The 48,867-nt window shown below is 65.0% G+C and carries 48 protein-coding genes, 1 tRNA gene and 2 pseudogenes (1 of these 51 only partly in view); 21 read left to right on the top strand and 30 right to left on the bottom strand.

Translation table 11 applies throughout. The annotated features are described in order from the left end of the window. Window positions 1-1,295: 1,295 nt before the first annotated feature. Window positions 1,296-2,009 carry a hypothetical protein gene (locus tag C4S73_RS28200; protein WP_160115720.1) on the top strand — a complete coding sequence of 238 codons (714 nt, stop codon included), beginning with the start codon at window positions 1,296-1,298 and terminating at the stop codon, window positions 2,007-2,009. Between the two features lie 40 nt (window positions 2,010-2,049). Here the strand turns inward: C4S73_RS28200 and C4S73_RS10525 are convergent, their stop codons facing one another. From C4S73_RS10525 to lipB, 5 genes are all read right to left on the bottom strand, one after another. Continuing rightward, window positions 2,050-2,826: an ABC transporter permease gene (locus C4S73_RS10525; RefSeq protein ID WP_103872390.1), complete on the bottom strand. Its 777-nt coding sequence runs from the start codon at window positions 2,824-2,826 to the stop codon at window positions 2,050-2,052. Beyond that, window positions 2,826-3,551: an ABC transporter ATP-binding protein gene (locus C4S73_RS10520; protein ID WP_103872471.1), complete on the bottom strand. Its 726-nt coding sequence runs from the start codon at window positions 3,549-3,551 to the stop codon at window positions 2,826-2,828. The genes C4S73_RS10525 and C4S73_RS10520 overlap by 1 nt, the downstream gene beginning before the upstream one ends. A 223-nt stretch (window positions 3,552-3,774) precedes the next feature. Next, a complete protein-coding gene (locus C4S73_RS10515) occupies window positions 3,775-4,833 on the bottom strand; it encodes an ABC transporter substrate-binding protein (RefSeq protein WP_103872470.1) in 1,059 nt (352 codons plus the stop codon). Window positions 4,834-4,995: 162 nt separating this feature from the next. Continuing rightward, window positions 4,996-6,603: a carboxyl transferase domain-containing protein gene (locus C4S73_RS10510; RefSeq protein ID WP_103872469.1), complete on the bottom strand. Its 1,608-nt coding sequence runs from the start codon at window positions 6,601-6,603 to the stop codon at window positions 4,996-4,998. A 242-nt stretch (window positions 6,604-6,845) separates the two neighbouring features. Continuing rightward, complete coding sequence (gene lipB / locus C4S73_RS10505; RefSeq protein ID WP_425290331.1) at window positions 6,846-7,562, bottom strand: lipoyl(octanoyl) transferase LipB; 717 nt, start codon at window positions 7,560-7,562, stop codon at window positions 6,846-6,848. A gap of 136 nt (window positions 7,563-7,698) precedes the next feature. On the opposite strand from lipB, the gene C4S73_RS10500 reads away from it, so the two are divergent. The 8 genes and pseudogenes from C4S73_RS10500 to C4S73_RS10465 all read left to right on the top strand — a co-directional run. After that, on the top strand, window positions 7,699-7,968 hold the full coding sequence (locus C4S73_RS10500) for a FliM/FliN family flagellar motor switch protein (RefSeq protein ID WP_244595533.1): 270 nt from the start codon (window positions 7,699-7,701) through the stop codon (window positions 7,966-7,968). A gap of 135 nt (window positions 7,969-8,103) precedes the next feature. Next, window positions 8,104-8,188: transfer RNA gene (locus C4S73_RS10495), tRNA-Leu, on the top strand. 176 nt (window positions 8,189-8,364) lie between these two features. Continuing rightward, window positions 8,365-9,771 carry a magnesium transporter gene (gene mgtE, locus C4S73_RS10490; protein WP_103872388.1) on the top strand — a complete coding sequence of 469 codons (1,407 nt, stop codon included), beginning with the start codon at window positions 8,365-8,367 and terminating at the stop codon, window positions 9,769-9,771. A 63-nt stretch (window positions 9,772-9,834) separates the two neighbouring features. After that, a pseudogene (locus tag C4S73_RS10485) lies at window positions 9,835-10,611 on the top strand (glycoside hydrolase family 25 protein); the annotation flags it as partial. 378 nt (window positions 10,612-10,989) lie between these two features. Further along, entirely contained in the window at window positions 10,990-11,904 is a 915-nt protein-coding gene (locus C4S73_RS10480) for a glycoside hydrolase family 25 protein (protein WP_244595531.1), read from the top strand. Window positions 11,905-12,061: 157 nt separating this feature from the next. Next, window positions 12,062-13,057 (top strand): CorA family divalent cation transporter, encoded by a 996-nt coding sequence (locus C4S73_RS10475; RefSeq protein WP_103872385.1) that lies wholly within the window; start codon window positions 12,062-12,064, stop codon window positions 13,055-13,057. Window positions 13,058-13,189: 132 nt separating this feature from the next. Next, window positions 13,190-14,362, top strand: coding sequence for an isovaleryl-CoA dehydrogenase (locus C4S73_RS10470; protein ID WP_103872384.1), 1,173 nt, complete (start codon window positions 13,190-13,192; stop codon window positions 14,360-14,362). A 187-nt stretch (window positions 14,363-14,549) separates the two neighbouring features. After that, window positions 14,550-14,942, top strand: a pseudogene (locus tag C4S73_RS10465) (gamma-glutamylcyclotransferase family protein); the annotation flags it as partial. Between the two features lie 251 nt (window positions 14,943-15,193). Here C4S73_RS10465 and C4S73_RS10460 read toward each other — a convergent pair. The 3 genes from C4S73_RS10460 to C4S73_RS10455 all read right to left on the bottom strand — a co-directional run bounded on the left by C4S73_RS10460 (window position 15,194) and on the right by C4S73_RS10455 (window position 18,030). Then, complete coding sequence (locus C4S73_RS10460) at window positions 15,194-16,990, bottom strand: ABC transporter ATP-binding protein (protein ID WP_103872382.1); 1,797 nt, start codon at window positions 16,988-16,990, stop codon at window positions 15,194-15,196. Between the two features lie 431 nt (window positions 16,991-17,421). Then, window positions 17,422-17,598 (bottom strand): hypothetical protein, encoded by a 177-nt coding sequence (locus C4S73_RS28195; RefSeq protein ID WP_160115719.1) that lies wholly within the window; start codon window positions 17,596-17,598, stop codon window positions 17,422-17,424. A 9-nt stretch (window positions 17,599-17,607) separates the two neighbouring features. After that, a complete protein-coding gene (locus tag C4S73_RS10455; protein WP_103872381.1) occupies window positions 17,608-18,030 on the bottom strand; it encodes a rhodanese-like domain-containing protein in 423 nt (140 codons plus the stop codon). Between the two features lie 110 nt (window positions 18,031-18,140). On the opposite strand from C4S73_RS10455, the gene C4S73_RS10450 reads away from it, so the two are divergent. Both C4S73_RS10450 and C4S73_RS10445 read left to right on the top strand, forming a co-directional pair. Further along, window positions 18,141-18,833, top strand: a complete 693-nt coding sequence (locus C4S73_RS10450; RefSeq protein ID WP_103872380.1) for a DUF599 domain-containing protein — start codon at window positions 18,141-18,143, stop codon at window positions 18,831-18,833. 22 nt (window positions 18,834-18,855) lie between these two features. Further along, window positions 18,856-19,128 (top strand): DUF3253 domain-containing protein, encoded by a 273-nt coding sequence (locus C4S73_RS10445; protein WP_244595530.1) that lies wholly within the window; start codon window positions 18,856-18,858, stop codon window positions 19,126-19,128. Window positions 19,129-19,158: 30 nt separating this feature from the next. On the opposite strand, the gene C4S73_RS10440 is transcribed toward C4S73_RS10445, so the two are convergent. The 9 genes from C4S73_RS10440 to crcB form a co-directional block, all read right to left on the bottom strand. Then, on the bottom strand, window positions 19,159-19,947 hold the full coding sequence (locus C4S73_RS10440) for a YdcF family protein (protein ID WP_103872379.1): 789 nt from the start codon (window positions 19,945-19,947) through the stop codon (window positions 19,159-19,161). Window positions 19,948-20,027: 80 nt separating this feature from the next. Next, window positions 20,028-20,555 (bottom strand): lysozyme inhibitor LprI family protein, encoded by a 528-nt coding sequence (locus C4S73_RS10435; protein WP_103872378.1) that lies wholly within the window; start codon window positions 20,553-20,555, stop codon window positions 20,028-20,030. 52 nt (window positions 20,556-20,607) lie between these two features. After that, window positions 20,608-21,228, bottom strand: a complete 621-nt coding sequence (locus tag C4S73_RS10430; protein WP_103872377.1) for a glutathione S-transferase family protein — start codon at window positions 21,226-21,228, stop codon at window positions 20,608-20,610. 108 nt (window positions 21,229-21,336) lie between these two features. Continuing rightward, window positions 21,337-23,337, bottom strand: a complete 2,001-nt coding sequence (locus C4S73_RS10425; protein ID WP_103872376.1) for an acetyl-CoA carboxylase biotin carboxylase subunit — start codon at window positions 23,335-23,337, stop codon at window positions 21,337-21,339. Between the two features lie 217 nt (window positions 23,338-23,554). Continuing rightward, window positions 23,555-23,992, bottom strand: coding sequence for a hypothetical protein (locus C4S73_RS10420; RefSeq protein ID WP_146071318.1), 438 nt, complete (start codon window positions 23,990-23,992; stop codon window positions 23,555-23,557). Between the two features lie 219 nt (window positions 23,993-24,211). Beyond that, the gene (locus C4S73_RS10415; RefSeq protein ID WP_103872374.1) at window positions 24,212-24,892 is read right to left on the bottom strand and encodes an HAD family hydrolase; all 681 of its coding nucleotides are present in this window, start codon (window positions 24,890-24,892) and stop codon (window positions 24,212-24,214) included. A gap of 97 nt (window positions 24,893-24,989) precedes the next feature. Continuing rightward, on the bottom strand, window positions 24,990-25,496 hold the full coding sequence (locus C4S73_RS10410; protein WP_103872373.1) for a hypothetical protein: 507 nt from the start codon (window positions 25,494-25,496) through the stop codon (window positions 24,990-24,992). A gap of 108 nt (window positions 25,497-25,604) precedes the next feature. After that, the gene (locus C4S73_RS10405; protein ID WP_103872372.1) at window positions 25,605-26,942 is read right to left on the bottom strand and encodes an RluA family pseudouridine synthase; all 1,338 of its coding nucleotides are present in this window, start codon (window positions 26,940-26,942) and stop codon (window positions 25,605-25,607) included. Then, window positions 26,939-27,322 (bottom strand): fluoride efflux transporter CrcB, encoded by a 384-nt coding sequence (crcB, locus tag C4S73_RS10400; RefSeq protein WP_103872466.1) that lies wholly within the window; start codon window positions 27,320-27,322, stop codon window positions 26,939-26,941. Before crcB ends, C4S73_RS10405 begins: the two co-directional genes overlap by 4 nt. A gap of 175 nt (window positions 27,323-27,497) precedes the next feature. Between crcB and C4S73_RS10395 the strand changes: the two genes are divergently transcribed. The 8 genes from C4S73_RS10395 to C4S73_RS10355 all read left to right on the top strand — a co-directional run bounded on the left by C4S73_RS10395 (window position 27,498) and on the right by C4S73_RS10355 (window position 34,956). Then, window positions 27,498-28,262, top strand: a complete 765-nt coding sequence (locus tag C4S73_RS10395) for a response regulator (protein WP_103872371.1) — start codon at window positions 27,498-27,500, stop codon at window positions 28,260-28,262. Continuing rightward, on the top strand, window positions 28,259-29,596 hold the full coding sequence (locus tag C4S73_RS10390) for an ATP-binding protein (protein ID WP_103872370.1): 1,338 nt from the start codon (window positions 28,259-28,261) through the stop codon (window positions 29,594-29,596). Before C4S73_RS10395 ends, C4S73_RS10390 begins: the two co-directional genes overlap by 4 nt. Before the next feature lie 463 nt (window positions 29,597-30,059). Continuing rightward, entirely contained in the window at window positions 30,060-30,263 is a 204-nt protein-coding gene (locus tag C4S73_RS10385) for a hypothetical protein (protein ID WP_146071317.1), read from the top strand. Between the two features lie 92 nt (window positions 30,264-30,355). Next, window positions 30,356-31,858 carry a TolC family protein gene (locus tag C4S73_RS10380; protein ID WP_244595529.1) on the top strand — a complete coding sequence of 501 codons (1,503 nt, stop codon included), beginning with the start codon at window positions 30,356-30,358 and terminating at the stop codon, window positions 31,856-31,858. A 23-nt stretch (window positions 31,859-31,881) separates the two neighbouring features. Further along, complete coding sequence (locus tag C4S73_RS10375) at window positions 31,882-33,315, top strand: multicopper oxidase family protein (RefSeq protein WP_103872464.1); 1,434 nt, start codon at window positions 31,882-31,884, stop codon at window positions 33,313-33,315. Between the two features lie 28 nt (window positions 33,316-33,343). Then, window positions 33,344-33,841: a cupredoxin domain-containing protein gene (locus C4S73_RS10370; protein WP_103872368.1), complete on the top strand. Its 498-nt coding sequence runs from the start codon at window positions 33,344-33,346 to the stop codon at window positions 33,839-33,841. A gap of 32 nt (window positions 33,842-33,873) precedes the next feature. Further along, window positions 33,874-34,158, top strand: coding sequence for a copper-binding protein (locus C4S73_RS10365; RefSeq protein WP_103872367.1), 285 nt, complete (start codon window positions 33,874-33,876; stop codon window positions 34,156-34,158). 303 nt (window positions 34,159-34,461) lie between these two features. After that, the gene (locus C4S73_RS10355; RefSeq protein WP_244595528.1) at window positions 34,462-34,956 is read left to right on the top strand and encodes a DUF411 domain-containing protein; all 495 of its coding nucleotides are present in this window, start codon (window positions 34,462-34,464) and stop codon (window positions 34,954-34,956) included. 334 nt (window positions 34,957-35,290) lie between these two features. On the opposite strand, the gene dmeF is transcribed toward C4S73_RS10355, so the two are convergent. From dmeF to C4S73_RS10330, 4 genes are all read right to left on the bottom strand, one after another. Beyond that, a complete protein-coding gene (dmeF, locus tag C4S73_RS10345; RefSeq protein WP_103872363.1) occupies window positions 35,291-36,301 on the bottom strand; it encodes a CDF family Co(II)/Ni(II) efflux transporter DmeF in 1,011 nt (336 codons plus the stop codon). Between the two features lie 13 nt (window positions 36,302-36,314). Further along, window positions 36,315-36,590, bottom strand: a complete 276-nt coding sequence (locus tag C4S73_RS10340) for a metal/formaldehyde-sensitive transcriptional repressor (RefSeq protein ID WP_103872362.1) — start codon at window positions 36,588-36,590, stop codon at window positions 36,315-36,317. An 84-nt stretch (window positions 36,591-36,674) separates the two neighbouring features. Continuing rightward, window positions 36,675-37,172, bottom strand: coding sequence for a Cu(I)-responsive transcriptional regulator (gene cueR, locus C4S73_RS10335; RefSeq protein WP_103872361.1), 498 nt, complete (start codon window positions 37,170-37,172; stop codon window positions 36,675-36,677). Window positions 37,173-37,203: 31 nt separating this feature from the next. After that, window positions 37,204-39,744 (bottom strand): heavy metal translocating P-type ATPase, encoded by a 2,541-nt coding sequence (locus C4S73_RS10330; RefSeq protein ID WP_103872360.1) that lies wholly within the window; start codon window positions 39,742-39,744, stop codon window positions 37,204-37,206. Between the two features lie 196 nt (window positions 39,745-39,940). Between C4S73_RS10330 and C4S73_RS10325 the strand changes: the two genes are divergently transcribed. Next, a complete protein-coding gene (locus C4S73_RS10325) occupies window positions 39,941-40,213 on the top strand; it encodes a heavy-metal-associated domain-containing protein (protein ID WP_103872359.1) in 273 nt (90 codons plus the stop codon). A 305-nt stretch (window positions 40,214-40,518) separates the two neighbouring features. On the opposite strand, the gene C4S73_RS10320 is transcribed toward C4S73_RS10325, so the two are convergent. Then, window positions 40,519-41,835 (bottom strand): replication-associated recombination protein A, encoded by a 1,317-nt coding sequence (locus C4S73_RS10320; RefSeq protein ID WP_103872358.1) that lies wholly within the window; start codon window positions 41,833-41,835, stop codon window positions 40,519-40,521. Window positions 41,836-41,867: 32 nt separating this feature from the next. Continuing rightward, window positions 41,868-43,301, bottom strand: coding sequence for a Do family serine endopeptidase (locus C4S73_RS10315; protein ID WP_425290330.1), 1,434 nt, complete (start codon window positions 43,299-43,301; stop codon window positions 41,868-41,870). Window positions 43,302-43,449: 148 nt separating this feature from the next. Here C4S73_RS10315 and C4S73_RS10310 point away from each other — a divergent pair, with 148 nt between their 5' ends. Further along, the gene (locus C4S73_RS10310) at window positions 43,450-43,890 is read left to right on the top strand and encodes a BLUF domain-containing protein (RefSeq protein ID WP_103872357.1); all 441 of its coding nucleotides are present in this window, start codon (window positions 43,450-43,452) and stop codon (window positions 43,888-43,890) included. Window positions 43,891-43,957: 67 nt separating this feature from the next. Here C4S73_RS10310 and C4S73_RS10305 read toward each other — a convergent pair whose 3' ends face one another. The 7 genes from C4S73_RS10305 to secY form a co-directional block, all read right to left on the bottom strand. Then, the gene (locus C4S73_RS10305) at window positions 43,958-44,926 is read right to left on the bottom strand and encodes a tripartite tricarboxylate transporter substrate-binding protein (protein WP_103872356.1); all 969 of its coding nucleotides are present in this window, start codon (window positions 44,924-44,926) and stop codon (window positions 43,958-43,960) included. A 186-nt stretch (window positions 44,927-45,112) separates the two neighbouring features. After that, a complete protein-coding gene (gene rplQ / locus C4S73_RS10300; RefSeq protein WP_103872355.1) occupies window positions 45,113-45,529 on the bottom strand; it encodes a 50S ribosomal protein L17 in 417 nt (138 codons plus the stop codon). 113 nt (window positions 45,530-45,642) lie between these two features. Then, window positions 45,643-46,659 carry a DNA-directed RNA polymerase subunit alpha gene (locus C4S73_RS10295; RefSeq protein WP_103872354.1) on the bottom strand — a complete coding sequence of 339 codons (1,017 nt, stop codon included), beginning with the start codon at window positions 46,657-46,659 and terminating at the stop codon, window positions 45,643-45,645. Between the two features lie 88 nt (window positions 46,660-46,747). Then, window positions 46,748-47,137, bottom strand: a complete 390-nt coding sequence (gene rpsK / locus C4S73_RS10290; protein ID WP_043237079.1) for a 30S ribosomal protein S11 — start codon at window positions 47,135-47,137, stop codon at window positions 46,748-46,750. A gap of 174 nt (window positions 47,138-47,311) precedes the next feature. Further along, on the bottom strand, window positions 47,312-47,680 hold the full coding sequence (gene rpsM, locus C4S73_RS10285) for a 30S ribosomal protein S13 (RefSeq protein ID WP_103872353.1): 369 nt from the start codon (window positions 47,678-47,680) through the stop codon (window positions 47,312-47,314). Between the two features lie 244 nt (window positions 47,681-47,924). Further along, window positions 47,925-48,509 carry an adenylate kinase gene (locus C4S73_RS10280; protein ID WP_103872352.1) on the bottom strand — a complete coding sequence of 195 codons (585 nt, stop codon included), beginning with the start codon at window positions 48,507-48,509 and terminating at the stop codon, window positions 47,925-47,927. Then, window positions 48,509-48,867, bottom strand: the 3' portion of a protein-coding gene (secY, locus tag C4S73_RS10275; RefSeq protein WP_103872351.1) for a preprotein translocase subunit SecY. 979 nt of this gene lie beyond the right edge of the window; the window shows 359 of its 1,338 coding nt (coding positions 980-1,338); the start codon falls outside the window, past its right edge — the gene reads right to left on this strand; its stop codon occupies window positions 48,509-48,511. The genes C4S73_RS10280 and secY overlap by 1 nt, the downstream gene beginning before the upstream one ends.

Below are 48,867 nucleotides of genomic sequence, written 5' to 3'. Positions count from 1 at the left end.
CCGCCGCCACCGTGACCTCCGCCACCGCCATGACCGCCGCCACCGTGACCTCCGCCACCACCATGACCGCCGCCGCCGTGACCTCCGCCACCACCATGACCGCCACCGCCATGGCCGCCACCTGAGCCACCGCCCGAGCCGCCACCCGTGCCACCGCCCGAGCCGCCGCCCGAACCACCGCCGGAGCCGCCACCGGAACCACCGCCGGAGCCGCCACCCGTGCCACCGCCCGAACCGCCGCCTGCGCCGCCGCCCGAACCGCCACCCGAGCCTCCGCCTGCGCCGCCGCCCGCGCCGCCGCCCGAGCCTCCGCCCGCGCCTCCGCCAGTACCACCACCGGCGCCGGCGCCGGATCCATTATTGGAGGCGCTTCCGCCGCCGCCCTGGCCGCCGCCGCCCTGGCTGCCGTCACCGCCGGAATTCGCGGCGCTGCTCGGACCTCCCGAAGACAAGGCTCCCGTCGTCAATGGCGGGCACGCCCAGAATTCACCGCCACCCTGCTGGACAAGAGAACACGCCTGGTTGGGCGCGCGGGTGCGCCTCCCGCTGGAGGCAACGGCGCTGTAATATTGGACATTGCCGGCCCCGGCGCCTTGAGGTGCAGAGGCAGTGGCGCCGATTGACGCGGTGGAACGCGGCGGGCAAACCCACAGCTGTTCGCGGTCATATTGCTGGATGATGCAATCTCGGCTGGGCGCACGCGTTTTGCGACCATTGGCGGATGTGGCGCTGTAATATTGCACGCCGCCTCCAGCCGGGTCGCTCAGGCCGGGCCCCGACATTGCCATGGTCGTCTGGCGTGGCGCGCTGTTGCGCCCCGCTGGATCGCATTCCCAAAGCCAGAGGTTCCTGATGAGCTTGCGTTCGCAGGCCCCATAGGGCTGCGGCGTTGGAGCGCCGTTGATTGCGAAACCCTCATGATATTCAGGCCACGGATTGGGGCTTTGAGCGTAAGAAAAAGTCGAAGTCGTTGCAAGAAGTCCGGCAATAAAAATTTTACGCTTGAAATAACGCACGACAACACCCTCCTGCTCCAGAGGACGACCAACTCCAGAGCTACTAATTACATTCTGAAAATTCTCGCTTCAAATTTTAGCCTTGGTCATTCCAATGAGTTAACTGATAAACTGTTCTCGAGCCGCGCTCAATTTGGCATTTGCGCCAAGCCTCTACCTCCGACGGACTACTCCGACGATGCGGGCTGCGATCGAGAAGGGACGCAGGCGGGCGATTGTTTCTGTGGCGATAGCCGCCACCGCATCCCGCCAAAACAGGCAGCACGCCGGGGCTAGAGCATGCTGCATTTTCGTGGAAACGCGGGTCATCCCGGGCGCAGCCCTCGGGTCCGACCTTCGGTCGGCCCAAGGATAAACTCCGCGGAGACCCGGGATCCATGCCTGAACATCGACCGCAAGCGCTCCGGATTGGATCCCGGGTCACGCCCGGGACGACGGCATGTTTCCGAGGGAAATCAGCGCGCTCTAATCCGAGATGCCAACCGCCGACTGGCGCGGCGCTACTTTTTCAAGCCTATCCGGACTACGATCGGCTTCCACGCAGTTAAGCTCCGCCACGCTGAGCGCGATATGTTCGCCGCCTTCAGCCGGCAGCTTCGAAGCGAGGACAGGCCGATGCGCGTTCTTGCCTTAGTTCTTGCCTCAGTTCTTGCCTTAGTTCTTGCCTCAGTCAGCGTGACGCTGATTTTGGCCGCTGGAGCAACGAAGACGCGCTCGCATGAAGCCGCCAGCGGCTGGGACTATCCGTTCGAATGCTGCTCCGGCGCAGATTGCGCCCGGATCGACCCCGAAGCCGTCGTCGAGCGCCCATCGGGTTACATCGTGACGATCGCGCCAGGGCATCATCCGATCTGGGCCACGGAACGCCGCAAGCCCCTCATCCTTGAAATCCCCTATCAGAAAGCGCGCCTGTCGCCGGACGGCCATTGGCATCTCTGCATCAACGATGCCGGCGAACTGCTCTGCTTCTTTTCGCCGGTCGGCGGCTCGTAGCCCCGTCAACTAAGCGTCGTTTCCAACGGAAAACAGCACGCTAGCTGACGATCTGCCCGCGAAAGGCCCAGCGGGTCATGCGGCGCTCGACCAGCGCACAGGCCGCATACATGCCGATGCCCATGATCGCGATCGAGAACAGCCCGGCGAAGGTCGTCGCCGAATCGTTGCGCGCGCCGGCCGACAGCATCAGGAAGCCGATGCCGCGATTGCCGCCGACCGTCTCCGACAGAACCGAGCCGACAAAGGCCAGCGTCACCGCGACCTTCAGGCTGGCGAACAGGAAAGGCATCGCGCGGGGGACGCCGACCTTGGTCAGGATTTCCCACTGGCTGGCGCCGAGCGAGCGCATCACGTCGCGCATTTCCGGCTCGATGGTCGCCAGCCCCGTCGCGACGTTCACGACGATCGGGAAGAAGCTGATGACGAAGGCGGTGATCACCGCCGGCAGCGCGCCGACGCCGAGCCAGATCATCAGGATCGGCACGATCGCGACCTTCGGGATCGCGTTGAAGGCGATCAGCAACGGGTAGAGCCCGGAATAGATGAAGGGCGAGGCGCCGACCGCAAGCCCGAGCAGCAGCCCGAAGCCGATCGCCAACACGAAGCCGGTCATCGTCGTCGCCAGCGTCTCCAGGCAGAATTTCAGCAGGATTTCCCAGCGCAGCACCATGACCTCGAAGATCCGTGTCGGCCGTGGCGCCAGGATCTCGGGCACGTCGAAGACGCGGCAGGCACCTTCCCAGAGGAGAAGGAGCGCCGCCATCGTCAGCCAGGGCATGGCGATGAGCAGCATGCGCCGCTGCGTGTCGGTCATCACGCATGCTCCTTGTGGATGCATTCGCGCAGTTCGTGGACGATGTCGACGAAGCCGATCTCGAAGGTGGTCTCCAGCGTGCGCGGGCGGGGCAGCTCGATCTTGCGGACCTTGACGATGCGCCCGGGTCGCCGGCTCATCACATAGACGGTGTCGGCGAGATAGACCGCCTCGCGCAAATCATGGGTCACCAGCACGGCGGTGAAACGGCGCTCCATCCAGAGCTTCTGCATCACGCCCCAGAGCTCTTCGCGCGTGAAGGCGTCGAGCGCCCCGAAGGGCTCGTCGAGCATCAGGATCTCGGGCTCGTGGATCAGCGCGCGGCACAGGCTGGAGCGCTGCTGCATGCCGCCCGAAAGCTGCCAGGGATATTTGTCGCCGAAGCCGCCGAGCCCGACGGAATCGAGCAGCGCCTCGACGCGGGCGACATATTCCGCCTTGTTGGCGCGGAAACGCTGCTTGTGAGGCTGCACGACTTCGAGCGGCAGCAGGATGTTGTCGCGCGTCGTGCGCCAGGGCATCAGCGTCGGCGCCTGGAAGGCCATGCCGACGCCGCGGATCGGGCCTTTGACGGGAACGCCATGCACCCTGATCTCGCCGCTCGTGGGCGGCAGCAGCCCGGTGACCAGCTTCATCAGCGTGGACTTGCCGCAGCCGGAGGGGCCGACCACCGCGATGAACTCACCCTTGGCGATGTTCAGCGTGGCATCGTCCAGCGCGACCATGCGCTCCTTGCCGCTGCCATAGGCCAGACTGACCTGACGCAGTTCGACGAGCGGAGGCGAGACATCGGCGGCAACACCGCGCGAGCCCTCATCCTGAGGAGCGAGCACGGCTCGCGTCTCGAAGGATGATCCAGATATCACCGGCGCCTCCTGAAGCATCCTTCGAGACGCCATTCCCAAGGGAATGGCTCCTCAGGATGAGGGCTGAGTTGGATAGCGTCGGTCAGGGCGCGACCATCCGGTCGGCCTTCGGCGGCAGATACTTGTTCGAGAACACCTTGGCCGGATCGGGCGCCGCAGGCAGGCCAAAGGCCTCGGCGACGTCGACGACCGAACGGGCGAAGCGCGCCGGATCGACATCGCCCATGCCGTTCTCCTTCACGAAGGGGGTCAGCACGTTCATCTTCAAGGACATGTTGAGCCGCTCGGTCTCCAGCGCCTCGTCGATCAACGGATCGCGCTTCTTGGTGGCGGCAATGCCGAGGGCGGGATTGGCGGCGACATCCTTCCAGGCCTTTGCAGTGGCGCGCAGGAAGCCGGTGACGAGCTCGGGCTTGGCGGCCATGGCGGGCGAGATGATGATGCCGTTGCCATACACATCCATCTTGAAGTCGCTGTAGTTGAACGAGACGATGTCGGCAGCCGTAATGCCACGGGCCTTCAGGTCGAGGATCGACGAGAAGTAGTGGCCCGAGATGAAGTCGACCGTGCCCTGCGCCAGCGACTGCTCGCGCAGCTGCGGCGTCAGGTTGACATGGGTGACGCTGGCGGGATCGAGCCCGACCTTCTTGGCGAAGGCCGGAAACAGCCGGAACGATGCGTCGAACACCGGCGCGCCGAGCTTCTTGCCGGCAAGGTCGGCAGGCTTGGTGATGCCGCTCTTCTTCAGCGCATGCACGCCGAAAGGCGGGAAATCATAGGCGATGAAGACCGAGAGGATCTCCTTGCCGGGGTTCTTGACGTTGTACTCGATCAGCGAGTTCACATCGGAGAAGCCGATATCATAGGCGCCGGTCGCGACACGCTGCACCGCGCCGGCAGAGCCCTGCCCCGGGTCCATCGTCACATCCAGCCCCTCGGCCTTGTAGTAGCCCTTGTCGAGCGCGACGAGGAAGGGCGAGGTCGGCCCCTGGAACACCCAGTCGAGCGTGAACTTGACCGGGGTCTGGGCCGCGGCCGTCAACGGGCTGCCCAGCAGCAAAATACCGCCGAGCGCAGCCGCGCAAAAAGCCCTCCGTCCGGCTTGCGCCAGTCCCGACACAGCCCGATCCACACCGACCATCTGAAACAACCCCTGCTTTATGCGTTGAAACCGACGCTAATGGCCGGTCTGGGGGTGGTCAACCAAGCGCGAGAGTGCTCCTGCCCTTTTTTTAAGCAGGCGCATTCGCTTTGCAGATGGTGTTGCCGAAGCGTGATCCGCGACCGGCGCAGGCGCGAACGCTTACATCCGGAACACGCCGAACTTCGTCTCGGGAACCTCGGCGTTCAGGCAGGCAGAAAAGGCCAGCGCCAGCACGCGCCGCGTTTCCGAGGGCAGGATGATGCCATCGTCCCAGAGCCGCGCCGTGGCGTGATAGGGCGAGCCCTCCTCCTCGTATTTCGAGCGGATCGGCGCCTTGAACGCTTCCTCGTCGCCGGTCGACCAGCTCTTGCCCTCGGCCTCGATATTGTCGCGGCGCACGGTTGCCAGCACGCTCGCCGCCTGCTCGCCACCCATCACCGAGATGCGGCTGTTTGGCCAGGTGAAGAGGAAGCGCGGGGAATAAGCGCGGCCGCACATGCCGTAATTGCCGGCTCCGAACGAACCGCCGACCAGCACCGTGACTTTCGGCACGCGCGCCGAGGCGACGGCCGTCACCAGTTTGGCGCCATCCTTGGCGATGCCGCGCGTCTCGAAATCGCGGCCGACCATGAAGCCGGTGATGTTCTGCAGGAACAGCAGGGGAATGCGGCGCTGGCAGCACAATTCGATGAAATGCGCACCCTTGAGCGCGCTTTCCGAAAACAGGATGCCGTTATTGGCGATGATGCCGACCGGCATGCCATGGATGCGGGCAAAGCCGGTGATCAGGGTCGTGCCGTAGAGCTTCTTGAACTCGTCGAACTCCGAGCCGTCGACGAGCCGGGCGATGACCTCGCGGATGTCGTATTGCTTCTTGAGGTCGGTCGGCACGACCGCCTCGAGTTCCTCAGGCGGATAAAGCGGCTCCACTGCGTCCACGATGTCGATATCGGGGCGCTTGACGCTGTTGAGATTGGCGGCGATCCGCCTGGCGATGGCCAGCGCATGGGTGTCGTCGCCGGCATAATGGTCGGCGACACCCGAGAGGCGGGCATGCACATCGGCGCCGCCGAGATCCTCCGCCGAAACGACCTCGCCGGTCGCGGCCTTCACCAGCGGCGGGCCGCCCAGAAAAATGGTGCCCTGCTTCCTGACGATGATCGTCTCGTCGGACATCGCAGGGACATAGGCGCCGCCGGCCGTGCAGGAGCCCATGACGACGGCGATCTGCGGAATGCCCTGCGCCGAGAGATTGGCCTGATTGTAGAAGATCCGGCCGAAATGCTCGCGATCGGGAAAGACGTCGGTCTGATAAGGCAGGTTCGCGCCGCCGGAATCGACGAGATAGATGCAGGGCAAACGATTCTCGGCGGCGATCTCCTGCGCCCGCAGATGCTTCTTCACCGTCATCGGGTAGTAGGTGCCGCCCTTGATGGTGGCATCGTTGCAGACGACCATGACCTCGCGGCCGGCGACCCGCCCGATACCGGCGATCATGCCGGCGCCATGCACGTCCTTCTCATACATGTCGAAGGCGGCCAGCGCTCCGATTTCGAGAAAGGCCGAGCCGGGATCGAGCAGGCGCAGCACGCGCTCGCGCGGCAGGAGCTTGCCACGAGACGTATGGCGCTCGCGCGACTTGGCGTTTCCGCCGAGCGCGGCCGTGCTTCGGCGCTCGCCGAGTTCGGCGCGCAATGCGCTCCACGCCTCGGCATTGGCGCGCGTCTCGGCCGAATTCAGATCGACCTTGCTCTCGATGACCGACACGGCGCGCGCTCCCAAAGCGGATATGTTCTCGCCGGGTTATCGCGCGCCCCGCGCAAAACGCCAACCGGCACGGACACGCAGAAGCGACAGCGCAAATCCGCCAGTCCCCCGTCGCTAAACAAGCTTGAGCGTGACGGCTATTCGCGGGCTGCCTGCCAAGATCAATCCCCGCATGTCGTCCCCTTGCTTTGCCGATTCAGGCGCAAAGCATGGTCCGATCCGGTCAATGGAAGGTAATCTCGTCAAACCGCGATGGTCTGACCGAAGATCTGCTCGAACTCCCGCCGCAAGACCACATCGACCTCGGGCATCGTCACGGGCAATCCGAGATCGACCAGCGACGTCACGCCATGATCGCTGACGCCGCACGGCACGATGCCATCGAAATGCGAAAGCTCCGGCTCGATATTCAGCGAAATGCCATGGAACGAGACCCAGCGGCGCACGCGGATGCCGATGGCGGCGATCTTGTCCTCGACGGTCGCTTCTCCGGCTCTTGCCAGCTTGTCGGGCCGGCGCACCCAGACGCCGACGCGGTCCTCGCGCCGCTCGCCGCGAATGTTGAAGCCGTCGAGCGTGCCGATCAGCCACGCCTCCAGCGCCGCGACGAAACGCCGGAGATCGGGCTCGCGGCGCTTCAGGTCGAGCATGACATAGGCCACGCGCTGGCCGGGCCCGTGATAGGTGAACTGTCCGCCACGGCCGGAGCGATGCACCGGAAAGCGCTCGGGCGCGATCAGGTCCTCGTCGCGCGCCGAGGTGCCGGCGGTGTAGAGCGGCGGATGCTCGACCAGCCAGACGCGCTCGCGCGCCTCGCCGTCCGCGATCAATCCCGCGCGCATCTCCATCTCGGCGACCGCATCGTCATAGCCGGTCAGCCCCTCGGCCACGACCCATTCGACCGGGGCCGAGCCGGGCTCGGGCATGAACAAAACCGATAGCGCCTCGCGCGTCTTCACTTTGGCTTAACCATGTTTCGCTCAAGCTTCATTCACCGGCGGCGACCGGCTCACCAGCGGGCGCCTCATGCGCCGGAAGCAGCCGGCAGGCAAGTTTCGTTGGTGGAATTCTGAAGTAGTGTCCCGGAGGCAGGACTTGAAGGCCGATCTCGATCTCGTCCCTGTCGAACTGACCGTCGTCCTGGGGTCCACCCAGATGCCGATCTACAAATTGCTGCGCATGGGCCGCGGCGCGATCATCGAACTCAACGCCAGCGAGACCGACGAGGTCCAGATTCTCGCCAACAACCACCCCTTCGCCAAGGGAATCGTTGTCGTCAGCGGCTCGCGCATTTCCGTCGAGATCACGCAGATGCTGAAGCGGCCGACCGTGTACTCACTTCAGACTGTCGCGGAAGCCGCGTAAAATCGGGGTCTGAGGGCCTTCCGGAAATTCTTAGCCGCTTTTCCTGTCAGACGCTCTTGTGGCGACGGATTCGATTTGCTAGACCCGCGCCGCTCCGGAGTTCACCGCCACAGCGCGGAACGTTCTGGAGCCGCTGCGGTCATGGCGGAATTGGTAGACGCACTACCTTGAGGTGGTAGCGGGGAGACCCGTGGAGGTTCGAGTCCTCTTGACCGCACCAAATTCGGGCTGAAGCCCAGCAAACGGCGACCCTCGCGGGTCGCCGTTTGCATTTCCGGCCCTGCTTCATGTTTTCGCCCCGAATCCGTCATGCTGCGTTGCAAGGGCGGAGTGCGGCTGACAAAAGAGCAGCCACCACCTCTTCGAATCCAATCCTCCAGACGCGGAGCCGGGCCGATGACGGAAGCCGAGAACGCTCCCGACGACATCCTCGACCGCCCGATCCGCGATGAGGATGGGGCGATCGATGCCGGTCTCGTCGAGCAGGTTTCGCAAGCCGTCCTGCTGTCGGACCTGACGACGCTGCGCGCCATCGTCGCCGACATGCACGAGGCCGATCTCGGCGCGCTGCTGGAAGCGCTCGACGCCGATGAGCGCCCGAGGCTGATCTCGCTGCTCGGAACGGATTTCGACTTCACGGCCCTGACCGAGGTCGACGATTCGATTCGCGAGGAGATTCTCGAGGAGCTTTCGGCGGAGACCGTCGCCGAGGGCGTGCGCGATCTCGATACCGACGACGCCGTCTACATCCTCGAGGACATGGAGGAAGCCGACAAGCAGGAGGTGCTTGGCAAGCTCTCCCCTGCCGAGCGGATCGCCCTGCAGCAGGGCCTGGATTATCCCGAGGAGAGCGCCGGCCGGCGCATGCAGAGCGAGGTCGTCGCCGTTCCGCCGTTCTGGACGGTCGGGCACACGATCGACTACCTCCGCGACACCGCCGATGTCCCCGACCGCTTCTTCGAGATCTTCGTCGCCGACCCCGCGCATCATTTCGTTGGTACCGTGCGGCTCGACCGCCTGCTGCGGACGAAGCGACCGGTCCCGATTTCGGAGCTGGTCGAGGAGGACCGCCGCGTCGTCAAGGCGACCGAGGATATCGAGGACGTCGCGCGGATGTTCCAGCGCTACAACCTCGTCGCCGCCCCCGTCATCGACGATGCCGGCCGCCTGGTCGGCGTGCTGACCATCGATGATATCGTCGATGTCATCGAGGAAGCCGCCGATGACGACGTCAAGCAACTCGGCGGCGTGCATGCCGACGAGGAGCTGTCCGACCCCGTGCCCGCGATCGCCAAAAGCCGGTTCAGCTGGCTCTTCGTCAATCTGGTCACATCCTTTCTCGCCGCCGCGGTGATGAGCCTGTTCGAGGAACAGCTCTCCAAGCTCGTGGCGCTGGCGATCCTGGCCCCGATCGTGGCGAGCCAGGGCGGCAACGCCGCGACGCAGACGATGACGGTGGCGGTGCGCGCGCTGGCGACGCAGGAGCTGGGCGCCTGGAACCTGCGCCGGTTCTTCACCCGCGAGATGATCGTCGGCCTGATCAACGGCGTCGGTTTCGCCGTGATCACCGGCATCGTCGCGGCCATCTGGTTCGGCAGCAGCGGGCTTGGAATCGTCATCGGCATCGCGATGATCGTCACGCTGATCTCGGCCGCGGCCGCGGGCGTCCTGATCCCGCTGGCGCTCGACAGATTTGACGTCGACCCCGCGATCGCCTCAGGTACCTTCGTCACCACCGTCACCGATGTCGTCGGCTTCTTCGCCTTTCTCGGCATCGCCACGCTCTGGCTTGGTCTGGCCTGAGCGGGCGCAACAATTTTGGTAACGTAAACCGGCCGTCAAGCTTTCTCCTCAATTGTCCGCGAGATGACCGCCCGACGCATGCCCAGCCTTAACCTCACATCGTTCCTTGCCGCCGCCGCGCTAGCGGTTCTTGGCGGCTGCGTCGCGATGGAGGGCAACTACCCGGCCAAGGGTGACAACCGGCCCCATCCCGGCGTGGCCGCGGCCCATCGCTATCCGATTCACGGCATCGACATCTCGCGCTGGCAGGGCGAGATCGACTGGGCCGCGGTCCGGGGCGCCGGTACGCGCTTCGTCTACATGAAGGCGACGGAGGGCGGCGACCATGTCGACCCGGCCTTCCAGCGCAATTGGGAAGGCGCGCGCCGCGCCGGCATTCCGCGCGGCGCCTATCACTTCGTCTATTGGTGCCGCCCCGCCCATGAGCAGGCGGTCTGGTTCAAGCAGCAGATCCCCAACGACCCCGATGCGCTGCCGCCTGTGCTCGACGTCGAATGGAACGGCCATTCGCGCACCTGCCCGCAGAAGGTCGACCGCTCGCTGGCACTGGAGAAGATCCAGCTGATGCTCACGGAGCTGGAGCAGCTGACCGGGAAGAAGCCGGTGATCTATACCGACATCACCTTCCACAAGGAGGTGCTGGAGGGCCAGTTCAACGACTACCCCTACTGGATCCGCTCCACAGCCGCCCTGCCCGAGGCGCGCTACACGGAACGGCCCTGGGCCTTCTGGCAGTTCACCACGACCGGGCGTGTCCCCGGCATCAAGGGCGATGTCGACCGCAACGCCTTCTACGGCAATGAAGGCGAGTTCGTCGGCTGGCGCTCGGGCGAGTTCGACATCGGCACCCGCCGCTGGGAAAAGCGCAAGCCCGTGCCGCCGCAGCCGAGCCCCGGCCCTGAGCGCGTGCCCGCGCCGACCCCGGCGCCGCCGCTGGTCGCGCGGATTCCAGGCTCTGCGGCGCCGGTCGCCTCCTCCTTCGCGCGGCAGGATTTCGCGCCGCAGGATCAGGAAACCGCCGAGGCAGAGTGAAGCCGCTCGCCTCGCCGCGCCGGTTAACCAAAGCTGAAACTTGCCGCTCGATTGCGAGCCATTTCTAACCGGCCCTTAACCACGCCCTTCGCATCGTCGACCTCGATTGAGGAGAAGCGTATGCCGGTGCGGTCGAGGATTTCGGAACGAATGACGTCTGGGCGAAGCACGCTCGGCGCCATAGTCATGACAACCCTGTTCGCCTGCTTCGCCACTCCGGCTGCCGCGCTCTACCCCAAGAAGAGCGACAGCTCCCCCCATCACGGCGTCAGGGATGCCCGCCGGCAGGCGATCCAGGGCATCGACATCTCGCGCTGGCAGGGCGACATCGACTGGGACAAGGTCAAGGACGCCGGCACGCGCTTCGCCTTCATCAAGGCGACCGAGGGCGGCGACCATCTCGACCCGAATTTCAAGCGCAACTGGGCCGAGGCGAAGAAGGCCGGTGTCGCACGCGGCGCCTATCATTTCGTCTGGTGGTGCCGCTCGGCCAAGGACCAGGTCCGCTGGATGAAACGCCATATCCCGCGCGATGCCGACGCGCTGCCGCCCGTGCTCGACGTCGAGTGGCAGAACGGCTCGCAATGCACCCGCAAGATCTCGCGCGAGGCAGCTTTGGTGAAGATTCGCGAGATGCTGAAGGGGTTGCAGGAGCATACCGGCAAGAAGCCGATCATCTACACCGACATCAATTTCCACGAGGATATCCTCGAGGGCGAGTTCAACGACTATCCCTATTGGCTGCGCTCGACGGCGGCGCCGCTGCGCCATCGCTACAATCGCGAGCGCTGGGAGTTCTGGCAGTTCACCACCACGGGCCGCGTGCCCGGCATCACCGGCGATGTCGACCGCAACGCCTTCTACGGCTCCGAACGCGAATTCGCAGCCTGGCGGCAGGGCCGCTTCGACATCGGCACCCGCGAATGGCGCGGCGGCGAGCCGAAGGTCGCCGCCAACAAGCCGCCGGCGACATCGGCCGGCTCGCGGGCACCGAAAGGCGCCGGCGGCACGCCGCTGCGCATGGCGCCGCCGGCAAAGGTGCCGCAGCGCACCGCCGGCGCCCGCGACGTCGCAACGACGAGCTCCCTCGCCCGCGACTAGTCGCCGTCTGCGCCGCATCCTGTCACGAAGCTGTCATGTCTGCCGAGCCCTGTTCGGCCACGCTCCCGCATGACGCAATGCGGGAGAGGCCCTCGCCGCACATGCCAGGGCCGAGGAACTGGGCAAGAACTGGGCGAGAGAGCCGGGCAAGACGACGATGCTGCATGATCTGCAATCCCAGGCCGGCTTCGTCTGGGTCTATCGTTTCGATGCGGAGGGCCGCCCGCATCTCCTGCCGCGCGACAAGATGCCGGCGCTCGAACTGCCCGATACCAGCTTCGTCTGGCTTCATGTCGACCTCGTCCATAGCCGCACCAAGCAATGGATAGCCGCCTGCCCGGGCATTCCGGCGGACGCGCTGAGCCTGTTTCTGGGCCAGGACGAGCACCAGCGCCTCTATCACGACGCCGATTTCGTCTGGGGCATCACCTTCGACCAGATGCGCGAGGTCGCCAGCCTTGCCGATGATACCGGCATGCTGCACTGGATCGTCAGCGAGCGCGTCCTGCTTACCGGCCGGCGCCAGGCGCTCCAGGCGACGCGGCTGACGCGCGACGCGCTGGAGGCGGGTTTTCGCGCCACCTCCCCGGTCATGCTGTTCGAGCGCGTGATCGAATATGTGATCGAGGATGTCGCCGAGGATGTCATGCACCTCACCGACGACACCGATTCGATCGAGGATCATGTCATCGACGATCGCATCGGGAACGATGCCCGTCGGCTCGGCCTGATCCGCCGGCGCACGGTGAAGCTGCATCGCCAGCTCAACGGCCTGCACCAGCTGTTTCGCCGCTTCTCGGAGACGGCATCGGCCCGCACCGCGCCGGAGACCGTCAAGAGCGCCGCAAGCCGCCTGCTCCACCGCGTCGACACCATGCTCAGCGACGTCCAGATCGTGCAGCAGCGCGCCCGGCTGCTTCAGGACGAGATCGCCGCGCGCCTGACGGCGCAGACCAACGAGCAGCTCTATGTGCTCTCGATCCTGACGGCGACGCTGATGCCGGCGACGCTGATCACCGGCCTCTTCGGCGTGAACACGAAGGGCCTGCCCTTCCTCGATGACGAGATGGGCTTCGTCTACGTGGTCCTGCTCAGTCTGCTCGCCGCCAGTCTGGTCTATCTGCTGCTGCGGCGGCGCAACATGATCCACTGAAGCGGGCCTTAAAGATTGGGGCTTGCACGCCCAACCCGCTGTTCACGCCTGCGCGCTGACTTGCATCCGATCCGCGCTATAACGCGAGCAAAGGAAGCGGCTTGGCCCGCTTCGGAGCACCGGGAGGATTTCATGCTCGCCAACGCGCCGCGCCCGTTCAATTTCGACCTCGGCGAAACCGCCGATGCGATCCGCGACACCGTCCATGCCTTCGCGCAGGAGAAGATCGCGCCGCGCGCCGAGGAGATCGACCGCTCCAACCAGTTCCCGCGCGATCTCTGGCCGCAGATGGGCGCGCTCGGCCTGCATGGCATCACGGTGAAGGAAGAGGATGGCGGTTCGGGGCTGGGCTATCTCGAACATGTCGTGGCGATTGAGGAGGTCTCGCGCGCCTCGGCTTCCGTCGGCCTGAGCTATGGCGCGCACAGCAATCTCTGCGTCAACCAGATCGCCCGCAACGGCACTGCCGCGCAGAAGGCGAAATACCTGCCCAAGCTGATCTCGGGAGAGCATGTCGGCTCGCTCGCCATGTCCGAGCCCGGCGCCGGCTCCGATGTCGTCTCGATGAAGACGCGCGCCGAGAAGAAGGGCGACCGCTACATCATCACCGGCAACAAGATGTGGATCACTAACGGCCCCATCGCCGAGACGCTGGTCGTCTATGCCAAGACCGACCCGGCCGCAGGTTCGAAGGGCATCACCGCCTTCCTGATCGAGAAGGGCATGAAGGGCTTCTCGACCGCCCAGAAGCTCGACAAGCTCGGCATGCGCGGCTCCGACACCTGCGAACTCGTCTTCGAGGACTGCGAGGTGCCCGAGGAGAACGTGCTGGGTTCGGTCGGGCGCGGCGTCAACGTGCTGATGAGCGGGCTCGACTATGAGCGCGTGGTGCTCTCCGCCGGCCCGCTCGGCATTATGCAGGCGGCGATGGATGTGGTCATGCCCTATGTCCACGAGCGCAAGCAGTTCGGGCAGTCGATCGGACAGTTCCAGCTCGTCCAGGGCAAGCTCGCCGACATGTATGTGATGATGAACGCCTGCAAGGCCTATGTGTATGCCGTCGCGAAAGCCTGCGACCGCGGCGAGACCACCCGCGAGGACGCAGCCGGCGCAATCCTGATCTCAGCCGAGAAGGCGACGCAGATCGCGCTCGACGCGATCCAGCTGCTCGGCGGCAACGGCTATATCAACGACTACCCGACCGGGCGCTTGCTGCGGGACGCGAAACTCTACGAGATCGGCGCCGGCACCAGCGAGATCCGCCGCATGCTGATCGGCCGGGAATTGTTCGATAAGACGAAGTAACGGCCCCACGCCGTCATGCCCGGGCTTGACCCGGGCATCTCCGGACGAGATGTCTCCTCGCCGTCATGCTCGCCCTTGTGGCGAGCATCCACGTCTTGAACACGCCCCTCGACCAGCGAAGACGTGGATGGCCGGGACAAGCCCGACCATGACGGAGAGTATCTCCCGCGAATGACATGGTGACCTGATGCCCCTCTATTTCGCCTATGGCGCCAATATGGACGTGGCCGCGATGGCGACGCGCTGCCCCGGCTCGAAGCCGCTCGGGCTCGCGCGCCTGCCGCGGCATCGCTTCATCGTCACCACCGATGGCTACGCCTCGGTCATCCGCGACCCGCGCGAGACCGTTCATGGCGTGCTCTGGGACTGCGCGCTGAGCGACGTCCGCGCCCTCGACAAGTTCGAGGACATCGCCAGCGGCCTTTATGTGAAGATCAACCAGCCGGTGATCGTGGAAGGCGGTGCCAAGCGTGCGCTGGTCTATGTCGGCCGCAGCGCCGATCTCGGCAAGGCCCGCCCGGGCTATCTCGAAGCCATCATAGCCAGCGCGAAAGACCGGGCGCTGCCAGAGGCTTACATCGCCGCGATGAATCGGTTTCTGAGCAAGCCGAATCTGGATGTGAAGTCGCTGAATCAGGCTGTGAGCGCCGAGCTTCCTCCCGGCCCGGTCGCGGGTGTCCGGCCAAGGGCGCTGGCGCCGAAGTGATCGCGCCGTCATGCTCGGGCGAAGACCCGAGCATCTCATGCCGAAAGAGGCGACTGACATACAAGCCTTTCCGTCACGAGATTCTCGGGTCCGCGCAAAGCGCGACCCGAGAATGACGCTGCGGTTTACGCCGCCAGCCCCTTCGCCATCTCGCTGACCTGCCGCTCGAACAGCGCGCGATAGGCGCCGTTCTCGCGCTGCAGCAGCGCTTCGTGCGGCCCCTCCTCGACCACGCTGCCGCGATCGAAGACGAGGATGCGGTCCATGGCGCGCACGGTCGAGAGCCGGTGCGCGATCACGATCGTGGTGCGCCCCTCCATCAGCCGCTCGACCGCCTGCTGGATCAGCGCCTCCGATTCAGAATCGAGGCTCGAGGTTGCCTCGTCCAGGATCAGGATCGGCGCATCCGCCAGGAAGGCGCGCGCCAGCGCGACCCGCTGCCTCTCGCCGCCCGAGAGCTTGACGCCGCGCTCGCCGACCAGCGTGGCGTAGCCCTTGGGCAGGCGCATGACGAAATCATGCGCATTGGCGAAGCGCGCCGCCTGCTCGATCTGCGCCAGCGTGGCGCCGGGCCGGCCATAGGCGATGTTCTCCGCCAGCGAGCGGTGGAACAGCACAGGCTCCTGCTGCACGATCGCGATCTGCTGGCGCAGGGAAGCCTGCGTCACCGAGGCGATGTCGCGCCCATCGATCGCGATACGGCCATTGGTGACGTCGTAAAGCCGTTGCACCAGCTTGACGAAGGTCGTCTTGCCGGAGCCCGAACGCCCGACCAGCCCGACCTTCTCGCCCGCCTGGATCGTCAACGAGAAGTCGCGGTAAAGCGGCTCGACATGCCCGCCATAATGGAAGGTCACGTCCTCGAAGGCGATCTCGCCGGACGTCACCGCGATCGCGGTCGAGCCCCTGGCGTCAGCGACGCCATAGGGCTGGTCATGCATGGCGACGAGCTCCTCCATGTCGTTCACCGAACGCTGCAGGTTGTGCACGTGCTGGCCGACATCGCGCAGATAGCCATGCACGACGGCATAGCTGGTCAGCACGAAGGCGACGTCGCCCGGCGTGGCCTGCCCGTTCGCCCAGAGCCAGATCACCAGCCCGACCACGGCCGCGCGCAGGACCAGCAGGACGAATTGCTGCGCCGTGCCCGAGGTCGTGCCGCGCACCCAGGTCCGCCGTGTCCGAAGCGACCATTTCGCCAGCACCTCGGCGATGCGCGAATCCTCGCGCAGCTCCGCGCCATAGGCCTTCACGACGGGATTGCAGGAGATCGCATCCGCCAGCGCACCGCCGACGCGGGTGTCCCAGCTGTTGGCCAGCCGCGCCGCCGGCGCGACATAGTTGAGCGACAGCGCCACGGTGACCGCGACATAGACCACCGAACCGATGAACACGACCAGCCCCATCGCCGGCCAGTGCCAGGCCAGCAGCACGGTCGAGCCGACGAGCACGACGACCGAGGGCAGCAGCGCGATCAGAACCGTGTCGGTCAGCAGGTCGAGCGCCCACATGCCGCGCGTGATCTTGCGCACCGTCGAGCCCGCGAAGTTGTTGGCGTGCCAGTCGGTCGAGAAGCGCTGCAGGCGCGCGAAGGCCTCCTGCGCCGTGTCGCCCATCGTGCGCAGCGTCATGCCGGTGATGCCGATGAAGCCGAGATGGCGAAACAGCACCGCGCAGACGCCGAGCACCAGCATGGCGCCGAGCGCCCATAAAGCGGCTTGCGTCGCAGCCGCGCCCTCGCCCGCCACCGCATCGACAAGGCGGCCGGCATAGAGGGGCATGAACAGATCGGCCACTGTTGCGGCCATCATCGATCCCGCGACGAAGCCGACGGGTCCGGGCTGGCGGGCCCAGTGGCGGAAAGTGAAGCCGAGAACGGCCCGGAACGGCTCGGGCCGCCCGGTTTGGGTCTTGCGGGACATGATGTCATTCGGCTCGGAAAAGAGCCGACTCCAAATCAGGCGGAGACGACGACGCGCGCCGGTCTCCAGCTAAAAGAACAGGTTTGAAAAAAGGCTCAGGCGCCGCGGAAGGCGGGCCACGGGCGAGTCCGACCTAGTAGCGGTGGGACATTCGCGGGAGAGCGACGATGATCATGAATTTCATTCAGCCCTCCCTTTCTAGAGTTGAACCAAGAACTGCACCATAAACGGGCAAATGTGGATCGCGCAACCTGCTTCATTTGCATGGGGTGCTTGCAGGGTGCGCTGGGTCAGATGAGCCGGTACACCGCGCCGTCATGCTCGGCACAAGGCCGACCATGACGAGAAACGGCGCTGCGCCCACGGCCCTCTTCGTCCTGCAAGGCAAGAAGGCTCCCCTGCTAAGAAGGCCCCGCTAAGAGGCTCCCCTGCTATTTCCAGAGCAACGCCAAAAGCCGAACACCAATCACCAGCAGAAAGGCGACTATCACGGTCCCCACGACGCGATGCCGTTTCGCGCGGTCGGGAAACTGCCGGGACAGGATGCGCCCCAACGGCTTCCGGAACAGGAAGGCGATGACGGCGATAACGATCAGGATATGGGACAAGGCTGGGTCTCAGGCCTTTCCGCCGGCGTCTTTGGCCTCGGCTGCCTCGAAGGGCGCGCCGCCCTTCTTCCAGGCTCCGAAGCCGCCGGCGATATGTGCGACCGGCTTCAGCCCCATCTCCTGCGCGGCCTGCGCCGCCAGTGCCGAGCGCCAGCCACCGGCGCAGAAGAAGACGAAGCGCTTGTCCTGGGCAAATACCGGCTTGGCATAGGGGCTTTCGGGATCGATCCAGAATTCGAGCATGCCGCGCGGGCAATGGAAGGCGCCGGGCATGCGCCCTTCCCGCTCGACCTCTCGCGGATCGCGCAGGTCGACGAACACGACATCGTCGCGACCATGCAGGGCCTTCGCCTCGTCGATCGACAGTGTTTCAACCCTGGCCTCGGCCTCGGCGAGCAAAGCCTTGTAACCCCTGGTGATCGTCTGTGGCACGGCTTCGCTCTCCCTCGGCAGCGCGGCACCGTGGCGGCTTGCCCTTCCGGCGTCAATCGTGCCTTGCGGAGCCGGAGACGACGCCTCAGTCTGGATTCGAGGAGCAAAACATGGCCGGATTCGCGACGATCGATGGGATCGCCTTTATTTTCTTCATGGCCGCCTGGCTCGGCTATCATGTCGCCGTCGAGGTCGGGCCGCATAGCCGGCATAACATGAACGCCGTGATGAATATCCGACGCGCCCGCTGGATCGAGGAATCGGTCCAGCGCGACAACCGGATCATCGATACTCAGGTGATGAACGGGCTGCAGAACGGCACGGCCTTCTTCGCCTCGACCTCGCTTCTAGCCATCGGCGGAGCGCTCAGCCTGTTGCGCTCGACGGATCAGGTCGCCCAGATCTTCGAGGACCTGCCCTTCGCGACGCCGGTGACGCGCGCGGCCTGGGAACTCAAGGTGATCGGGCTTTGCGTGATCTTCGCCTATGCCTTCTTCAAATTCGCCTGGAGCTACCGGCTGTTCAACTATTGCGCGATTCTGCTCGGCGCGATCCCTTCCGCCAAGCGCCAGGACGAGCCTGAAACCCGCGAGGCGGTTCGCGAGACGATCGCGATGAACATCGCCGCCGGCCGGCATTTCAACCGCGGCCAGCGCGCTTTCTTCTTCGCATTGGCCTATCTCGGCTGGTTCCTGAGTCCATGGCTCTTCCTCACCGCCACCGCTGCGGTTCTGACGGTGATGTGGCGCCGCCAATTCGCCTCCGACTCGCTCACGGTCTTTCCGACAGGCCGCAAACCTTGACGAATCCGCTCAGGCTCCCCTCATGAGCGGCATGAGCCAGACCGACGATCTCGAATCCGCCATCCTGAGACTTGCAGCCGAGCGTGGCGCGGGCAGGACGATCTGCCCGTCGGAAGCCGCCCGCGCCATCGGCGGCGACCATCCTGACGGCTGGGGCCCGCTGATGCAGCCGATAAGGCGCATCGCGGTCAGGCTGATGAAGGAAGGCCGCATCATCATTACCCGCAAGGGCCGGCCCGTCGATCCCGACGATTTTCGCGGCGTCTACCGCCTGTCGCTGCCGAGCAGCGAATAGCGCATCGGCCCGAAAAGCGGGATGCGCTCGTCACGGCGCGGGAAACAACGCGTCGGTATATCCAGCCAGCCGATAGGCTAGCAAGCCGACCCATTCCTTGAAACCGTCATCGGCGATGCCGAGTCCGCGTGGCGCGCGAGCGTAGGGCCTGATGAAATCAGCCGGTTTGTTGGCGGTGAGATAATCGACCGGGAAGGCCTCGATCTCGAAGCCCGCCTTGCGGAAGACGCCAATGGCGCGCGGCATATGCCAGGCCGACGTCACCAGCAGCCAGCGCTCGCCCGGCTTGGGATCGACCAGCTGGCGCGTGAAGATCGCGTTCTCGCGGGTGTTGCGCGATTTGTCCTCAAGCAGGAGGCGCCCCGGCTCCACCCCCAGCCCTTCCAGCAGCAGCTTGGCGCCATCGGCCTCAGTGTCGGTGACCGGCGAGATCAGGTTGGCCGCCCCGCCCGCAAAGACGATCCGCGCCTTCGGATGCAGTCTCGCAAGCTCCACTGCCTTGGTCATGCGCGCGCCGGCCGATGTCAGCACGACATCGCCGCGCGCCACGCCGATCGCTCCGCCGAGCACGATGATCCCGTCGACCGGCCCCTTCGCGGCATCCTGTTGCGGAAAACGGTTTTCCAGCGGCCGCATCACGATGCGCGGCAAGGGGCTGAAGGCCATCAGCCCGAGCGCCACCAGCGAAGCGAGTCCCAGCCAGCGCGCCGGGCGGGCAAACCGCGTGAAGGCGAGCAGCGCCGCCAGCGCGGCAAGCAGGATCGCCATGTTCACCGGAGAGAAGGCGAACCAGACGAGCTTGGAAAGAGTGAAGAACATCCAGGGCCCCCGCAACCACGGCGCAGGATGTAGCCTGCGAAAGCTGACAGGACGCTAACACCCGGCTGGAAACAGGACGGTCAGCGGATGATCTGCGGTGGCGATTGCGGGCGACGTGTCGGTGCCTGGACCTGCGCCATGGCGCTCTCGAGTTCGAGCGCGCGCTTGGCGACCTCACGCAATTCGCAGCCCGCCTGCCGGCCGGCCTGAAGACCGCCCTGCTGCCCCGAACCGTAGAACGCGCATTTCTGGGCGATGAAGCCTTCCCATGCGACATGCAGAGCCGCAAGCCGGCTGCGCCTGCCGGCATCGAGCGGTCGCCCGGTCAGTTGCAGCGCCTGCATCAGCCGCTCGCGCCAGACCGCCTCCTCCCGGCGTGCGCAGCCCTGTTCAGCAGCGCGCCGGTCGACACCGGTCGCACTGACGCAGGCAACAGCGATGCTGCCTATGCAGGATTGCGTGGCGGTCCGGTTTTCGCGCAGGCAATTGGCGAGCTGCGCCCTGTCGCTTGCGAGCGTCGCGTTGGCCGGCGGCGCAGGCGCCTGCGCCCGCAGCGGCGTGGCGGCAAAGACGAGCAGCAGAGCGATGGCAGGCCAGAGCGAGGTCATGCGTCTCATCATCCCCGTGATCGCGATGGGATCAAGCCGTGCTGGCCCGGGATCACGCAATTGGCAGCGGCAAAGCCTGCTTTGCGGCAGGCCGCGCCGCTATCAGCTCATACCAGCGCTGCAGCCTGGGCCTGGCCGCGCGTTCGATCGGCATGTGAAGCCAGCGATGCGCGCCGGCCCCGACCACGATGTCGGCCATCCCGAAACGCTCGCCGCCGAGATAGCTGCGGGTGGCGAGATGGCCCTCCAGAATATCCATCTTCGCTTCCGCGCGGGTGATGGAGGCCGCGATCACGTCGGGATCCGTATGACCGGGCGTGCGACGCACCAGCCCCCAGAATGCCGGCGTCATCGCCGGCTGGAGTTCGGAGATCATCCAGTCCATCCAGCGGTCGGATTCGCAGCGCACCGCCGGGTCCTCGTCCCAGATCCAGCCGGCGCCGTAGCGCGCCGCGAGATAGCGCACGATGCTGTTGGAATCCCAGGCGCAGACATCGCCATCCTCCAGCACCGGGACCTGCCCGTTGGGGTTCTTGGCGAGAAAGGCGGGCTCGCGATTGCCGCCGAAGGCGCCGCCGACATCGATCCGCTCGAAGGCCTGGCCGACTTCGCCGGCGGCCCAGACGACCTTCTGGACATTGATGGAGCTGAGCCGCCCCCAGATCGTCAGCATGCGCCGTCCGTCTCCCGCTAGATGTTGTGCAAGTCTCGGCCGGAGTTCTGCCGATGGCAAGAGTTCAGATGACGGTAAGACTCGCCGGCATGCGTGGGGCTCACGCGCTTACTCGAATTCCATGATGACGGCGTCGACCGCGAGCGAATCGCCCTCCTTGGCAAGAATCTTGGCGACCGTGGCGTCCTTCTCGGCGCGCAGCACATTTTCCATCTTCATCGCCTCGACCATGCAGAGCGCCTCGCCGGCCTTGATCTCCTGCCCGACCGTGACGGAGATCTGCTTGACCACGCCCGGCATCGGGCAAAGCAGGAACTTGCCGGTGTCGGCTGCGACCTTCTCGGGCATCAAAGCGGCGAGCTCGGCCTCGCGTACGGTGTAGACATGGGCATTCGCATAGGCCCCGGCATGGCCGAGCGAGACGCCGTTCAGAACCGCGCGCACCTGCGCCGCGACCTTCACGCCGTCGAGCGCGCCGTGCCAGACCGGCTCGCCCGGCCGCCACTCGCTGACGACGCTGATGCTGCGCGCGCCCAGATCGATCTCGATCGCCCCGGCCTTCTCCGTCACCTCGCCCTCGAAGCGCTCTCCGCCCAGCACGACGATGCGCGTGCGATCGAAGGCGACCTTGCGCCAGCCCTGCATCTGCGCCGAGACGTTGCGCTTGCGCTGGTTCAGCTTGTGGTCGCAGGCGATCGCGATCGCAGCCATCCTGAACGCGACTTCGCCCTTGGGCTGCGGCAGCGCAAAACCCTCGGGAAACTCCTCGGCGATGAAGCCGGTCGAGAGATTACCCGCGATCCAGCGCGGGTGGTGCATCAGCGCCGAGACGAAGGGGATGTTGTGCCGGATGCCGTCGATCGCGAAAGCATCGAGCGCGCGCCCCTGCGCCTTGATCGCGGCCTCGCGCGTGGCCGCGTGGGTGACCAGCTTGGCGATCATAGGGTCGTAATAGATCGAAATCTCGCCGCCCTCGAAGACGCCGGTATCGTTGCGCACGGTCGCCTCGCCATCGGGCCCCTCCGCCGGTGGGCGATAGGTTACGAGGCGCCCGGTCGAAGGCAGGAAGTTGCGGGTCGGATCCTCGGCATAGACTCTGGATTCCACCGCCCAGCCGTTCAGCTTCACATCGGCCTGAGTGAGCCTGAGCTTCTCGCCATAGGCGACGCGGATCATCTCCTCGACCAGATCGACGCCGGTGATCATCTCGGTGACCGGATGCTCGACCTGGAGACGCGTGTTCATCTCGAGGAAGTAGAAGGATTTATCCTGCCCGGCGACGAATTCGACCGTGCCGGCGGAATCGTAGTTCACGGCCTTGGCCAGCGCGACGGCCTGTTCGCCCATCTTGCGGCGGGTGGCCTCATCCAGCAGCGGCGACGGCGCCTCTTCCACGACCTTCTGGTTGCGACGCTGGATCGAGCATTCGCGCTCGCCGAGATAGATGACGTTGCCGTGCTTGTCGCCGAGGACCTGGATCTCGATATGGCGGGGATCGACGATGAACTTCTCCACGAAGACGCGATCGTCGCCGAAGGAGGACGCGGCTTCCGACTTGGCGCGGGCAAACCCTTCAGCCACCTCGGCCGAAGAATGGGCGATGCGCATGCCCTTGCCGCCGCCGCCGGCCGAGGCCTTGATCATGACGGGATAGCCGATTCCATCGGCGATCTCGACCGCATGTTCGGGGCTCTCGATGATGCCGAGATGGCCCGGCACGGTCGAGACCTTCGCGGCTGCCGCCGCCTTCTTCGATTCGATCTTGTCGCCCATCGCGGCGATGGCGCCGGGATTGGGACCGATGAAGACGATGCCGGCTTCCTTGAGCGCCAGCGCGAAGGCCTCGCGCTCGGAGAGGAAGCCATAGCCGGGGTGCACGGCTTCCGCGCCCGTCGCCTTGCAGGCCGCGATGATCTTCTCGATCACGAGATAGGACTGCGCCGCCTGCGGCGGCCCGATATGCACGGCCTCGTCGGCCATCTCGACATGCAGCGCGTCGCGATCGGCATCGGAATAGACGGCGACCGTCTTGATGCCCATGCGGCGCGCCGTCTTGATCACGCGGCAGGCGATCTCGCCACGGTTCGCGATCAGGATTTTCGAGAACATGCGTGGCGTCTCCCGGCGACCAGAAAGAACAGTTAGAGCATGTCCGGAAAAAGCCGACACCGGTTTTTCGAAGCCGACATGCCCGGAAAAAACTCAAGAGCGCATTCCGATCGGCCGATCGGGACACGCTCTTGAACCGGGATGTATTGGACGCCGCAGCCGGCGTCCACTGATGCGAAAGTTCGGTGGCGTACAGATGGCTGTGCGCGAATGCCCGTCAGCTCGCGAGCAGCACGCGCTCGGCGCTGAAGCCCGGGACCTTGGCGCAACCCTTGCGGAGCACGAAGCCCAGCAGGATCTCGTCGCAGCGCTCGGCTTCGCGCACGATTTCGAAGGCGATGCGCTGGGCGGTTCGCGTGGGCCCCTCGCCGGCCGAGAGCGTCGTGACCAGCCAATGCGCCTTGTCGCGATCGATCACGCCGGTCGGGCGGCTTTCCCAGACGGCATAGTCGACGACCAGCGCGACCAGATAATCCGCGAAGGCCGCGCAAGTCGCCGGCACTGCCCGATCGAGTGCGATCAGAACATCGATGGTATCGCGCGTCAAAACGTCGTCGAGCAGGACGTAACGCTGAAGAACCTTGACGTCTTCTTCGTTGATCGCATGACGATCCATCACGCGATCGACGAATTCACGAAGTTCATGACCAATCATGGCTTAACCCCTGTCCGGCTTTGTTTTGTGCCGGTATGTCCCTGTTGCAGGAACACCATGGATCGCGACTCGCAATCAGGTGGTTAATGCCAAAATCTGAACGGATATTCAGGTTAAACGGAGCTGATCGGACGTGGTTGCGAGGTTGTTACTGAACACGCCGTCCGCAGGCTCAAGCCGTTCAGGCCCAGTGGGGCAGTAAGAGGTCGACGCTTCGCCTCAGACAGACCCGGCGACCGCGGGTAGTCCAAGCAGACCTGGCAGGTCCCGACAGTCCGTCAGCACATGCCGCGCGCCCAGTGCGACCAGGCTGGCGGGAGGCTGGAAGCCCCAGGAGACCGCAATCGGCATGACGCCCGCAGCGACCGCCATTTCGATATCGAAGGAACTGTCGCCGACCATCGCCGTCCGCTCCGGCGCGGCGCCGGTCTGCGCCATCGCACGCAGGATCATGCCCGGATGCGGCTTTGAGGGCGCATCATCGGCGCTTTGGACCGTCTGGAACAGATCCTGCCAGCCGAAGCGCTCCACGATATATTCGACGCCGCGACGGGATTTGCCCGTCGCGATGCCCAGGCGTAGGCCGGGCTGGCGCGCAAGCTCGGCAAGCATGTCTGCGACGCCCGGAAAGAGCGGCTCGGCCAATGTCGGATCGCTCTCGGCCTGACGTCGCATCGCGCCGAACACCTCGCGATAGGTCTCGGTCAGCGCCTCGTCGGGTTCGTCGAGCCCGGCAAGCTGCATCAGCGCGATGTTCAGCGTCAGCCCGACGATCCCCAGACCCGCCTCGCGGCCGGGATGCACGAGGCCGTGCCGCGCGAATGTCTCGACCTGCGAGCGGAGAAGAATGGCCTCTGAATTGATCAGCGTGCCGTCGAGGTCGAAAATGACGAGATCCATGGCGTCGCTCTAGCCCGGATCGCCGGAGCGATCCATTGCGCTGGCGACATGACGTGGTCCCGTTGCTCCGCACATCCGGTCCTTGAGGCAGAGCCGCTCAGGATCTGGCCTCGCGGGCGCAGGCATCGACCGCCTTGCGCAGCGGCTCGCCGTCGAGCCCCTTGTCCCGCGCCTCCTTGCGGCATTCGGCGCGCTGCGCCAGGTCGGGACGCTTGGCGTTGAAGCAGGCGACCAGCGCCGCCGTCCGGGTCGAGCCGGAAAGGTTGCGACCGTCGACCTCCTCCTTGCAGGCGGCGCGCACGGTCGCAGCCGTCGGCTTGCCGTCACGGGTGAGCCCGTCGCGGGCATAAAGCTGCACGCCGGGGAATTTCGCCTGGATGCAGCGGCGCATCGCGGCGCGCAGGTCGTCGCCCGAAAGCGCGACGTTTTCGGCGAGACAATCCTGCCGGGCCTTGGCCCGCTCGGCCCGCGGAACGGGCTCGTCGGCCGTGGTCGTGGCCGTGGTTGCGGCCCGAACCGGCGCCGGAGCCGGAGCGGTCGACTGGGCAGCGAGGGGGGCGGCGAGCCCCAAGGTCAGGCCTGCCAGAATAAGGGCGAAACGCATCAGGGCACCTACGTAAGAGCGATTGGAACAAAATTAGAACATAGCCCAATCTGTTCCGCAACTGTTCTCTTACGCTTCGTCACCTCTTTGAGCGATTGTTCCCAGCCCCTACTCGTCGGGCGCGTCCACGATCGGGTCGTAGCGCTCATCCTCGAAGCCGAGCAGGTTCCAGGACTGGCGCATATGCGGCGGCAACGGCGCGCTGACGTCGATCGTGCCTTTGCCGCGCGGATGCGGCAGCACGATGCGCCGCGCCAGCAGATGCAGCTTGTTCTGGATGCCGCCGGGCAGTTCCCAGTTCTTGATGTTGAAATATTTGGGGTCGCCCACGATCGGATGACCGATATGGGCGGCATGGGCGCGCAGCTGGTGGGTACGCCCGGTCACGGGCTTCAGCGAAAGCCAGCCGAGCTTCTGCGCCGCCGTCTCGACGACCGCGTAATAGGTCACCGCATGCATCGCGCCGTCATCGCCATGCTTGGCGACGGCCATGCGCTGGTCGCCGTCATAGGCCTCCTCGCGGGCGAGATAGGTCGAGATCCGGCCCTGGCGCACGCGTGGCACGCCGGCGACAAGCGCCCAGTACACCTTGCGCGCCGAACGCGAACGAAACGTCTTGGCCAGCGTCGCGGCGGCAAAGCGCGATTTCGCGATGACGAGGCAGCCCGCCGTATCCTTGTCGAGGCGATGGACGAGGCGCGGCTTCTGGCCGTCCTTGCCCATCATGGAATCGAGCATCTGGTCGACATGGCGTGTCGTGCCCGAGCCACCCTGGACGGCGAGCCCCGCCGGCTTGTTCAGGACGATGACGTCGTCGTCCTCATAGAGAGTGATCGAGCGCAGGAAGCCGAGCGTGTCCTCGTCGGCCTTGAGCGAGCGCGGACGCTGTTCCTGCGGATCGAGCTTGAGCGGCGGGATGCGCACGGTCTGGCCTTCTTCGAGCCGGTCCTTGCTGTCGGCGCGCTTGCCGTTGACGCGCAATTCGCCCTTCCGGACGATGCGCTGGATATGGCTGAAGGAGAGCTGCGGAAAGCGTGCTTCGAGGAAGCGGTCGATCCGCATCTCGTTCTCGTCGGCGGTCACAACGAGCTGCTGCACGCCGGTCGCAAGCACCTGCGCGGTCTCGGCCTTGACCTCGGCGCGCGTCGGCGCATCCGTCACAGGTGCCTTGCGCTGTACGGGCTTGCGCGGGCCGGCGGCGCGGGGCGCGGGATGATGCGGAGCGGGATTGCGCGTCGGCTCGGTGCGCACGACGTCTTCCTCGCGCTCGGGGCCGGGCCGCGTGGCTGCGCGCGCCGAGCGGCGGGCATCATGGCTCGGGCGCTTGCCTCTGGGCGCGCCCGAGGCAGGCGGCCTGCCGCCACGCTTGGCGCCGCTGCCCTTGGCGCCGCTTCCTTTGGGACCGCTCCCCTTGGGGCCGCCTGGTCCCTTGTTGCCTGTCCTCATGTCAGCCCCCTGATGATCGCGAGTCCGCCGACCAGCGCGACAAGCGACACTGCAACCGAGCCGAAGATGTAAGCCGCCGCCAGCACCGCCTCACCCCGCTCCCAGAGCAGGATGGCGTCGAGCGAGAAGGCCGAGAACGTGGTGAAGCCACCGAGAATGCCGGTCGCCAGGAACAGCCGCAGACCCTGCGGCGCCCCCACGCCCGCCTTCAAGGCGAACCAGCCGGCAACCAGCCCCATCAGCCCGGAGCCGATGATGTTGATCGCCATGGTGCCATAGGGGAAGCTCATGCCGACCCATTTTGGCGAGACGACATTGACGCCGTGCCGCAGCACGCCGCCGATGCCGGCGCCGAGAAAGACGAGAAGCGTGGAGGTCATGGCTTTCGAATAGAGTGCGGGGCCCCGGTGCACAAACAAAATCGCCGCGCGCTCCACGTCTCCCCTCAAGGAGGGCTCGGCGAGACGGACAGGCGCTGCAATAATTCGTAACAATGCGCATGTGTGCGATGAGGTAGACAGGTGCCCATACTGATCGAGAACGAAGCGCAAGACCATGAGCGAGCGCTCTGCCCTGGACACGCAGGCAAGGCCGCCCGAGGCGCCTGAAACGCATGTGCTGGTCGTCGATGACGACCCGCAGATCAGGCTTTTGCTGTCCAGGTTTCTGCGGTCCAATCTCTATCGCGTCACGGCGGCCGCCAATGGCGAGGAGATGAAAGAGGTCCTCGCCTCGGCAGCGATCGACCTCATCGTCCTCGACGTCATGCTGCCCGGAACGTCCGGCTTCGACCTGTGTCGGGAGCTGCGGCGGACCTCTGCAATTCCGGTCATCATGCTCACGGCCAGAGGAGATGAAAGCGACCGCATCGCCGGGCTGGACATCGGCGCGGACGACTATCTCGCCAAACCCTTCAGCCCGCGCGAGCTGATCGCGCGCATCAACGCCATGATGCGTCGCCTGCGCGGTTCGGTCGCTTCGGCCAAACCGGCTCCTCCGCGCGGCTATTCCTTCTCGGGCTGGACGCTGGATATCGTGCGTCGCGAACTGAGCGATCCGCAGGGCGTCATCGTCGATCTCAGCACCGGCGAATTCGACATGTTGCGCGCCTTTGTCGAAGCGCCCGGCAAGATATTGACGCGCGAAATGCTGCTGGATGTCGCCAAGAACCGGATTGCTACGGGCTTTGACCGGGTCGTGGATGTCCAGATCAGCAGGCTTCGCCGCAAGATCGAGGGCGGCGAAGCAGGTTCGGATGCGATGATCAAGACCATCCGCGGAACGGGCTACCTGTTCGTGCCGAGCGTCGAGCGTCGATGAAACGCTGGCTCCCCGACACGATCCAGTCGCGTACCATCATCGTGCTCCTGCTGGGCCTGGGTGTTTTCCATTTGCTCAGCCTCTGGACCTATCAATCAGGGCTGCGCTCCGAGATCGACCTCACGAATGAAAGCCGGTTGGCCGAGCGCATCGTCTCGATCAAGCGAGCCATCCTCGCGCTCCCCGTCAACGAGCGCGACAATGTCGCTCACTCGCTTTCAGGCGGCCCGATCGAAGTGCACTGGAGCGCGGTGGAACTGGCGACAGCCAATCCCGTTGCCGACCCCGAGCTCGCCGCGCTGCGCAGCCGCCTGATCGAAATGGCTCCGGAGCTGTCGGAAGAGAACTGGATCGTGTCGGCGCCGCGAGCGATGGGCGGCAGCGGCACAGACCCGCATCAGTTCCAGGTGTCGATCAAGGCGGCCGATGGCGGCTGGGTGAATTTCAACATCGTGCGTTTCAACGGCCCGCATGGAACCATGCATGGCATCATCTGGTCGACGACATTGATGGCGCTCGGCGTTGTCCTGGTCTCGATTCTCATGGTGCGCTGGCTGACGCGGCCGCTGAGGATTTTCGCCGACGCCGCGCGCAAGGCCTATGTCGGCGGCGACGCGGCAGATGTACCCGTCGCGGGCCCGAAGGAAGTGCGGGCTCTGGCCACCGCCTTCAACGATATGCAGCGCCGCATCAAACGGCTCATAGACGATCGCACCCAGACCCTGGCGGCGATCTCGCACGATCTCAAGACGCCGCTAACGCGCCTCAGACTGCGGGCCGAGGAACTCGAAAACCGCTCCGCGATCGCCGATATCGAGGCCGATCTCGACGAAATGGAAGCGATGCTCGACGCCAGCCTGATGTTCCTGCGCGGCGAACAGGTCAGCGAGCCCAAGCGGGAATTCGACCTCTCGGTGCTTCTCGAAACCATCAAGGATGACTTCACCGACGCCGGACATGCGGTGACGCTGATAGCGCCCTCGCGCCTGCGCTTCCGTGGACGTCATCTCTCGCTGAAGCGCGCCATCACCAACCTCGTCTGGAATGCGGTTCGCTACGGCGGGAATGCCGCCATCGGCGTCTCCACAGACAAGGACGGGATCACCATCCGGATTGAGGATAGCGGTCCGGGCATTCCGGAATCCGAACTGGAAGCGGTGTTCGCCCCCTTCATGCGCATCGATTCCTCCCGGAGCCGGGAGACCGGCGGGGTAGGCCTTGGACTGACCATCGCGAGAAGCGTACTGCGCGGACATGGCGGCGATGCGCTTCTCGAAAACAGGGCGGAGGGCGGCCTTCGCGTGATCGCGCGCCTGCCATATATCGCCGCGTGAAGCGCGTTCGCTGGCCCCGGCTCGCGCGCGTCGCGGTGAAGCTCGGCAGATCCTCGAACAAACCGGCTCCCGACAGCGAGCGACCCCGACGGTATCGAACCCTTTTACAGGGCCCTGTCGGCTGGACCGCCTGAAATGATACCAGCGGCCTTTGAGGCTGACTTCCGTCATTGCGAGCGCAGCGAAGCAATCCAGGGGACTTCGAGCGCTGCCGCTCTGGATTGCTTCGCTGCGCTCGCAATGACGCGATAGCGTTTTTCTCAAAGGCCGCTGGTGGGAGAGAGCCTTTACCTGGCCGCCCCGGTCCGCCGTTGCAACAATATGTAACACCGTAGGCTGGCCCGATCGGGTAATTTCGCTTCGCACCCAAGATTCATTTGCGAAGCAGATTTGGTCGATGCCCAGACAGCCAACACCCCGTCTCTTTCAACCTGCCCGGCCGCGCAAATGGCTGCGGCTGGGCTTGCTGTCAGCCTTTATGCCGGTTGCTCTCGCAGCCTGCGCTGCTCCCCCCAACGTGATCTCCGGAGCCCATCCGGCCGACCCTGCAGCCAAGACGCCTGCGCTTGCCTACGCGACGGTAACCGGAGGCGTGAAGGCATTCAGGCCGGTGGAGCCGAAGGGCTGGGAGGACCTCAATCGCGAGGTCACGCCGAAAGGCAATTGAACGTCCACACCGAAAGGCAACTGACGGCCCACGCCGAAAGGCGGAAGCCAGATCACGACACCGATGCGACGACGCTAGAGATGCCAGGGCGAATGATGCAGCTTGAACGGACCACGTCACAGAATGAAGGCCGGCTCGCGCGAATAGGCCGCGGCATCTCGATCCTCGCCATCACTGCTGGGCTGGGCGGCTGCGTCGCCTTCTCGCCTGACGCCGGCACGGCCGTGCCGATTTCGCTCGCCTATGCGGAGCTGAACAAGGACGCGGTCAAGATCACCAACGAGGCCGAGGCGATCTCCGCCCAGGCCCGCGTCGACAAGCTGTTGAAAGCAACCGTCACCGCCGATGCAGCGGTGCAGATCGCACTGCTCAACAACCGCGGGCTGCAAGCGTCGTACAACGATCTTGGCCTCGCCGAGGCGCAGATGGTGGCGGCGAGCCTGCCTCCGAACCCGCGCTTTGCGATCTCGCGCCTGACCGGGCGGCTGGAAACGGAGATCGAGCGCACGGTTGTGGCCAGCCTGTTTGCGCTGGCCACCTTGCCGGCTCGGCGCGAAATCGCCGCCGACACCTTCCGGGACGCGCAATTGAAAGCGGCCGAGGCGACCTTCAAGCTCGCGGCCGATACCCGCAGGCAGTTCTATCGCACGGTCGCGGCCAATCAGCAGACCGGCTACCTGCAACAGGCCGTCGCGACGTCCGAGGCGACATCGGAATTGATCAAGCGGCTGGGTGAATCCGGCGGCATGAACAAGCTGGAGCAGGCGCGCGAGCATGCGCTCTATGCCGAGACGACCGCGCAATTGGCCAAGGCCAGGCTGCGGCAGAAGGTCGAGCGCGAGCGGCTGATCCGCCTGCTCGGTCTCTGGGGCAAGGACATCGCCCTGCAACTTCCCGCCAGCCTGCCACCGCTGCCGGCACGCCTGCAAACGGCCAAGGAGATCGAAGCCCAGGCGCTCAAGAAGCGCATCGACCTTCAGATCGCCAAAGGCGACCTCGACATCCTCGCCAAGCGGCTCGGCCTCACCCAGGCGACCCGCTTCGTCAACGATGTCGATCTGCTGGGACGCCGCACGGCCGACCGCAAGAACATCTTCACGGTCGATGGCGATGGCGGCGTCCAGGTCGAGCGCGAAAAGCGCAATCTCAAAACGCTCGAATTCGAATTCGAAATTCCGTTGTTCGATTTCGGGCAATCGAAGGTCGCGGCCGCCGAACAGACCTATCTCGCCGGCGCCAATCGCCTGGCCGAGAAGGCAGTGAACGTCCGCTCCGAGGCGCGCGAGGCCTATACCGGCTATCGCGGGACCTACGACATCGCGAAGCACTACCAGAACCAGGTTCTGCCGCTGCGCAAGATCATCCAGGACGAATCGCTGCTCCAGTACAGCGGCATGCTGATCGACGTCACCACGCTGATCGTCGATGCGCGGGCGCGCATCCTCAGCAACGCCCAGGCGGTCGAAGCGCGGCGCGATTTCTGGATCGCATCGGTCGACCTGAAACATGTCGTCATCGGCGGCGGTAGCGGTGGCGGCAGCTCCTCCGGAGGCGCGGCTGTCGCTGCCTCCGAAGGCGCCGCCGCGGCGCATTGACGATGACCGGACAGGAGAGAACCATGACGCTATCACGCAGAGGGTTCGTCGGAGCATCAGGCTTCGTCGTGGCTGCCGCCGGGCTCGTCAGCGGCCGCGCCCAGGCCGCCAGCATCCCGGAAGCCGCCTCGACCAAAAGCCCGGCGACGCAGGCGCCCCAGATGCCCACCTCGGGCCCGGACTATCAGCCCGTCGTCACGCTCAACGGCTGGTCCCTGCCCTGGCGGATGAATGGAAACTGGAAGGAGTTCCACCTCGTTGCCGAACCCGTCATCCGGGAGATCGCGCCGGGCATGAAGGCGCATCTTTGGGGCTATAACGGCCAGTCGCCGGGCCCGACGATCGAGGCCGTCGAGGGTGACAATGTCCGGATCTTCGTCACCAATAAATTGCCGGAGAATACCGCCGTCCATTGGCACGGCCAGCGCCTGCCCAACGGCATGGATGGCGTCGGCGGGCTGACGCAGCCGCACATCCCGCCGGGCAAGACCTTCGTCTACGAGTTCCAGATGCGGCGCTCGGGCACCTTCATGTACCACCCGCATTCCGACGAGATGGTGCAGATGGCGATGGGCATGATGGGCTTCCTCGTCGTGCATCCCAGGGACCCGGCGTTCCGCCGCGTCGACCGCGATTTCGTCTTCCTGCTCAACGCCTTCGACATCGAGGCCGGCTCTTATGTGCCCAAGGTCAATACGATGCTCGACTTCAATCTGTGGACCTGGAACAGCCGCGCCTTCCCCGGAATCGACCCTTTCGTCGTCGCCAGGAACGACAAGGTCCGGATCCGCTTCGGCAACCTGACCATGACCAACCACCCGATCCACATGCACGGCTATGAGTTCAAGGTTTCGGGCACGGATGGCGGCTGGGTCGACGAGAACGCGACCTGGCCAGAGGTCTCGATCGACTGCGCGGTCGGCCAGATGCGCTCCTTCGACTTCGTGGCCGACGAGCCCGGAGACTGGGCCATCCACTGCCACAAGTCGCACCACACGATGAATGCCATGGGGCATTCGGTGAAGACCTATATCGGCGTGAACAAGAAGGACCTGGCGAAGCGCATCGCCAAGATCGCGCCCGGCTACATGCCGATGGGCTCGAACGGCATGGGCGAGATGGGCTCGATGGAGATGCAGGGCCCCAGCAACACGCTCCCGATGATGACAGGCTATGCCCAGTTCGGCCCGGTCGAGATGGGCGGCATGTTCTCGGTCGTGAAGGTCCGCGAAGGGCTGGCTGCCGGCGACTACAAGGATCCGGGCTGGTTCAAGAACCCGGAGGGCACCGTCGCCTACGAATACAAGGGCCAGAAGCTCGCAGAGGCACCGCGCACGGCCGGCCCCGACAGCGGCCTCGATTCCGTCGACTGGCAGGTCAAGGACCCGCGCAAGCCCGCGCTCCCCGCCGACGGCACGCCCCTGCCGGTCAAGCCGGGCAGCCATTCCAACCACTGACTCACTCTCTAAAACGAGGATCTATCGCATGAAGCGGATCAAGCGGATTGGCCTTGGAGCGATCGCCGCCCTGGCGCTCTCGACGACAATCGCCCTTGCAGGGCCAGGAGGCAGCGCCGGGCACGGCCATGGGGCGGGCGATGAAACCGCCTACGGAAAGCCCGGCGATGCCAAGAAGCCGGCCCGGCTCGTTCAGGTCACCATGGCGGAGAGGGACGGCAAGATGGTTTTCATCCCCGACCGGATCGAGGTGCGCCGTGGCGAGCAGATCAAGTTCGCGATGCGCAACAATGGCGAACTCGACCACGAACTCGTGCTGGCGACGCTGCAGGAGAACCTCAAGCACGCGATCGACATGCAGAAGAATCCCGACATGGAGCATGACGACCCGAACGCCAAGCGCCTTGCGCCGAAGAAGACAGGCGAGATCGTCTGGCAGTTCACCAAGGCCGGAGAGTTCGACTTCTCCTGCCTGATCCCGGGTCACCGCGAAGCCGGGATGACCGGCAAGGTCATCGTGAAGTGATCGGCCGTACCCCCCTCTCAAGGAGATACACAATGCGGCGCATCCTGACATTTTTCGCTCTGACCGCTGTGCTGGCCGGCCCCACTCTGGCGCAGGACGCCCCCCTGGTCAGCGCGACCGTCAAGAAGATCGACATCGAGCAGGGCAAGATCACCCTGGACCATGGCCCGATCAAGAACCTCGACATGGACGGCATGACGATGGTGTTCAAAGCGGCGGACCCCACCATGCTCAAGACCGTCAAGGCTGGCGACAAGGTCAAGTTCACCGCCGATCGCGTCAACGGCCAGATCACGGTGACGAAGCTCCAGAAATGATCTCTCGGCAACCGGCCGGGAGTCGGGATTGCGGCAGGCGCCATGTCAAAACCGCCGCCGCCATCCTGGCCACCGCGCTTTCAACCGCGCCCGCTTTGGACACTAGCGCCAGAGACGGCAATTTTCAGTCGGTGCTTCTCGACGCGGGCTGCCCCAATGCCAAGGTCGATAAGGTGTCGGATCGCGAGGGAACAATCACCTACCGTGCGAACTGTTTCTCGACGTCGCACAAGGTGATCATCGTCACATGCGTCCGGGGCATCTGCCTCGGCGCTCGACAATCCCAGGACGATCGTGAGGACCATGGTTAGCCCGATGCAGCAACACCGAACAAAGAATAAGCTGAAGCTCACACGGCGCTGTTTCGGCCTCGGATTGCTTGGCCTGGCGACGTCTGTTCATGGCGCCGTCGCAAGCACGCCGGAGCGTGTCGTAACCGTCTACAAAACGGCGACATGCAGTTGCTGCAAGGCGTGGGTGGACCACATCGCGAAGTCCGGCTTCAAGGCGAAGGTGATCGAATTGGACGATCTCACCGAGGTGAAGCGCCGCTTGGGCGTGCCAGCCGCTCACGAATCCTGTCACACAGCCCTTGTGGACGGGTATTTCATCGAGGGTCACGTGCCCCCAAGTGATATTCTTCGCCTTGTCGAGGGCAGGCCGAACGCGCGCGGACTCGCTGTTCCCGGCATGCCGGTCGGCTCTCCCGGCATGGACATCAAAGGCGCCAAGGCGGAGCGATTTCAAACCCTGCTGATCGCAAAGGACGGATCGGCAAGCGTCTTTGCGGAGCATTGATCCGCAAGACCGTGCTGATTTTACTCGGAAACACTGGGTCATCCCGGGCTTGACCCGGGATCCATGCCAGAGCGCTTGCAATCGACGTTCGAGTGGATTCCGGCTTTCGGAAAAGCCGACGCAAAAACAACGAGCTAGCCGATCACCGGTAGGTCGGCCAGATCGTGTGTTCGCGGTCGATCACGAACGCATGCCGGTGCCGCCTGCCCGAAAAGTGGATTGCAGTTTTCGGCGATATCGAGGCAGGGACGCCCCACCCCGATCATCTCGATGACCTTGCGCAGATGGCCGATGCAGGACGATTTGATGCAGGGCGATTTGATGCAGGACGATTTCAAGCGACCGCCCTCGTCTCGACCGTGAGATGGGCGAGTTCGTGAACCGGCGCGAGCCGGGCGCGGACCGTCTCACCATCGACCGCACCGGCGACGCTGACGATGGCCGCATGCGCGCCCGGACCGACGCGCCAGACATGGAGGTCCGTGATATGGGCGTCGCCCTCGGCTTCGACATGTTCGCGTATTTCGGCCTCGAGGTGGTGGTCGGTCGTATCGAGCAGGACGGCGGCCGTGTCGCGCATCAGCGTCAAGGACCAGGCCGCAATGACGACCGCGCCCACGATGCCCATCATCGGATCGAGCCAGACCCAGCCGAGATAGGCGCCCGCCAGCAACGCGGCGATCGCGAGCACCGAGGTCAGGGCGTCGGCAAGCACATGGACGAAGGCTGAACGCAGATTGTTGTCGCGATGACGCATGGCATGGCTATGGGCGCCAGCATGATCGTGCCTGGCATGGTGGTCGCCAGCGTGGTTGTGGTCTTGGACGTGGTGGTCTTGGGCGTGGTGGTCTTGGGCGTGGTGGTCGTGGCCATGCCCGTGGTGATGACCGCCGCTGAGCAGCAATGCGCTGACGATGTTCACGACCAGGCCGAGCACCGCGACGATTGTCGCCTGGTCGAATGCGACGGGGCGCGGGTCGAGCAGCCGCTGGACCGACTCAAAGGCGATCCCGACAGCGACAACGCCCAGGATGAGCGCCGAGGCGAAGCCGGCGAGATCACCGACCTTGCCGGTCCCGAAACTGTAGCGCCGGTTCGTCGCATGACGCCGGGCGAATGCGTAGGCCGCCGCGGCCACTGCCAACGCACCGGCATGGGTCGCCATGTGAAAGCCGTCAGCCAGCAGCGCCATCGAGTTGAAGATCGTGCCGGCGACGATCTCGCCGACCATCATCACCGCCGTCAGGGCGACCACCCACAGGGTTCGCCGCGCGTTCTCCTCGTGACTGTCTCCGAGAAAGACATGGTCGTGGCTGAGCGCTTCGATGCCGTTTCGGGTCGTCATGATGTGCCCTTCCCTATTTCGCGTAGCGGCGGATGACCGCGATCAATTCCTCGGCACCGACGGCGCGCTCGTCGGCGGTCAGGTCAGGGCGGGCAACATGCTCGCGGACATGGTCCTCGACGATCTCGTCCATCAGCCCGTGGATCGCGCCGCGCGCTGCAGCAACCTGCTGGAGCACCGCCGCACAGGTCGCATCCGCATCCAGCGCCCGCTCGACGGCCGCCATCTGCCCAGCGATCCGCCGGACGCGGGCGATGAGCCGATCCTTGTTGGCCTTGAGATGGGACATACTATACTCCCCTATAGGATATTTAGGGCGTTGGACGACCCCACGCAAGCGCGGCCGCCGGGCCTGTAGCGATGTCGATCGGCTCTAGTGCTTTTGCGGAGCGGCCGGGGCCGCATCGTCGCAGCTGCAATCGGCATGGTCCTGCGTGCCGCGTTTGGACTTGCCATTGCCATTGGCCGCCTTCCGCTGGGGCGTCACATCGGCGATATCAGCCAGGATCGGACAATCCGGACGATCGTCGCCATGACAGTTGTTCGCGAGATGCTTGATGGTCTGCGCCATCGCCTGAAGCTCCGCGATCTTGGCTTCGAGCTCGCGGACATGCTTGAGCGCAAAGCTCTTCACATCGGCGCTGGCGCGGGTCTTGTCGCGCCAGAGAGCCAGGAGTTCGCGGGCCTCGTCCATCGAGAACCCCATATTGCGGGCGCGCTTGATGAAGCGAAGGGCATGGATATCCTCGCTCGAATAAACGCGATATCCGGCTTGCGTCCGAACCGCCGCCGCGATGAGGCCGATGCTCTCGTAGTAGCGGATCATCTTGGCCGTGACGCCCGAGGCGGAAGCTGCCTGTCCGATGTTCATGGCATCGTCTCCCTGTCGTTTGAGTTCGAAATCATTCTGCAGCCACAAGCCGCGACCGGGTCTGGCTGGCGACCACCGCCTTGTCGTTCGCCCCGAAGCGCTTGAGCCGCAATGCATTGGTCAGGACGCTGACGCTCGATAGCGCCATCGCCAAACCCGCGAACATCGGAGACATCAGGACGCCGAAGCTCGGATAGAGCGCGCCGGCAGCAACCGGGATCAGCAGGACATTGTAGCCGAAAGCCCAGATCAGATTCTGGCGGATGTTCGCGATCGTCGCCTGCGAGAGCCCGATCGCCTTGGCCACCGCGTTGAGATCTCCCGACATCAGCACGACATCCGCGCTCTCGATCGCGATGTCGGTGCCGGTGCCGATGGCCAGCCCGACATCGGCCTGCGCCAGTGCGGGAGCATCGTTGATCCCGTCGCCGACAAAGGCGACCTTGGCCCCCTTGGCCTGCAGCGATTTGACGACATCAGCCTTGTCGGTCGGCAGAACCTCGGCAACGACCTCGCCGATACCGAGCCGCTTGGCTATGGCATGCGCCGTGCGGCTGTTGTCGCCGGTGATCATGACGACACGCAGGCCGAGCGCCTTCAGCGCCGCGATCGCCTCCGGCGTCGTCTCCTTGATCGGGTCCGCCACCGCGATGATGGCCGCTAATTTGCCGTCGATTGCGGCATAGAGCGGCGTCTTGCCGGCGTCGCCCATCTCCATGGCCTCCTCGCTGAAGGCGGCAATGTCGAGCCCGAGACGCCGCATCAGCCTGTCCGCACCAACCTCGACGGTCCGGCCATCGACGCTTGCCTTCACACCGAACCCCGGCTCGCTGCCGAAGTCGGCGACACCGGCCAGCGCAAGGCCCTGCCCGCGCGCCGCGGCGACGATCGCTTCGGCAACCGGATGCTCCGATTGCGTCTCGACCGAAGCCACCAGGCGAAGAACCTCGCTCTCCGAAAAGCCCTTGGACACGATGATATCGGTCAGTTCCGGCCGGCCCTTCGTCAGCGTTCCCGTCTTGTCGAGCGCGACGACTTCGGCATCCCTGAGCGACTGCAGCGCCTCGCCCTTGCGGAACAGGATGCCGAGCTCGGCGCCCTTGCCCGTGCCCACCATGATCGAGGTCGGCGTCGCCAGCCCCATCGCGCAGGGGCAGGCGATGATCAGGACGGCGACCGCGTTCACCAGCGCATAGGACAGCGCCGGGGACGGGCCGACCAACAGCCAGATGATGAAGGTCACCAACGCCATGAGCATGACGGCCGGCACGAACCACATCGTCACCTTGTCGACCATCGCCTGAATCGGCAGCTTGGCCCCCTGCGCCGCCTCGACCGTGCGAACGATCTGGGCCAGCAGCGTGTCGGCCCCGACCTTCTGGGCCGTGAACCGGAAGGCGCCGGTGCCGTTGACGGTGCCGCCTGTCACGGGCGCGCCGGGCTCCTTGCGGGCCGGTACTGGCTCGCCCGTGATCATCGATTCATCGACATAGGACGCGCCTTCGACGACCTCGCCATCAACAGGGATTCGCTCGCCCGGCCGGACGAGGACGATGTCGCCGAGCCGCACGGATTCGATGCCCACATCGACCTCGACCCCATCCCTGACGACGCGCGCGGACTTGGCCTGCAGCGACATCAGCCGCTTGATCGCCTCGCTCGTGCGCCCCTTTGCCCGCGCCTCGAACCAGCGCCCCATCAGGATCAGGGTGACGATGACCGCGCCGGCCTCGAAATAGGTGTAGTCGGTGCCCTCGGGCAGGATGTCGGGCGCGAAGGTCGCGACCGTGGAATAGAGATAGGCCGCCGAGGTCCCCAGCATGACCAGCGAATTCATGTCAGGCGCGCCGCGCAGGAGCGCGGGCCAGCCCTTTTGCAGAAAGCGCAGGCCGGGGCCGAACTGGACGAAGCTGGCCAGCAGGAACGACAGCACCTTGATGTTGAACTCGCCGACCCGCCCGGCCAGGAAATGGTGCAGCGGCTCGAACATATGCGTGCCCATCTCGAAGACGAGCAGCGGCACGGTCGCGATGCCGGCGATGATGACGGCCCGCTTCAACCGGGCCTGCTCTTCGTCTTTTTCCCGCTGCTCGCGCTCCGACGCGTCGACGCCCGCGACGATCTTCTCGGCTTCGTAACCCGCGGCGGCAACGGCCGCGGCAAGGCGCGAAGGCGTGTCGCCACCGCCAATGAACCTGATGGAGGCGCGCTCGGTGGCGAGGTTGACGCTCGCCTCGAGGACGCCGGGAACCGCCTTCAGCGCCTTTTCCACCCGCCCCACGCAGGAGGCGCAGGTCATGCCCGCCACCTTGAGCTCGATCATGTCCTCGCTCGGCTCGTAGCCGGCCTTGCGGATCGCATCGACGAGCTGCGCCGTATCAGTCCTGGCGTCGGACAGCGTCACGCGCGCCCGCTCGGTTGCAAGATTGACCGCGACAGCCTTGACGCCTTGCACCGAAGCGAGCGCGCGCTCCACGCGGCCGACGCAGGAAGCGCAGGTCATTCCGGAAACGGAAATCTCCAGTTCTGGCGGAGCGGAACCCGCTTTCCCAGCCATCGCGACAGTCGACATAACGTCTCTCCAATCCATGATGGCAAATGGTATGCAGCTTCCCATCGTGGTAAGGTCAAGCGCTTTTTCGAGGTCAGCCTGACATTCTTTTCGCCCTGCCCGAGGGCGTCGAAAATTTCTGAAAAAACCTCTTGACCTTACCACGATAGGAAGCCGCAGCCTCACCGGGACGATAACCAATCAGGAGGTCACGGCCATGTGCTCGTGCGAACAACATTCCCGAGCCGCCACGGATTCGGCGGCAAATACCGCTCCCGGCGCGCTGAATTTCACCGTCGAGGACATGACCTGCGGCCATTGCGCGGGAACGATCAAGTCGGCGATCGAGTCCGCGCTGCCGGGCACGACCGTGGACGCCGATCCGGCCTCCAAGCTCGTATCGGTCAAGGGCTCTGGCGATTATGCCGCGATCAAGTCGATCGTCTCCGGCGCCGGTTACACGCCAAGCGCGGCTCTCGCTTCGGCCTGAGTCATGCCTTCCGGGTGAAGACAGCGCGGGCGTGAATGATGTGCCTGCGCTGCCTGGGGTCGGTGCCCTGATCGGAAGAACCGCACGGCACGATTCGATGGGCTCGATATTGCGGCCGGCGATACCGCGACCAGCATGATGGTCCGATCTCCAGACAGAAACCGACCAGGCACAATATTGACCCGGCATCCGATTGGGATGATTCACTGTTCTTGAAGCTGCCGCTCAGCCCGATGGATCCCAGCCGACGTGCGGTCACCGAGGAGGACTGCGCGTTCCGTGCGGGATCGCCACAGCCCAACCGCCTATTCGTCGTCTGCTGCCTTTCTCCCGGCTTTGCTCCGGTTCCAGAAATCGAGCCGCTTCTTGATGTCCCGCTCGAACCCGCGCTCATTGGGCGCATAGAACTCCGGGCGGTTCGTGCCCGCCAGTTCGTCGGGGAAGAATTCCTGGCCCGAAAACGCATCGGGGAAGTCGTGATCATACCGGTATCCGGCATGATACCCGAGTTCCTTCATGAGCTTGGTCGGCGCGTTCAGGATGTGCTTGGGCGGCGGCAACGAGCCGGTGTTCTGAGCGAGCGCAAGCGCACTGCTGAACCCCATATAGGTCGCGTTGGATTTCGGCGCGGTGGCGACATAGGTGATCGCCTGCCCCATGAAGAGCTTGCCTTCAGGCCAGCCAACCCGCTCGAATGCGTTCCAGGCCGCGATCACCTGAGGCATCGCCTGAGGATCGGCCATCCCGACATCCTCGGACGCAGCGCAGGCCAGCCGCCGAAAGATCGTGCCGGGGTCCTCGCCGCCGATCATCATGCGGGCCGCCCAATAGAGCGCCGCCTGCACATCGCTGCCGCGAAGGCTCTTATGAAAGCAGCTCAGGAGATTGTAATGCTCCTCCTGCCCCTTGTCGTAGATCGGCGCCCGCTTCTGCACGACATCCGCCAGTCCGGCTGTATCGAGCACCTCGTCCCTCGGCAGTGCGAGGAGTTCCTCGCAAAGCCCCAGAAGATAACGTCCGTCGCCATCGGCCATCTCGACGAGCGCGTTCCTGGCCTTCTCGTCCAGCGGCAGGAGCCTGCCGGTGTAAGCCTCCGCACGTTCCGCCAGCTTGAGCAGATCCGCTCGTTCGAAGCGCTTCAGGGTATAGACCTTGGTCCGCGACAGCAGCGCCGCGACCATGCTGAAGCTTGGATTCTCGGTGGTCGCGCCGATCAGCGTTATCGTTCCATCCTCGACATGAGGAAGCATGGCGTCCTGGGTCGTCCGGTTGAAACGGTGCAATTCATCGACGAAAAGCGCCGTCTGCCGGCCCGCGCCCAGACGCAGCTGCTTTGCGGCCTCGATGACCTTGCGCAGGTCGGCCACTCCTGAAAGCACGGCCGACAACTGCACGAAATCGAGCCCGACCTGCGTCGCGACAAGCCGGGCGATCGTGGTCTTTCCCACCCCGGGCGGCCCCCAGAGGATGAAGGACGACAGGCGTTTGGACGCCACCATCCGCCCGATCGGACCGTCATCGGCCAGAAGGTGATCCTGGCCGAGAACGTCCGCGAGGCGCTGGGGGCGAAGCACCTCCGCGAGAGGGCGCGGAGCAGCTTCCTCGAAAAGAGACATCGTCATCGATTACCGATCAAGACTGGCGCTTTCGACGCTCACCCGGGAAAGACCGAGGTCACGGTCTGCCCGCCGCGCGAGATCGTCACCTCCCAGGCGCGCCTGCGCTCCTTCAGGGCGGTCTCGACCTCTCGCGATGTCGCCATGCGCTCGCCGTTCAGGGCCTGGAGGACGTCGCCCTTCTGGAAGCCAATGCGCGCAGCCGTGCTGCCCTCCTCGATCTCACCGATGACGACACCGTCCGTTGCGGCATCGATCGCGAGTTCCTCGGCCAAAGCCGGGGAGAGGTTCATCACGGTCAGCCCCGCCAGCGGCGAGCGCCCGGCCAGAGCCACGGGGTCTCGCGGCCGCGTTTCCGGCGCCGGGATCAGCTTGACCGGCAGCACGACCTTGCGCCCGCTGCGCAGCACGGTGAGCGAGGTCATGCCGCCGAGCGGGCGGGTGGCGAAGCGATAGCCGAAGGCCTCGGGATCGTCGACCATGATGCCGTCCACGGCCTGGATCACGTCGGAGCGCTGCAGCCCCGCCTCTGCCGCCGGCCCCTTCTCGACAAGGCTGGCAACGACGGAGCCTGCCGGCCGGTCGAGCCCAAGCCCGTCGGCGACATCGGCGGTGAGCACCTGAAGCCTGGCACCGAACCAGGGACGGCGAACCGTCGTCGCGCCGGCCTTGGCGCTTTCCAAGACGACCCGGACCATGGCCGAGGGAATGGCAAAGCCGATGCCGACGCTCCCGCCCGAGCGGGAGAAGATCGCGGTGTTGATCCCTACGACACGTCCTTGCATGTCGATGAGCGCGCCGCCGGAATTGCCCGGATTGATCGCGGCATCGGTCTGGATGAAGGACTGCGCGTCGCCCACGCCGATCTGCGTACGTGCCAGCGCCGAGACGATGCCCTGCGTCACGGTCTGCCCGACGCCGAAGGGATTGCCGATGGCGAGCACGATGTCGCCGACCAGGACCTGATCGGAATCCGCCAGCTCGATGGCGGCGAGATCCTTGACGGCCTTGAGCTTGAGCACGGCGAGGTCGGTGCGTGGATCGCGCAGCAGGATCGTCGCCTCGACCTCGCGCTTGTCGGCGAAGGCGACCTTGACCTCGCTCATGCCCTCGATGACGTGGTTGTTGGTGACCACAAGCCCGCTTGCATCGACCACGACGCCCGAGCCGAGCGAACGTTGCACCCGGTCCTTCGGCACGCCAAAACCGCCGTCCCCGAAGAAGCGCCGGAAGAACGGGTCGTCCATGAAGGGGTTCTGCGGCCGCTTCTCGACGCGCGCTCCATAGACGTTGACCACGGCGGCGGCGCTGTTCTGCACCAGCGGCGCGAAGGACAAGGTGACCTGCTGGCGCGTCTCGGGGACCTGACGGGCCTGACCGAATGCAGGCCAGGGGCAAAGGCCGATCATCAGCGTCACCGCCAATGCTCCGGCAGCAGATTTGCCCCGGCCTCGTGCGAAACGAACGTTCATGCTGGTCCTCACGATGAAACAAAAGCGCGGGGTTTGGCGTTGAACCTCCCACATCGCACTCACTCTACCATCTCGGTACCGGTCCGGTTCCCAGAAACCGCATCCCAATTGCCGCAAGCCCGATACACGCTGCGAAGGAGCAGCCCTGATGAGCCTGATTCGTCTTGTTTATGCCAGCGAAAGCCGGCTCGTCGAGGCCATGCGTCGCGACGAACTCAGCCGCGTCGTCGCCAGCGCGCGGCGCTTCAACGACCAGAACGATGTGACCGGATTTCTCCTGGCCACACCGGCAGCCTTCGCACAGGTGCTGGAGGGCGCGCAGGCCAATATTGCCGAGACCTATGGCCGGATCGTGGTCGATCCCCGCCACACCGCAATTCGCCTGCTCTCGGAAGAAGCGATTGCGGAACGGACCTTCCCGCGCTGGTCGATGGGCCTCGCCGAGCATGACGAGACGACGACCTTCATCTTCGGTCTCTATGGCGTCACGCCCGAGACAGATCTCAACGCGCAGCAGCCGGACACCCTGCTCGATCTCGCGGCGGAGCTGGCCGGGCGGCCGGCGGAAACGTCCCCTGCGAAGGCATAGACGAGACACCAAAAAAGGCGGCCCCGAAGGCCGCCTCATTCATTGCCCGATCAGAGCTTCGACCGGCTCACTTCTCCTGCAGGAGCAGTCGATATTTCTCGATCTCGCGGGGAACCATCGCGGCGACGAAGGACGGGGCAAGCTCGTCCGCGCCCGGCGGAATGGATGAGAGCTCCTTGAATCGATTTTGCAGCGTCGCGCTCGAAAGCGCTGTGCGCAAAGCCTCATTCAGCCTCGCGATCACCGGCTCCGGCGTTCCCTTGGGCGCGAAGAGCGCGTTCCAGCCCTGCGCCTGGAACGCCGGCAGCCCCGCCTCCTGCGAGGTCGGCACATCAGGGAGGCTGGCCAGCCGGCTCGGCGTTGCGACGACGAGCGCCCTCACCTTCTCGCCCTGCACGGCGCCCGACAGCGAAGTCGCGGCATCGCAGACCCCGTCGATCTGGCCGCCCATGAGATCGTTCAGCGCAGGTCCCGCGCCGCGATAGCTGACCAGCGCCACATCGACGCCCGCCGCCTTGATGAAATTGCGGCAGATCAGATAATTCGACGAACCGACACCGGCATGGCCAAGGCTGATCTTGCCGGGATTGGCCTTCGCATAGGCCAGGAATTCGGTCAGAGTCCTGGCCGGGAAATCCAGCTTCAAAGCGATCATGGGCGATGTCTTTGCGACAAGGCCGATCGGCGTGAAATCGGCTTGCGTGTATTTCAGGTCGGGGTAGATCGAATAGGAGGCGGCATTGGTGCCGCTATTGCCGATCACGATCGTATAGCCGTCAGGCTCGGCCCGCGACGCGCGCGTCAGGGCGGTCGCCCCGCCTGCCCCGCCCATATTCTCCATGACGATGCGCTGGCCGAGCACCCGGCCCATCTCGTCACCGACAAGGCGGGCAATGACATCAGACGAGCCGCCGGCGGCGAACGGCACGATCATCGTGATCGCCTTGGACGGATATTTGTCCTGCGCCATGGTGGGCGGCGCGAAGGCCAGCCCCGCGAGGACGGCCAAACCACCCAGCTTCGAAATCGTCGTCATGCCCGTCTCCCGCTCCCGGCTGCAGACGAACCGGATCAGGAGACGCTAGCATTCGGGCTGTGGCTGAAAAATAGCGCGCCGCAGCAATAATCACCGCGATCAATGCCCTTGCGGCAGTTCACCCGAAAACAGAAAAAGGGCGACCCGAGGGCCGCCCTTTGAAAGCTGTCGAACTGTGGAAACGGCTCAGGCCGCTTCGTCTTCAGCCGTGAAGACGGGGCCGGAATCCTTGCCCTTGGCGTCGACGTCGCGATCGACGAATTCGATGACGGCGAGCGGGGCGTTGTCGCCGAAGCGGAAGCCGGCCTTCATGATGCGAAGGTAGCCGCCGTTACGCTCCTTGTAGCGGGGGCCGAGCACCGCGAAGAGCTTGCCGACCAGAACGACGTCCTTGATCTGCGCGATCGCCTGGCGGCGGGCATGCAGGTCGCCGCGCTTGGCGAGCGTGATCAGCTTCTCGACGACCGGACGCAGGTCCTTGGCCTTCGGGAGCGTGGTGGTGATCTGCTCGTGCTTGATCAGGGCCTGGGACATGTTGGCGAACATCGCCTTGCGATGCTCGACCGAGCGGTTGAAACGACGACCGCGAAAACCGTGACGCATTGGATGGCTCCTTCGTGCTTACGGCCGCCGTGCCACGGTACGGCCGTCCTTTATGCTCCGGCGCTGATGCGCCGTGCGGGAGACTGGCGCGGAACGAGCCCGCGCCGGCCGGATCAGTAATGCTCCTCGAAGCGCTTCGCGAGCTCTTCGATGTTCTCCGGCGGCCAGCCGGTCACGTCCATGCCGAGGTGGAGGCCCATGGTGGCGAGCACTTCCTTGATCTCGTTCAGCGACTTGCGGCCGAAGTTCGGGGTGCGCAGCATCTCGCCCTCCGACTTCTGGATGAGGTCGCCGATATAGACGATGTTGTCGTTCTTCAGGCAGTTCGCCGAACGCACCGAAAGCTCGAGCTCGTCGACCTTCTTGAGCAGTGCCGGGTTGAAGGGCAGCTGCGGCGCGGTCGAGACGGCCTCTTCCTTGCGCGGCTCCTCGAAGGTGATGAACACCGCGAGCTGGTCCTGCAGGATGCGGGCGGCGAGCGCCAGAGCATCCTCGGGGGTCACGGAGCCGTTGGTCTCGATGTTCAGGGTGAGCATGTCGCGGTCGAGATTCTGGCCCTCGCGGGTGTTCTCGACGCGGTAGGACACCTTCTTGACCGGCGAATACAGGCTGTCGACCGGGATCAGGCCGATCGGCGCATCTTCCGGACGGTTCTGCTCGGAAGGCACATAGCCCTTGCCGGTGTTGACCGTGAACTCCATGCGGATCTCGGAGCCCTCGTCCAGCGTGCAGAGCACGAGGTCCGGGTTCAGGATCGAGACATCGCCGATGGTGTTGATGTCGCCCGCGGTGACGGTGCCCGGGCCGGTCTTGCGCAGGGTCATGCGCTTGGGGCCCTCGCCCTGCATCTTGACCGCGATGGCCTTGATGTTGAGGACGATGTCGGTGACATCTTCACGAACGCCGGGGATCGACGAGAATTCATGCAGAACGCCGTCGATCTGGACGGCGGTGACGGCCGCGCCCTGAAGCGAGGAGAGCAGCACGCGGCGAAGCGCGTTGCCGAGCGTCATGCCGAAGCCACGCTCCAGCGGACGCGCGATCACGGTAGCCAGACGCTTCGGGTCGTCTCCGACCTTGATTTCGAGCTTGTTAGGCTTGGACAAATCCTGCCAGTTTTTGCTGATCACGACCGCACTCCTGGTGCTTCAATGCAATGGCGGCGGCGGGCCGCCCCGTACTGGCGCCCGCCGGTGCGGGCGCCCCAATCGTTACGCGTCAGACGCGACGGCGCTTGCGCGGCCGGCAGCCATTGTGCGGGATCGGCGTCACGTCGCGGATCGAGGTGACGGTAAAGCCGGCGGCCTGCAGAGCGCGCAGAGCCGATTCACGACCCGAACCCGGGCCGGTGACTTCGACTTCCAGCGTGCGCATGCCGTGCTCGGCAGCCTTGCGGGCGGCGTCCTCAGCGGCAACCTGCGCCGCATAGGGAGTCGACTTCCGCGAACCCTTGAAACCCATCGTGCCGGCGGACGACCACGAGATCGTGTTGCCCTGCGCGTCGGTGATGGTGATCATGGTGTTGTTGAACGAGGCGTTCACATGCGCGACGCCAGAGACGATGTTCTTGCGTTCGCGACGACGGACGCGTTGGGCTTCCTTGGCCATAGGTCTTCCATCCTTCAGGCGCGCCCGTGATGCCAGGCGCTGGGGAGTAGAGCGTCATGCTCGGGCTTGACCCGACCATCTCTTGCAGAGAGAGAGGCAGCAGCTGCCTCTCCGGGCCGAGATGCCCGGGTCAAGCCCGGGCATGACGGTTGAAATCTTCGGCTCAGCCGAAAATCACTTCTTCTTGCCGGCGATCGGCTTCGCCTTGCCCTTGCGGGTACGGGCGTTGGTATGGGTGCGCTGGCCGCGAACCGGCAGCGAGCGACGATGACGCAGGCCGCGATAGCAGCCGAGGTCCATCAGGCGCTTGATGTTCATCGAGACTTCACGGCGCAGATCGCCCTCGACAAGATAGTCGCGGTCGATCGTCTCGCGGATCTGGAGGACTTCGGCGTCGGTCAGCTGGTTGACGCGACGCTCGTCGGCGATGCCGACCTTCTCGCAGATTTCCTTGGCCTTCTGAGCACCGATGCCGTGGATGTACTGCAGGCCGATGACGACGCGCTTGCCGGTCGGAATGTTAACGCCCGCGATACGAGCCATAGTCTCTTCTCCATGTCGGCCGAGGCACCCATTGGTGCGGCGGCGGTGAAAAATAACCTCGCGCCGGTGGAGACCGGCCTATGCGGGGTGTCGAACGGTCCACGCGAGAATGCGACGTCGCCCCTTCTCGCGAAGGTAACGGCATCGCTCTCATGAAACCGGAAGTCGGGTCGTTAACCTCTCGGCCGCAACGAGTCAACCCGCCGCGACCAAGATTCATGCCAAGAGCAAACCTTGGGCGAAATCAAAGCCCTGCCAAGGCCTTCTCGATCGCGACTGTCACCGCGTCGATCGGCTGCATGCCGTCGATATCGGTCAGCTGGCCACGCTTGGCGTAATACGGGGCCACGACGGCCGTGTCGCGGTTATAGGCCTCGAGCCGCGCCTTGAAGACCTCCGGATCGTCGTCCCTGCGAACCGGCTGCCCGGCTGCCCTCGCCTCTTCGGCGCGCTTAACGATGCGATCGACGAGCTTGGTCTGGTCGACCTTGAGCTCCAGCACCTTGTCGAGCTTGACGCCCTTGGACTGAAGCATCGCGTCGAGTGCCTCGGCCTGCGCCAGCGTGCGCGGGAAGCCGTCGAGGATGAAGCCTTTCTTGGCATCGGCCTCTTCGATTCGGTCGGCGACGATGCCGATGACGATCTCGTCGGAGACGAGCCCGCCCGCATCCATCACCGCCTTGGCCTTGATGCCGACCGGCGTGCCGGCAGCCACGGCCGCGCGAAGCATGTCGCCCGTGGAAAGTTGCGGAATTCCGTGCTTCGCGACGATGCGCGCAGCCTGAGTGCCTTTACCCGCCCCCGGCGGCCCCAGGAATATCAATCGCATCAGCGCTTCGCCCCTCGCAGCTTGGCCTTCTTGACCAGCCCCTCATATTGATGGGCCAGCAAATGTCCGTGGACCTGTGCCACGGTGTCCATCGTCGTCGTCACCACGATCAGCAGCGACGTACCGCCCAGAAGAATGATCGGTATCTGGGCATAGGTGATCATGAACTCGGGGATAAGGCAGACGATAGTCAAATAGCCGGCTCCGAGCACCGTGATGCGCGTCAGCACCCGGTCGATATGCTCGGCCGTACGCTCGCCCGGCCGGATGCCCGGCATGAAGCCGCCATGCTTCTTGAGGTTGTCCGCCGTCTCGACCGGATTGAACACGATCGCGGTGTAGAAGAAGCAGAAGAAGA

Origin of the sequence: Allobosea lathyri (assembly GCF_900108245.1) — a bacterium.
In the GTDB taxonomy this organism is placed as follows: domain Bacteria; phylum Pseudomonadota; class Alphaproteobacteria; order Rhizobiales; family Beijerinckiaceae; genus Allobosea; species Allobosea lathyri.
This window is presented reverse-complemented; position numbering and strand designations above follow the sequence as displayed.

Bases quoted from the DNA above. Each gene is read 5' to 3' on its own strand.
- C4S73_RS10380 (WP_244595529.1), top strand. From the start codon at position 30,356: ATGATGCAGCTTGAACGGACCACGTCACAGAATGAAGGCCGGCTCGCG.
- C4S73_RS10450 (WP_103872380.1), top strand. From the start codon at position 18,141: ATGGCCGGATTCGCGACGATCGATGGGATCGCCTTTATTTTCTTCATG.
- C4S73_RS10475 (WP_103872385.1), top strand. From the start codon at position 12,062: ATGCTGCATGATCTGCAATCCCAGGCCGGCTTCGTCTGGGTCTATCGT.
- C4S73_RS10410 (WP_103872373.1), bottom strand. From the start codon at position 25,496: ATGCGTTTCGCCCTTATTCTGGCAGGCCTGACCTTGGGGCTCGCCGCC.
- C4S73_RS10370 (WP_103872368.1), top strand. From the start codon at position 33,344: ATGAAGCGGATCAAGCGGATTGGCCTTGGAGCGATCGCCGCCCTGGCG.
- C4S73_RS10520 (WP_103872471.1), bottom strand. From the start codon at position 3,551: ATGGTCGCGCTGGACGATGCCACGCTGAACATCGCCAAGGGTGAGTTC.
- rplQ (WP_103872355.1), bottom strand. From the start codon at position 45,529: ATGCGTCACGGTTTTCGCGGTCGTCGTTTCAACCGCTCGGTCGAGCAT.
- C4S73_RS10470 (WP_103872384.1), top strand. From the start codon at position 13,190: ATGCTCGCCAACGCGCCGCGCCCGTTCAATTTCGACCTCGGCGAAACC.
- C4S73_RS10460 (WP_103872382.1), bottom strand. From the start codon at position 16,990: ATGTCCCGCAAGACCCAAACCGGGCGGCCCGAGCCGTTCCGGGCCGTT.
- C4S73_RS10365 (WP_103872367.1), top strand. From the start codon at position 33,874: ATGCGGCGCATCCTGACATTTTTCGCTCTGACCGCTGTGCTGGCCGGC.
- C4S73_RS10390 (WP_103872370.1), top strand. From the start codon at position 28,259: ATGAAACGCTGGCTCCCCGACACGATCCAGTCGCGTACCATCATCGTG.
- rpsM (WP_103872353.1), bottom strand. From the start codon at position 47,680: ATGGCTCGTATCGCGGGCGTTAACATTCCGACCGGCAAGCGCGTCGTC.
- mgtE (WP_103872388.1), top strand. From the start codon at position 8,365: ATGACGGAAGCCGAGAACGCTCCCGACGACATCCTCGACCGCCCGATC.
- rpsK (WP_043237079.1), bottom strand. From the start codon at position 47,137: ATGGCCAAGGAAGCCCAACGCGTCCGTCGTCGCGAACGCAAGAACATC.
- cueR (WP_103872361.1), bottom strand. From the start codon at position 37,172: ATGAACATCGGACAGGCAGCTTCCGCCTCGGGCGTCACGGCCAAGATG.
- C4S73_RS10420 (WP_146071318.1), bottom strand. From the start codon at position 23,992: ATGATTGGTCATGAACTTCGTGAATTCGTCGATCGCGTGATGGATCGT.
- C4S73_RS10525 (WP_103872390.1), bottom strand. From the start codon at position 2,826: ATGACCGACACGCAGCGGCGCATGCTGCTCATCGCCATGCCCTGGCTG.
- C4S73_RS10320 (WP_103872358.1), bottom strand. From the start codon at position 41,835: ATGACGATGTCTCTTTTCGAGGAAGCTGCTCCGCGCCCTCTCGCGGAG.
- C4S73_RS10330 (WP_103872360.1), bottom strand. From the start codon at position 39,744: ATGTCGACTGTCGCGATGGCTGGGAAAGCGGGTTCCGCTCCGCCAGAA.
- C4S73_RS10355 (WP_244595528.1), top strand. From the start codon at position 34,462: ATGGTTAGCCCGATGCAGCAACACCGAACAAAGAATAAGCTGAAGCTC.
- C4S73_RS10415 (WP_103872374.1), bottom strand. From the start codon at position 24,892: ATGGATCTCGTCATTTTCGACCTCGACGGCACGCTGATCAATTCAGAG.
- C4S73_RS10430 (WP_103872377.1), bottom strand. From the start codon at position 21,228: ATGCTGACGATCTGGGGGCGGCTCAGCTCCATCAATGTCCAGAAGGTC.
- C4S73_RS10425 (WP_103872376.1), bottom strand. From the start codon at position 23,337: ATGTTCTCGAAAATCCTGATCGCGAACCGTGGCGAGATCGCCTGCCGC.
- C4S73_RS10375 (WP_103872464.1), top strand. From the start codon at position 31,882: ATGACGCTATCACGCAGAGGGTTCGTCGGAGCATCAGGCTTCGTCGTG.
- C4S73_RS10280 (WP_103872352.1), bottom strand. From the start codon at position 48,509: ATGCGATTGATATTCCTGGGGCCGCCGGGGGCGGGTAAAGGCACTCAG.
- C4S73_RS10440 (WP_103872379.1), bottom strand. From the start codon at position 19,947: ATGTTCTTCACTCTTTCCAAGCTCGTCTGGTTCGCCTTCTCTCCGGTG.
- crcB (WP_103872466.1), bottom strand. From the start codon at position 27,322: ATGACCTCCACGCTTCTCGTCTTTCTCGGCGCCGGCATCGGCGGCGTG.
- C4S73_RS10325 (WP_103872359.1), top strand. From the start codon at position 39,941: ATGTGCTCGTGCGAACAACATTCCCGAGCCGCCACGGATTCGGCGGCA.
- C4S73_RS10515 (WP_103872470.1), bottom strand. From the start codon at position 4,833: ATGGTCGGTGTGGATCGGGCTGTGTCGGGACTGGCGCAAGCCGGACGG.
- C4S73_RS10315 (WP_425290330.1), bottom strand. From the start codon at position 43,301: ATGAACGTTCGTTTCGCACGAGGCCGGGGCAAATCTGCTGCCGGAGCA.
- C4S73_RS10435 (WP_103872378.1), bottom strand. From the start codon at position 20,555: ATGACCTCGCTCTGGCCTGCCATCGCTCTGCTGCTCGTCTTTGCCGCC.
- C4S73_RS10340 (WP_103872362.1), bottom strand. From the start codon at position 36,590: ATGTCCCATCTCAAGGCCAACAAGGATCGGCTCATCGCCCGCGTCCGG.
- C4S73_RS10445 (WP_244595530.1), top strand. From the start codon at position 18,856: ATGAGCGGCATGAGCCAGACCGACGATCTCGAATCCGCCATCCTGAGA.
- C4S73_RS10395 (WP_103872371.1), top strand. From the start codon at position 27,498: ATGAGCGAGCGCTCTGCCCTGGACACGCAGGCAAGGCCGCCCGAGGCG.
- C4S73_RS10310 (WP_103872357.1), top strand. From the start codon at position 43,450: ATGAGCCTGATTCGTCTTGTTTATGCCAGCGAAAGCCGGCTCGTCGAG.
- C4S73_RS28200 (WP_160115720.1), top strand. From the start codon at position 1,296: ATGCTGCATTTTCGTGGAAACGCGGGTCATCCCGGGCGCAGCCCTCGG.
- C4S73_RS10305 (WP_103872356.1), bottom strand. From the start codon at position 44,926: ATGACGACGATTTCGAAGCTGGGTGGTTTGGCCGTCCTCGCGGGGCTG.
- C4S73_RS10405 (WP_103872372.1), bottom strand. From the start codon at position 26,942: ATGAGGACAGGCAACAAGGGACCAGGCGGCCCCAAGGGGAGCGGTCCC.
- C4S73_RS10480 (WP_244595531.1), top strand. From the start codon at position 10,990: ATGACAACCCTGTTCGCCTGCTTCGCCACTCCGGCTGCCGCGCTCTAC.
- dmeF (WP_103872363.1), bottom strand. From the start codon at position 36,301: ATGACGACCCGAAACGGCATCGAAGCGCTCAGCCACGACCATGTCTTT.